This window comes from Pseudoalteromonas sp. BSi20480, assembly GCF_000241365.1.
Classification (GTDB): Bacteria; Pseudomonadota; Gammaproteobacteria; order Enterobacterales; family Alteromonadaceae; genus Pseudoalteromonas; species Pseudoalteromonas marina.
On record NZ_BADX01000022.1, the window covers coordinates 1 to 57,671 of the forward strand.

Genomic DNA, 57,671 nt, shown 5'->3' on the forward strand with positions numbered 1-57,671 from the left:
ATTCTAAATTAAAATTTGACGCTCGTTGAGCGTAAATTCCTTAAAAAAATGTAGCCTGTTAATTATTTCCATTTGTTTGAACAATGGAATGTGTTCGATTAATTTCATTCGATATCAAAATTTAATGCACATTGTTAGCTAATATTGCGCTCTTTTAATTTTCGGGTCAATGTATTGCGACCCCAGCCTATTTTTATGGCGGCATCTTGTTTGTGACCCGAACAATTAGCAAGTGCTGTTTTAATTAAGCGTGTTTCTAGTTGTGCCTGTATGTCTGGCCAAATATTTTCTTTACCTTGTTTTAGTTCATTATTAAGCCATTGCTGAAAAGCATCCAGCCAATCACCTTCCTCTTGTATTGGTGTTACTTCAATAATTTCAGGGGGCAAATCTTGCTCTGTAACAAGCTCGCCTGGTGCCATAACCGTTAACCAACGACAGGTGTTTTCAAGTTGGCGAACATTGCCTGGCCAGTTAAATAAACGAAGTTGCTCTGTGGCTTTAGGGCTCAATACTTTGCTTTCTACTTGCAGATCTTTAGCGCTCTTATGTAAAAAGTGTTGCGCTAAGCGCTCAATATCTTCGGTGCGTTCACGTAAAGCAGGTAAACGAAGGCGTACTACATTTAAGCGATGGAATAAATCGTCCCTAAACTTACCTTGTTTAACTAAGTCTTCTAAGTTTTGATGTGTTGCGGCAATAATGCGTACATCAACTTTTATACTTTGATGACCACCAACACGGTAAAATTCTCCGTCGGCAAGTACGCGAAGTAAGCGTGTTTGCACATCTAAAGGCATATCGCCAATTTCATCTAAAAATAAAGTGCCGCCATTGGCTTGTTCAAATCGACCTTTTCGCACGGTATCGGCACCGGTGAACGCGCCTTTTTCATGGCCAAACAGCTCAGACTCAACTAATTCTTTAGGTATTGCAGCCATATTAAGTGCAATAAATTGGTTTTCTTTTCGCGGGCTGTGATTGTGAAGTGCACTTGCAACGAGCTCTTTACCTGTGCCCGACTCACCATTAATCAAAACACTCATGCTAGATGCTGAAAGTTTACCTATTGCTCTAAAGACCTCTTGCATAGCGGGTGCTTCACCAATGATGTGAGCACTTTTAGGAGGCGTTTGCTTACGTTTGGTTTTTTTTGTGGAATTTGCTCTAAATGCGCTTTCAACAAGTGCAACGGCTTCATTTAAATCGAATGGTTTAGCTAAGTACTCAAATGCCCCTTTTTGAAAGGCGTTCACTGCCGAATCTAGGTCTGAGTGCGCAGTCATTATTATTACTGGCAAGCCAGGGTTTTGTTCTGCGATGAGTTCAAGTAGGGCCATGCCATCCATACCGGGCATTTTCACATCCGATACTAAAACAGTAGGTTGACTAAACTTCAATGCATTGAGTACATCTTGCGCGTTGGCAAAGCTTTCTACATTAAAACCAGAGCGTTCAAGTGCTTTTTCAAGTACAAAACGAATTGATGCATCATCATCTACAAGCCAAACTGTTTTCATGGCAACTCCAAACATTAATCTGCAAAGGGCAGATAGATATTAAATTCAGTATGTCCAGGCCAGCTATCACATTCAATATAGCCATCGTGCTGATCAATGAGCGTCTGTGCAATCGAGAGTCCAAGCCCTGAGCCACCTTCTTTGTTGGTGATCATAGGGTAGAACAATGTTTCACGTATGCTGTGATCTATGCCTGGTCCGTTATCAGATATTTGGATCAACAAGGCTTTTTTAGGTGCCTTACCTGGACGACGGTGTTGATGATTAATACGCGTTTTTATTTTTATCTCACCACCCTCAGTAAGCGCCTGCTGAGCATTACGAACAATATTTAAAACCACTTGTTGTATTTTACTCTGATCAATAAACACATTAGGGATACTAGGATCGTAATCTTTTTTTAATTCGATATTTGAACAATTATCGAGTGTGCTTAACTTCACTACCGATTCTAACGCTTGGTGTATATTAACGTAAGATTTTTGTGGCAGTTGATTAGGCCCTAAAAGTCTATCTACTAGTTCACGTAATCTGTCTGCTTGCTCAATGATGAGCTCAGCGCATTGATTTCTTTCTTGCTGATCAACCTCATATTGCAATAATTGCGCCGCTCCGCGAATTCCACCTAAAGGATTTTTAATTTCGTGTGCCAAGCCTCTTATTAAGTTACGTGCTGCTTGGTATTGATGCATTTGATTTGAAGCTTGATCGTGCTTTATTTCATCGTCCGTTTGACGACATTCTAATAAAATATACGCAGTACCTTTAAAGTTAATTCGCCTTGAATTAACACTTACTTTGGCATGGCGAGAATCGCTAAAGACTACGTCAGCTCTGTGTTGTTGGCAATCAACGCCATCAATTAATGAAAACTGCGCGATGCGTTTTAAGTCAATTGAATGGTAATTAAAAAGGGTATCAAAGGGCTGTTCGAGTAAGCGTTTAGTGGCAAGCCCAAGTAACTCACTGGTACTGGTATTGGCATAAAAAACGGTAAAATTTTTATCGAGAAGCATAACTGCCGTTGTTTGATTTTGCCATATGGCATCAAGCAGTTCGGGGCTAAAATTTTTGTTATTAATCATGTTTGCACCATTTTAGTGCGCAGGTGTTTACAGGCCAGGTTTTATCTTAAATGAGCTGCTGCGCCTAAGTATTAAGTTTCGCTTTAATTGCTATGGATTTTGCCTTTTCTGCGCATATTAAATATACGTGGCTCGCTCACAGCGATAATTTGGTTTTTCTCGTTAAACAGTCTTAGTTGAAGCATATGTTCACCGGCTTCAACATCAGCAATTGCAAATACTGAGTTATTTATTGCAGGGCCGTTTGCTTCTCCATTAACAAGCAATTGAATGGTATAGCCTGCTTTAAAGCTCGGCATTACGCGGCTGGTGACGTATATTGTGCCGGTATTTTCATGAATGGTTTGATTGTGTTCAGGTGACGTAATGGCAATACCAAACCCTGTTTTTTTAGTATGGGATTGGCTGCTGAGAGTCGCTATATCTTTAGCGGGCATAGTTAAGCTTTGGCTAGAGAGTTTTACCTCTGTCGCACCTTTACGCGGTGTATCTGAAAACACTAAAACGCCGTTTTGATCTTTCCAAGCGTAAATTCTTTTTTCACCCGCATAACCATAATTACTTAATCCTAAAGTAATCATTAGCAATAAAATCTTACTATTCACCCTGCTACCCTGCAATTTTTATGATTGCTTAACTTTAGTGGAGTTTGATTTAATTTACCATTAAAAAAGCCCGCTAAGCGGGCTTGAGAACACACATTCTTTTACAGTGTCAAATTAACAGCTGTAGTACATTTCGAACTCAACTGGGTGAGTTGTCATGTTAAGTTTTTCAACTTCTTGACCTTTAAGTGCAATGTAAGCATCGATTAGGTCGTCAGTGAAAACACCACCTTGAGTTAAGAACTCGCGGTCAGCACTTAATGCATCTAGTGCTTCACCAAGTGAAGATGCAACTTGTGGAATTTCTGCTGCTTCTTCTGCTGGTAAGTCGTATAAATCTTTATCCATTGCATCGCCAGGGTGGATCTTGTTTTTGATACCGTCAAGGCCAGCCATAAGCATTGCTGAGAAAGCAAGGTATGGGTTAGCTGTTGGATCTGGGAAGCGTACTTCGATACGACGACCTTTCGCAGATGGTACTACTGGGATACGGATTGAAGCAGAACGGTTACGTGCAGAGTATGCAAGCATTACAGGTGCTTCAAAGCCTGGTACTAAACGTTTGTACGAGTTAGTTGATGCGTTAGCAAATGCGTTAATAGCTTTAGCATGCTTGATAATACCGCCAATGTAATAAAGCGCTTCTTCAGAAAGACCGCCGTATTTATCGCCAGCAAACAAGTTAACACCGTCTTTAGCTAAAGACTGGTGACAGTGCATACCAGAACCGTTATCACCAACAATTGGCTTAGGCATGAATGTAGCTGTTTTTCCGTACAAATGAGCCATGTTATGAATAACATATTTCATTTCTTGGATTTCATCTGCTTTTAAAACCATGCTGTTAAAACGCGTAGCAATTTCGTTTTGGCCTGCTGTTGCTACTTCGTGGTGATGTGCTTCTACTACTTGACCTAGCTCTTCAAGTACTAAACACGTAGCTGAACGCCAATCTTGTGAAGAATCTACAGGTGAACAAGGGAAGTAACCGCCTTTAACACCTGGACGGTGACCAGTGTTACCGCCTTCATAATCTTTATCTGAGTTCCATGCCGCTTCTACAGCGTCAACTTTGTACATTGAACCAGACATGTCTGATTTGTATTTAACATCGTCAAAAAGGAAGAACTCTGGCTCTGGGCCAAATAATACGGTATCAGCAATACCTGTAGAGCGCATGTAATCTTCAGCACGTTTTGCAACAGAACGCGGGTCACGCTCGTAGCCTTGAAGTGTAGAAGGCTCTACAACGTCACAACGTACGATTAATGTTGTTTCTTCAGTGAAAGGGTCAAGTTTTACTGATTCAGCAACAGGCATTAAAACCATATCTGATTCGTTTATGCCTTTCCAACCAGCAATTGAAGAACCGTCGAACATTTTACCGTCTTCGAAAAAATCTTCATCAACTTGGTGATGAGGAATAGATACATGTTGCTCTTTACCCTTTGTATCAGTAAAGCGTAAATCAATGAACTTAACGTCATTTTCTTTAATAAAATCTAAAACCGATTGTGACATGTGTCCTCCAACTATTGGGTTTTATTATTGCTGCATAATTGCTTTGGGATTTATTAAGCTGATTTTGTGCCATTTTTATAACTCTATGTTTATAGGTTAAAAAAACTTAGTTGCTACAATGTGGGGCATAAAATAGCACCACTATGGTGCGGTTAAAGTCCACTTTGGTGCAGGTTATGTGCACTATAATTTGTTGTTAATTTAATCGCTCGAAATCAGCATAACCTAAATGCAAAAGAGTGCCAAAAATATCGTATAAATAGTGTAAACTGCATTTTTGAAAAATAATGACAATTTATTTCATATAATTGTCATATATAAAACAGATACTTAGTAAAAGTATTGAGAAAGTTTTGAAATTTGTATTGGATAAACTTTCATCCATGTCATTAATGAGGGATAATATGCGCCCTTTTAAATCCTATGCTTGGACATCTCGTGAAAACGCAGATGAGTGCGTAGATCTTGCAGGATCATTGAGAATTTAATTTCTCTGAGTAAATATATGAGCATCGAACAGTTAAGAAATATAGCGATTATCGCGCACGTTGACCACGGTAAAACAACTCTGGTTGACAAACTACTTGAGCAATCAGGTACATTAGAAACACGCGGCGGTAACGAAGAGCGCGTGATGGACTCAAACGACATTGAGAAAGAACGTGGTATTACCATTTTAGCTAAAAACACAGCTATCTCTTGGAATGATTACCATATCAATATCGTAGATACCCCGGGACACGCCGATTTCGGTGGTGAAGTTGAACGCGTACTTTCGATGGCTGACTCAGTATTATTACTTGTTGATGCTCAAGAAGGTCCAATGCCACAAACGCGTTTCGTAACGCAAAAGGCATTCGCGCAAGGCTTAAAGCCAATCGTCGTTATCAATAAAATTGATAAGCCAGGTGCACGCCCAGATTGGGTTATGGATCAAATCTTTGATTTATTCGATAACCTTGGTGCAACTGATGAACAGTTAGACTTTAAAGTAATCTACGCATCAGCTATCAACGGCTGGGCAACATTAGATTTAGACGAGCCATCAGACAACATGGAACCTATGTTCAAGATGATCGTTGACGAAGTATCACCACCGGATGCAGATCCTGAAGGTGACTTCCAAATGCAAATCTCTCAGCTTGATTACAACTCGTATAAAGGTGTAATCGGTATTGGTCGTATTAAACGTGGTTCTGTTGCGACTAACCAACAAGTTACAGTTATTGGCGCTGACGGCACGACTCGTAACGGTAAAATTGGTTCAGTACAAAGCTACTTAGGCCTTGAGCGTATCGACACTGATAAAGCTTATGCTGGTAACATCGTTACTGTAACAGGTTTAGGTGAGCTTAAGATTTCTGATACGCTTTGTTGTCCTAACAACGTTGAAGCATTACCACCACTAAGTGTTGATGAGCCAACAGTTACAATGACGTTCTCTGTAAACAACTCACCGTTCTGTGGTAAAGAAGGTAAGTTTGTAACATCACGTAATATTCGTGAGCGTTTAGACAAAGAATTAGTACACAACGTAGCACTTCGTGTTGCAGATACTGACAACCCAGATAGCTTCCGCGTATCAGGTCGTGGTGAATTACACCTAGGTATCTTAATCGAGAACATGCGTCGTGAAGGTTATGAGCTTGCTGTATCTCGTCCAGAAGTAATCCTGCGAACTGTTGATGGCGTGTTAGAAGAACCGTATGAAACACTAACGATTGACTGTGAAGAAGAGCACCAAGGTTCTATCATGGAGCAAATTGGTCTTCGTAAGGGTGAACTTACTGACATGGCACCAGATGGTAAAGGCCGTATGCGTATGGACTTTATGATCCCAAGCCGTGGCTTAATCGGTTTCCAAACTGAGTTCATGACACTTACTTCGGGTTCTGGTTTACTTTACCATACGTTCGATCACTACGGTCCGCACAAAGGTGGCGAGCTAGGTGTTCGTAAGAACGGCGTAATGATTGCAAACGCAACAGGTAAAGCACTTACTAACGCATTATTTAACTTACAAGAGCGCGGCCGTTTATTCATCGGTCACGGTGTTGAAGTTTATGAAGGTATGGTTATTGGTATTCATAGCCGTGATAACGACCTAACAGTTAACGCGCTTAAAGGTAAGCAACTTACTAACGTTCGTGCATCTGGTACAGATGAAGCACAAACATTGACACCACATCTGAACTATTCACTTGAGCAAGCGCTTGAGTTTATTGCTGATGATGAGTTAGTAGAAGTTACACCTGAGAACATTCGTATTCGTAAGCGTCATTTAACTGAAAATGAGCGTAAACGTGCGGGTCGTGCTCCTAAGTAATAGCCTATTAATTTAGAAAAATGATTTCAAAAGCCGCTGTATTGCAAAATACAGCGGCTTTTTTGTTTTTAAAGCAAGAGAAGCTTTCAGTTTTTAGTTATCAATATTGAGCTCTAAAAGCGCAGCGCCTCTTGTCCTCTTTGTGAAAAATTCACTTAAAAATTTTTGTAGAAAGAAAAGAGAACGAGAAGTAAAAGAGCAAGCGCTAAAACAACTGATAGTTCAAAGCCTCTATTTTGTTGGTTTTTTTGTTGTGTTTCGCTGCGCCCAACCTATACGCTAACTTACATCACTTTTTTGGTAGTAAGGTGATTTTGCCAAATACATCTGCGTCTATAAATCCTCGGTTTCTGTCACCGTTCACTGGCTGTACTTCGTGTGACCCCATAAAGTGCTCGCGTGTTTCACTGCCATCGTTATCGCAATACGCGAGCATAAAGCCAATAACTTGTTTTTCTGTTAATTTAAGCGGTGTATTTTTTGCGCCTTGTTGATAATCATTCGGGTAGAGTTTTATCGCAACTTCCCAAGTAATGTTATAGGGTGCAGTGGTATTGCGTTTCCAGTTGCTAACTAAGTGGTCGGTATACAAGTGCGCTTTTTTATCAGGGCCGTAATCGGCAGCTTGGTTATCAAGGCCAATGTGGTACGCTAAAGCAGTGTGGTTAAATTGGTGAATCCCGCCCGATGCATCGCTATCTATAAATATTTCAAGGGCATCGTCATCCCAATATTTATAGGTAGGGTTTGGGTGTGTATCTATTAAAACGTCATCTACAATATCGGCTTGTAAGTATAAGAATTTTTCATCCCACAATAAGCGATAGCGGCCTTTAAAATCGGCTTCGTTTGAAGGCAATGTACCATCCATTAAATGTGGCATATCGTGCCAAGCAGCCTCATCCCATGCGCTTTCAGATACGCCATCAATGCTAATAGGGGTTGATGTGTATTTAACGTCTGCTGCCATTATTTGGCTGCTGATCACTATGCTCGTGGCTAAGAGTACTTTTTTCATTAATTGTTCCATTAATTAAAGTTGGCTTAGCTTGGCTTAAGTTAACATTAAAAACAATAATACATGCGCATTTTAACTAATAGCACCTGTAATGCAGCCTTTTAACGCTAGCATTAATAAGTGGGCACTTTCGCCAGACATTTTAAATGGATTAAAATCAACAGAGCCTGAAAATTTCAGATTCAGTGATTCGGTTACTCTAGATTGTGGAACATAACCCATAGACCACTTTTCAAATTCTCTTTCTGGAATTTGGGTATAGTTAAGCATAATTACATTGTGGTGACGTTTGTCGTTTAATATTTGTTGATAGGTATTATTTACTGCGGTTCTGGAGCCTTCAAGGCACTGTAAAAAGTATTCGTTACTAAAGCAAAGCATGCCGGTAACATGTGTTTTTACATTATAGGTACGAGCACTTTGTAAAATACTTTCTATATCTTTTGGGCCAAAGCCGTCTGAAATTTTGCTTGCGTAAATGAGTCGTACTAGAAACATAATAACCCCACATTGCTTAGTTAATTAAAGATAGTTCAGCTAGAGGGTTATTACGAATTATGTTGATGTATTTCAGCTGGTGGGCAATTTAAAATTTAATACTTTCACCTTCATTTAAAATATAAAGCGGCACGGGTGATTTCATTGTTTCATGCATGTGTAATAAACGTAGTAAAGCCGAATGACTACTTCGGTCGCCCATTTTCCATGATGAGTTACCGTACCCCCACGGTATCATGACTTTACAGTTAAGCTCGTGTGCGGCCTTAAGAGCATCTTCTGGGGTTGTATGGACATAACGATACCACTTGGGATTATCTTCGCTGTAGTAAGAGGCTATCGGCATTAAGCACACATCAATATCGCCATACTTTTGCTGAATATCGCTAAAGTGTTTGGAGTAGCCAGTGTCGCCTGCAAAAAATAAGGTACTGCCATTTTGTTCAAGTAGCCAGCCATTCCATAAGTCTTTATCGTTGTCTTCGTAAATAAAGGGTACTAATACACGGCTGCTAAAGTGATGCGCTGGTAGTGCATGAATGGTTAAATCATCAATTTTAGTTTTTGCATACCACGCCATTTCGCTAATATTAAGTCCTGCGTTTGGAAAGTTATCTGCCATGCCTAATGGTGCTAAGTAGCGAGGTTGATTACCTATTTCTTCTATGTCTGATTTATTAAAATGATCGTAATGAATGTGCGAATATATAACGGCATCTAGGTTTTTAAGTTCGCTTTGAGTAAGCCAATCACCAGGTTGTCTATAAAACCCAGAGGCAAGCTTAAATGCTAAATCAACGGGTGAGTCAAACTGCTCTTTTACGGGGTCGAACACTACATGCTGTCCATTTGGTGTTTGGATCATAAAGCCAGCATGGCCTAACCAGCGTATATTAAAGCCAAGGTTTAGCTGTGGCTTTAATTGCTCAGCGTTAAATGTGCAATTTTCAGCAGTGGTTTCGCATATTACATTCGGGTGTTGTGGGTAGCAGTCAGCTTCACAAGTAACCGGATAGGTTTTATCGCTCACATAAAGGTTGTGATAACGCCCTTCACGCTCACCTGATTCATGAATTGGCGTTATGCTGTCTTGCCCAGCAATTACATTTACAGTGTTTGCGCTGCAGGCGGCTAAGAAGCTTGAGGTAATAAGTAAGCACAGAGTATGTAATTTCATTTCGACTGTTGCTATTGTTTTAAAGAAGTTTAAGCTTATCAAAAGCTATTTATTAAACAATGTGTTAATCGTAACAAAAAATAATCACAAAAAAGCCCGTTAAAATTAACAGGCTTTTAGAGCTGTTATAAAAATAGCATTATTAGGCTTTGTTCATTTGCTCAATAAACTTATTTGAATCGGCGATTGACTTGTTCATGTCGTTCATCAGTATCTGAATGTCGCGTTTAAGGTTAGTAAATTCACCTTTTATAGCAGCAACTGCCTGTGCATTTAAATTATGCTTTAAGTACAAAACGTTATCTTTTAGTGATGATAGTACTGGTTCCATTTTACTTTCAGCACTGCGCATTGAACGAAGAAGCTGATCAAATTGGCGCTTAGTGGCATTAAGTTTTTTACTGCTTTCGCGTTTTAACGAAGCGCTTTTGTACTGTTCTAATTCATCGCTCCACTCGTCAAACAAGGCTTCAGCAACATCTTCTACTTTATTGATATTGGTAGTAACGTCGTCTGCGGCTTTAAGGCTTGATTCGTAATCGTCATTTAGTTGATTGTAAGCATCTTGGAGCTCACCGCCATCAAAATTAATTAGTGTAGTTAAACGCTCAAGCGCTGACTGAAACTCTTCTTGAGATTCTTCTTGTGACTCTTTGGTTTCTTCTACGCGGTCAATAAGAATGTCACGTTTGTGAACACCTACTTTTTCCATTGCAGAATAGTAAGCTGATTGACACCCAGATAATGCTAACGTTAGGGCAAGTATTGATGCGCTTAACAGTGTTTGTTTTTTCATTTGATTCCCTATTTACGTGTAAGTGCTGTAAATTCCGGTGCTGATTGTTATGATAATCAAAACTCGATAAGCACAAGTCAATTGTATGAATGATAAGCTCTCCCATTACAAACAGCAAGTTAAGTCCTTTATGCGCCAGCAACCCGGTTGGTGGATGCAATATATTAATCGTTGTATAGACGATCAAATTACAGTCAATGCTGGTTACCTTGCTTACGTAACTCTGCTTTCATTAATACCGCTTATCGCTGTAGGGGTTGCAATATTTTCAGCGTTTCCGGGGTTTGAATCGACTCGTATGGAAATAGAAAGTTTTTTGTTTACTAACTTTGTGCCGACCTCTACGGATGTGATCAGAGAGCATATTAGCTCCTTTGCAGGCAATGCCAATCAAATGACTGCAGTGGGTATAGGTTTTTTAGCCGCTGTTGCATTACTTTTAATACGCAATGTAGATGCAACACTTAATCGCATTTGGCGTATTAAGAAAAAGCGCCCAATGATGATTTCATTTGCAGTGTATTGGATGGTCTTGAGTTTAGGCCCTGTATTACTGGGCGCAAGTATTGGTGTAACTTCATACATTGTGTCGTTAGTATCGTTTGCTGATCAAGGTATTCCAGGGTTTAGTGGATTTTTATTAAAATTACTTCCCTATGGAATTTCGATGATGGGCTTCATCATGCTTTATACCTTAGTGCCAAATACACGCGTATCGTTTAGAGCCGCTGTGCCAGGGGCATTGTTTGCTGCACTTTTATTTGAGCTAACAAAAAAAGGGTTTGCACTTTATATTAGCCACTTTCCTTCATATGAGGTTATTTACGGTGCGGTAGCAACAATTCCTATTTTATTTGTGTGGGTGTATTTAGCGTGGGTAGTTGTACTTTTGGGCGCCGAATTTACGGCGTGTATTAGCCCAAATGATATTGAGGATACCCCAGAAATAGAACTGGAAGAAGAACCTAAATCAAAGGATATAAGTTAAATGCAAGGGCTAATACAGCGCGTAAAACACGCAAAGGTAGAAGTTGACAACCAGGTAATTGGGCAAATAGAGCAAGGTATTTTACTTTTGTTAGGTGTTGAAAAGGCAGACGATAATGAGGCAGCTGATAAGCTTCTACATAAAGTAAGTAATTACCGAATTTTTACCGACGAAAACGATAAAATGAATTTAAGTTTAAAAGACATGGGTGGTGAATTATTAGTTGTTTCGCAATTTACGTTAGCCGCAAATACTAAAAAAGGAATGCGTCCGAGCTTTTCATCTGCAGCGACCCCAAGCCAAGCTAACGCGCTTTACGAGTACTTTGTTGATCAAGCTAAAGCGCAAGGTATTAGTGTTGCAACCGGTGAGTTTGGTGCTGATATGCAAGTGAGTTTATGTAACGATGGACCGGTTACGTTTAACTTATCTGTTTAGGGTGTTGTTTACTAATGATCACTATATGGTTAACGTAACCTGAAATTTTATGAGGGTATACTGTATAACCAAATACATCGAATAATAGCTTTTGGAGCTGTTTTAACTGTGAGTTATGTTGCGATAAAAAGTTAATAAATAGTTTGCCGGTAGTGTTAAGTGCAGCGTGAATTTTTTCATAAAATGCGTGCTCAAATAAAAATCGGGGCGCATCTATCTGGCAGAATAAATCTAATATAACCCAATCTATATTACGCGCTGAAGTAAGTACCACCTGTGCATCATCGCATAGTAAATTTTCGTTACTGCTTAATGCAAAAAACTGCGAATAACATGCCAATATGCCTGCATTTTTTTCAACTGACGTTATATTTACTTGAGGGTGTTGCTTAAGTAAATAGTTACGAATAGCCCCACCGCCCAATCCAAGTTCAAGCACGTTATTAGGTGGTGGCAGTGTTTGCCATTGCGCTGCTAAATATTGCAAGTGAGGAAACAACAGTGTTTGTGGATTATTGACGTCGATAATGGATTGCAATGTGTTGTTTATTAATAGCCAGCGTAAATTACCATGCTCGCGAACTTGAATGTGATCGCCATTTACGTTTTGCCAATAAAGTAGCGTTCCTTCATTTTGGCTGTTTTCAATAAAATGACTGTTAATTAGGCCTGTTGAGGCATCAATGTATGTGGTCATGTTATTTAGCATAAACCAGCTTTAGTAAAGCGCAATGGGATCTGTCATTAATTTTTTACGTATTTTAAAAGCTTCACCAAAGTCGTATTTGCAGTTTTGTTAAGATGGAGTATGGTATTTGCCATCAATAGGTTGAGGCCTTTTTAAATTTTTACATGCGGCTTTTACAGCAACAGGAGTAAGTATGTTTCAGGTAAGTACCCCACAAAGTAGCGAAGATTGGCAAGCTTATTATCAATTACGCTGGCAGGTTTTACGCGCTCCTTGGGGGGAACCAAGAGGTTCTGAACAAGATGATTTAGAACAAGACGCTGAACACCGCTTTATAAAAAATAAAGAGGGTGATGTATTAGGTGTGGCTCGATTACATTTTAATAACCACGAGCAAGCTCAGGTTCGTTATATGGCTGTGGCTGAAGGTAACCGAAATCAGCATATTGGTAGTCGCCTGTTACACGATTTAGAAAAAATAGCGTGGACACAAAATGCCGATGAGCTGGTGTTATTTGCACGTGAGCGAGCGCTTGAATTTTATAAGCGTCATGGGTACGAATTAAAAGAAAAAGCGCACTTGGCATATGGTGACGTACAGCATTATAAAATGGTTAAGCAAAAACCGAGTGAGCCGGGTTGGTTCCGCCATCCAAATTGGACTCAGGTACTGCAAAATATCTGGCGAGAATCAATTCCTATTAGTGATGCAATGGGCATTAAAGTAGAAAGTTACACCGATTGGCAATTTACAACCAGCGCTGATTTAGACGCTAATTTAAATTTACATAACACCATGTTTGCTGGTTCTATTTATAGTTTAGCGACATTAACTGGCTGGGGTGCAACGTATTTGGCGCTCAAAGAAGCGGGACTTGAAGGTAGCATAGTTTTAGCCGATGCGAGTATTAAGTACCTGAAACCACTCAATACAGATCCGCGCGGTTGTGTAGATTTACAAGCGTGTAAAGGCAAATTAAGCGATTTAGAAGCCGATGGTAAAACAAGTTATGTGGTACCGGTAATCATTTATGATGGTGACAACGTAGTTGCTGAGTTTGAAGGTGTTTTTGCCGTAAAAAAATAACGAGTAATTTTTAATTGAAAAAAAGCCAAGCACTTAATAATTAATGCTTGGCTTTTTTATAAGCTGATATTACAACAAATCAGTTAATAATATACCCACACCAATACGCTCAACGTCGGCGTTATAATCTATTAGGCTTTCACCGTAGCCGTTAAAGTATTGCGCGTAGCCACGAACGCGGCCCCACAAAGGAAATGACCAATCAAGCTGAAGTGCACCACGATTGTCTGAATTTAAATTATTGCGAGTCATAAAGCTAAATTCATGGTCGTGATAACGATAAGCACCGCTAAATTCAAAGTACCCCATGTATTTGTAAATATCAGGGTTATCATCACCTTTTGCATCTAGCAGGTTTTCTTTTTCGTCTTCAGCTATGCGATACCAAGGTTTAAAGCTAAAAACAAAGCCTCGGTTTTCCCATATGAAGTCGGCGTAAATACGGTTCCACGAACGTGAGTTTGGTTGGCTTCGACCATTTGACTGGTGTGAAATACCTAACACAATAGCCATTTCATCGCCCCAAAGTACGTTTTTTGGATCCAGATAATTTATCCAAAAAATTTCAGGTTCGTAGTTGGTTTCACGAAATGGCGATGAAATTTCTGAGTTATAAATTTGCCAATACGATTGCAGCGTAAAACCAAAATACAAGGCTTGGTCTTCGTCAGAAAATTCGTCAAACAAGGGAACCTTGATTGAAAGTTGATATTTTGCTTCTAAGTTATCGAGCGTATCACCATCTTGTTCATCGGTGAGCTCATCAAAACGGTCAAAAGGGCGATCGTTAGGATGCGATACGTATGATAATGGCAATATGTAATTACGTTTGTGGGGGGTGATTACATTACGATTTTTTTTACCAACCTCTTCACGTGCTTGGCGTTTATCGAGTGCGGTCAGTTGTTTGTTTTCTTCCAGTGCAGAGCATTTTTTACGAAGCTCATCGAGTGTTTGCTTGCCATCGCCCCCAATCACTTCATTCAAAATACATTGCTTGACGAGTTCTATACTGCTGTCTTGCTCGTTTGTTTGTACTTCGTCTTGCGCAAATGCTGCGGTACTTAGTAAAGCTGAAAGGGTGATCCAGTGGCGCCAGCTCATTGTAATTCCTTGTGAGTATTGGGTAGGTTGTGATTTATTTTATTATAACGCTTTTTACATTAGGTACAGTGAACTTTTACTGAACTATTCACATTACGTTAAAAGCGGTACTAACAGATCAAAAGAAAAGCGGCCAAAGCCGCTTTATCTAATGTACATTAACTTAGGAGATTAATGTACTCTCACGCAATGAGAAGGGTGAGCTATAGCTCAAATACGTTTGTAAAAAATTTATACAACTCAGTGCCTTGATTTACGCTTGCTGAGGCAAAGTGCAAAATAGCGATAGCATCGCAATCAAGAGTCAGCGTTTGTAATGGTTGTTCACTTAGGTAGCGTTCCATACGTAAAATATGTGCGATGGGCTCGCCTGCTTTAATATGACCACCAAGTGGTGCTATATATTCAACCATGCCGCCAATAGGCGCGTAATAGGCAAAGTAGTCATCTAGGTTACACGCATAGCGAGTTATATTAGCTGGTTTATGCAGTGCATCTACTAATACGTTCTTATGATTTAGGTAGCATAATATGCTCTTTGCATCGTTGAGTGCTTCTTTTAAATCTATTTTTTCTTGGCTACCTAGCTCAACTGTAAAGGCTTCTACCTGCACGTTGAACGAACGCCCTTGCGCGCTAAGTGCATTGCTTAAGTGCCACCATGGGCAAAAGCTAGCTTCATCCATAGCGCCATCAAAGTCGCTTGGGATCAGCAGTACATGTTCAATATTAAAATAACGAGCACTGTCTGTTGCATAGGTTGGGCAATATAAATGCTTACTTGAAATAGGGCCTGTGTGTAAATCGAGTACTATGTCGGCTTGGTGCGCAAGCTTTTGCAAATTAAGCGCAATGCGTTTACCGGTATTAAGTAAATATGCGGGGCCGTTAAGTTTGGCATCTATTTCATCAATTAGGGCAGCTTTAAAATTACTTTTTAAAGCTGCATCGTCGTACTGACTATGCTCGTGTGCAAACTGGGTAACTAAATCACTATTGTAGTGATACATACGGTTCCAGTTAGTGCCCGTAATAGGGTCGAATCGGCCAAGGGTAAATTCCCCTGATTTTTGATTACAACCTATAGGGTTAGCATAAGGTACTAAGGTAATGTCGCCTTTTAAATTGAGCTGTTTCAACTGCTCTAGCAGCTGAAAAATAACCGCGTTACCTTGTACCTCGGCGCCATGCATATTGGCTTGAATATACACGCTTGGACCTGTGCGGTCGCCTTTTAAGCGATACACAGGGATAGTGAGAGGCAAGCCGTTAGCTACTTCCCCTACTACAATGTTTTCTTGGCTAATGGGTGTTGTTATGCTCATGTTTATTACCTTAAGTAGTGACTGGCATCTTCTGCTTGGCGCACACAGGTGAGCTCGCCATTTTGTAACACGTATTCTGCAGCTAGTTCATGGCATAAAAAATAGGGCATGCTTTCGGTAAAGCCATAGGCGCCACATTGGCTAAACACCAGCCAGTCTTGCTCGTTTAAATCGCTTGGTAGGGTATGCTCGCCTAAGCAATCAAGGGCAGTACATAATGGGCCATATAGGCTCATTGCTTGTTCTGGCGCCGTTGATTCGCGCAATAACGCCGCAGGAAAATCTTGGCTTGTAACAGCAGGGCGCAATAAGTGGTTAATACCACCGGTTAAAATAACTTGCTGTTGGCCGTAGTTTTGTTTGCACTCTACTACGGGGTTAGCATAATGCCCGCATTCACCTACAGCGTAACGACCAAGCTCCATCCAAAGCTCGTCTACACCTGCATCTTTTTTAATTTTAGCAAGCGCGGCTATAAGGCCATCCCACTCAAGTGTTTCTTCGTTTGGGGTGTAAGGAATACCTAAACCGCCGCCTAAATCTAAAATTTTAAGGTTTATATTTAAGTTATTAGCCAAGGTGGTAAGCGGTGCAATCATTTGCGACCACAGCTCGCTTAGCTTTTGCGTGCTGAGCATGTTGCCCCACTGAAAAATATGCAGGCCATCAAAATTAAGTGCTGGGTAATCGCCAGTATTGAGCGCTTGCCATTCATCGCAGCCAAGCCCAAACGGAGTTAGGCTGTCGCCACCTAGTGGGTTTTTTTCACCTTCAGGCCAACGCAGTTGCACACGCAATAATACTTGCAGCTGCGTATTTTGCAGCTGCGCTTGCTGGTGTAACCAACGTACTTGATTGAGGCTTTCGGCAACAAATATGCGTACGCCGCGCTCGATAAAGTGTTTAATTTGTTTAGGGCTCTTTGCAGGCCCTGTGTTGAGCACGCGCTGCGAACTAATACCTTGTGCAAGGACTTGTTCAAGTTCACCTTTACTTGCTACGTCAAAGTTAAAGCCTGCGCTATCTAAGCTTTGAATAACCTTAGACAGCGGGTTCGCTTTTACTGCATACCAAAGTTTTACATCGGTTTGCGCAACTAAGTGCGCAAGGTGTGCGTTTAGTTTATCTAGGTCGTAAACAAAAAAAGGTGTATCAAGTTGCTGTGTAAGCGTATTAACAGCGGTTTTGATTGGCGTGCTCAAAAAGCTCATTATCGTAAAACCTCTTCTAGCAATAATGATGCATCGCTTTGTTCGTCGCGGTATTTAACAATTAACGCACACGACATGCTTAAGCCTTGCTCTCGTGCCCATTCGTTAGATGCCGGGCGAGAGCCAGGTATTACAATTGCGTATTCTGGAATTGGCTCGCCTTTATCTAGCTGGCGCTCGTTTACGCAGTCGTATACCGGAATGGTTGCAGATAAACGCACGCCTGGTGCCAGTACCGCGCCTTTTTTAACCACTACGCCTTCAACAATGACACAACCAGCGCCAATAAACGCATCGTCCTCAACTACAACTGGGCTTGCACCAATTGGCTCAAGTACACCACCAAGTTGCACGGCTGCGCTTAAATGCACATTTTTACCAACTTGTGCACACGAACCCACTAATGCGTGGCTATCAACCATAGTGCCTTCGTCGATGTATGCGCCAATATTTACGTACGCTGGTGGCATAATAATAGTGCCTTTAGCTACGTAGGCACCACGACGAACGCTTGAACCACCTGGTACCATACGCACGCCGTCGTCAGTGCTAAACTCTTGCGGTGCAAGGTTGTGCTTGTCAACAAACCCGCCTGCAAACTCGGTGTTAGTGCCATTTTTAAAGGCTTCTAAAATGCCTTGTTTTACTTCTACGTTAGCTTCCCATTGGCCGCTTTCGTTTTGTGATGCTGCGCGTACTGCGCCCGATTCTAAATTATTAAGTAGTTCTAACCAGCTCATTATAAAAACCTGTATTTAATGCCAAGATAAAATGGTGTCGTTTGCAGTGGTAATGCAATCGGTTTGCGTTAACTCAAGATGCGTTAAAGGCGGGCGCAACAACGGGCTACTTAAGCGGCCTTGTTGGTGCATTAACACTTTAACAGGAATAGGGTTTGCTACAGCAAATAGGCTATTAATAGCGCGAGTCCACTGAGCAAATAAATTGGGGTGTTGACCGCTTAGGCTACGTTTTACAAACTCGTGCGTTTGTTTTGGCCATGCGTTTGCCGCAACCGATACTAAGCCTTTTGCGCCAGCTTGTGCGAAATAGGGCATAAGTGCATCGTCGCCACTGTATAGCGCTAAATTAGGCGCGGCTTGTCGGTATGCTTCAAATTGGGTGATGTTGCCACTGGCTTCTTTTAAGGCCCACAGTTTTGGGTGCGCTTTTAAGTTTTCAATGGTTTCGATAGGAATGCTTACACCGCTGCGCCCAGGTACGTTGTACAACATACACGGATGCGCGCTTTCGTTTAATAAGCTTTCGTACCAAAGAGTTTGACCTACAGCTCCTGGTTTTGCATAAAGAGGCGAGCCTAATAAGAAGCTGTGAATAGGTAATTGGTTACAGTAGCTAACCCATTCTTTTTGTTGAGCTAAATTACTACCACCAACAGCAACCATAAGCGGTACACTGGGTTTTAATTGGCACACATGCTCAACAATCGCTTGTTGCTCTTTAAGCGTAAGGGCTAAGCCTTCACCTGTACTACCGAGCAGTAAAATACCGTTGTGTGCTGCTTCTTGTTCGCTAACAAGTGTTGTGAGCGTGTCGTAGTCAACATTACCTTGTTGATCAAACGGCGTAACAAGCGCTGTCCACAGTGCGTAGTCGTCTAAATTGAAATTATTGATCATCTCTTACGAACCTATAAGGTGTTCGAGATATTAAAGGGGCTGTATGATGTGAGCCGCATTAACGTCGTTCGAACAGTATTCGAAGAGCGAATGGGCTTAAAATAATAGGGCGCACGGCCTTATTATTTAAGACCAGAAGCTCTCCACCAAACTAATAAGCTGTTTTAAAACAGCTATTGGTGACAGTCGCTAGGATTCAACCTAGTCGCCCGAAGTAATTGCTTCGCAAAAGCGTTTACCTCTCGGCGGTATTCCCCTGACGTATGCTCACTGGAGTTTGCGCTCCTAACATACGCTACCTGAATAACGCACCTCTTCTAGCCCTTTGTATTTTGTTTAACCGCAAAAGGTTTAACAAAATACAATTTAAATAGGGTAATTGCGGCGATTAAAACATTTTAGCCGTCTAGGTGTCAAGTTGCAGGATACAGATTAGTTCATCGAAAATGTGGGTGGTTACGTATTGGCTGCTTTTCTCGTAAACTAACCCTATGAGCAGCGAGGTATTTAATAAGTATGGAAAAATTTAGCGATATTTATAAGCGAGCAGTAGAGCGAAAAGGCTCTGAAAAAATGCTTAAGTTATTACTCGCAAAACCCTTATCTAAAAAAGCATTAAGCACGTTAAGTGACGACGATTGGCTTGAAGAATTTACCCGAAAAGTTTTTCAAAGTGGTTTTTACTGGTCGGTAATAAACAGCAAATGGCCGGGCTTTAGAGAGGTTTTTTGGGAATTCAGCGTTGATAAGCTATTAATGATGCCGCCCGATATGCTCGAGCAAAAAGCGAGTGATGAGCGTATTATTCGTAATTATAAAAAAGTGAAAACAATTCCTGAAAATGCCTACATGATCCACGAAATAGCACAGGAATATGGCAGTTTTAGCAAGTTTATTGCCCAGTGGCCAACAGATAATATTATTGGTTTATGGGCGCATTTAAAAAAACACGGTGCCCGATTAGGCGGTAATACAGGCCCTTATGCCTTAAGAGCACTTGGCAAAGACACTTTTTTACTTTCGCGAGATGTAGAGAGTTACCTAAGGGCACATAAAATTATTGATGGTGGGCTGCAAACTAAAAAATCACTCACTGCTGCGCAGGCATTTTTTAACGAAATGCAAAAGCAAAGTGGTTTAAGTATGCAAGAGCTAAGTTTAATTGTGGCCTATGGTGTGGGTGACAATCGCGTAGGTATACGTCAACAGTCAGGAAATTAACCATGAAACTAGTGCCGAGATACACAGACATAGCAGATAATTTCGCAATAGAAGATCAACCATCAAGCGTTGCAGCTCCGCAACTGCTTTTGTGGAACGAAGCGTTAGCACAGCAGTTTAATATAGGTGTTGAGCCGCAGCTGCGTCCTAGTACCTTTGCAGGCAATGAATCACAGCAAATAAAGTCGGTAGCGCTTGGTTATTCTGGGCACCAGTTTGGTCACTTTTCGCCGCGTTTGGGTGATGGGCGAGCGCATTTGCTTGGTGCTATAAATGACGATAAAAACCAGCTGTGGGACATTCAGTTAAAGGGCTCAGGCGCTACCCCGTATTCTAGAGGTGGCGATGGGCGATGTGCATTAGGCCCTGCTATTCGTGAATACGTAATGAGTGAAGCTATGCACGCATTAGGTATTCCCACTACTCGTTGTTTGGCTGTGGTTGGTACCGGCGAAGCGGTTTACCGTAATCCGCCTCAACCAGGGGCTGTTGTTACTCGCCTAGCAAGCAGCCATATTCGTGTTGGCTCGTTTCAATACTTAGCAACCCAAGGCGATGCTGAGGGATTAAAAAAATTAGCTGATTTAGCCATTGAACGCCATTACCCTGAAATAACGAGTGAAGGCCCTGAGCGGTATATCGCTTTTTTGACAGCAGTCATTAGCAATCAAGTGAACTTGATTATTAATTGGATGCGCGTTGGGTTTGTTCATGGCGTTATGAACACCGATAACACGCTCGTAAGTGGCGAAACTATAGATTATGGCCCGTGTGCAATGATGGATAGCTTTGATTTTGACACCGTATTTAGCTCTATAGACAAGCAAGGCCGCTACTCTTTTGGTAATCAGCCAAATATGGCGAGTTGGAATTGTGCTCGCTTAGCTGAAAGCCTTATCCCATTAATTAGCGATGATGAAGAAAAAGCTGTGTCATTACTTACTCCAGTTATACATCATTTTTCAGAGCAATTTAATACTCAATTTACAGTAATGTGGAGCAAAAAATTAGGCCTGGCTGGTGCAAAAGAGGGCGACAAAGAGCTTGTTTCTGAGCTACTAACATTATTGCAAGCACATCATCTTGATTACACCAATACTTTTGATGCACTGACGGAGTTTGTGAATGGCAATGCAACTATTCCAAAAGAATTAATTGAGTGGGCGAATAAGTGGCAAAGCCGAACAAGTAACGATAGCTACAAAACCATGCGAACAGCCAATCCACGTATAATTCCGCGAAATCATATAATTGAAACAATATTAGCTGAATATAATGAGCTTGGTTCAAGTAAACTGATGAGCCGTTTTGTAAAAGTAGCTAATAAACCGTACCTGTTCAGCGATGATATAGCCGAATTTCAAGAGGTACCGTCAAATGATACCGACTATAAAACTTTTTGTGGTACTTAAGTGTTGTAAAAATAGATAAGTTAATGATTATAAATAACGATATTTTAGCACAGAGATGTTCATTGATTGAGCAAAGCAAATTCCGGTGTTACTATCTAAACATAAAGATAAGTTAGTTTCATTGTGAGCAAGAACAATTGATTGAGTTGTCTTTGTGTCTTCTGCAGATTATCGATTTATATGATCAACTAGTTGGTTTCTAGCTAGGTAAAGTTTTAAATTTCACCTAAACTGATCTGTTGGATATCGTTATATCGCATTGAAAAAAATTATAAACTTTATTTTTCGTTAAGTATTGATTAACAAAAGTTGAGTTAGTCTGTATAAAACTCAGTGAGCTAGTACTTAATTAGCCACAATTTATTAGTTGTTAAAATGGGAAGAAAACAATGAAATTAAAATCACTAACTATTGCAATTGCGTTAGCTGCAACTAGCGTATCTACATTTGCTGCTGACAAGCAAGAAGGTTTCTACATTGGCGCATTTGGCGACTACTATGATGCGTCTTGGGAAAATATGAGCGCACAGGCTGGTCTTGACGTAAACGAGTCAACTGGCTTTGGTCTTGAAGCGGGTTACCGCTTCAGCGATTTTTGGAGTGCTCGTTTAGAGTATGCAGATCTTGATTTCAATGCATTCGACAAAGCCGCTGGTAACCGTAACAACATCGACGGTAGCCGTTTTGGTATTGATGCGCTTTACCATTTAGATGGCGGTCCTTTCTACGGTTTAGTTGGTATTAAATCAATGGACGTTGTTGATGACAACACGTTCTTAAATGCAGGTGTTGGTTACAGACACTTCATTACTGACAACTTATTCGCTAACGTTGAAACTGCTGTATATCAAGGTATTGATAAAGGTTACACAGATGTTGGCGCTAAATTAGGTATTAACTATTTCTTTGGACAAAACACTATGCCTGCTGAGCCGGTACAGCCTGCGCCAGAGGTTGTTGAAGTTATGGTTGAGCCAGTAGACAGCGACAATGATAATATTTTAGATGCTGATGACAAGTGTCCTAATACACCAATGACAGATGCTGTTGATGGTACTGGTTGTACTTTATATGAAGATAAAGAAGTAACTGTGAGCTTATTAGTAACGTTCCCTAACGACAAAGCTGCTGTATCACAGCGTTACTTAGACGACATCGATCAAGTTGCATCTTTCTTAAAAGATTACCCAGATACAACAGTGCTTTTAGAAGGTCATACTTCAGCAGTAGGTAAAGCGACTTACAACAAAATGCTATCTAAAAAGCGTGCTGATTCGGTAGCTAAGCAATTAATAGCTGACGGTATTGCATCTGACCGCATTACTACGGTAGGTTTAGGTGAAGAGCGCCTTAAAAATGAAGCTAACACAGCCGCTGCACACGCAGAGAATCGTCGTGTTGAAGCGCACATCAAAACAATCAAAACAGTAAAAGTTTTACGTTAATAGATTATTTTGATTATAAAAACCCAGCTTATGCTGGGTTTTTTTATGGCCGCTATTTATGCTTGTCTACCTAAATAGTAATGATTATTACTTAACAAGTATTCATGGAAATAGAATTTCCCGTAACTACTATTCATAGTGTTTATAGTCGGTATAATCAGTTGTGTAACTGGATGGATTTTCATCTATCTATAAAAGCTTTATAATTACGCGTTAGAATACTATAAGTATTGGGTAACAAGTGCGCATGAAGCGCTACCGAATACTTTCACGTCACCAAGAGGGCAATATTGTGCTACAAGAATATCGTAAACACGTAGAAGAACGTGCCGCGTTAGGTATCGTACCAGCGCCATTAGATGCTCAGCAAACTGCTGATCTTATTGAATTAATAAAAACCCCACCGGCAGGTGAAGAAGAATTCATTTTAGATTTATTAATCAATCGTGTACCACCAGGTGTTGATGACGCTGCTTACATCAAAGCAGGCTTCCTAGCCGCTGTTGCTAAAGGTGAAGCGACTACTTCTCTTATCTCTAAAGAAAAAGCAGCTGAATTATTAGGAACAATGCTAGGCGGATACAACATCGCGCCAATGATTGACCTACTTGATGACGAATCATTAGCGCCAATCGTAGTAAAAGGCCTTTCAAACACATTACTTATGTTTGATGCTTTCTACGACGTAGAAGAGAAAGCCAAAGCGGGCAATGCGTTTGCTAAGCAAATTATCGAATCTTGGGCTGCAGCTGAATGGTTTACAAATAAGCCAGCAGTAGCTGAAAAAATCTCTGTTACTGTATTTAAAGTAACGGGTGAAACAAACACCGATGACTTATCACCTGCACCAGATGCATGGTCACGTCCTGATATCCCACTTCATGCTTTGGCAATGCTAAAAAATGAGCGTGATGGCATAAACCCAGATAAAGCAGGTGAAGTAGGTCCTATCGTTCAGCTTGAAGAACTAAAAACTAAAGGCTTACCACTTGCTTATGTAGGTGACGTTGTAGGTACTGGTTCTTCTCGTAAGTCAGCTACTAACTCTGTGCTTTGGTTTATGGGCGATGATATCCCATTTGTACCAAATAAACGTGTTGGTGGTGTATGTTTAGGTAACAAAATTGCACCTATCTTCTTTAACACAATGGAAGATTCTGGCGCATTACCAATCGAGTTAAATGTTGACGAGTTCAACATGGGTGACCAAATCGACATCTACCCATACGAAGGTGTTGTTAAACGCCATGGTACTGATGATGTTATCTCTACTTTCGAACTTAAATCAGATGTAATCCTTGATGAAGTTCGTGCTGGTGGTCGTATTCCACTTATCATTGGTCGTGGTTTAACAGACAAAGCACGTACATCTTTAGGTTTAGGTGCTACTGATGTATTTAAAGTACCAGCAGTGACTGAAGAGTCAGACAAAGGCTTTACACTAGCGCAAAAAATGGTTGGTAAAGCATGTAACGTAGCCGGTATTCGCCCAGGCCAATACTGTGAGCCTAAAATGACTACTGTAGGTTCGCAAGATACTACTGGTCCTATGACACGTGATGAACTTAAAGACTTAGCATGTTTAGGTTTCTCTGCAGATTTAACAATGCAGTCATTCTGTCATACCTCTGCTTACCCTAAACCAATTGACGTAAACACGCACCATACGCTTCCTGATTTCATAATGAACCGTGGCGGTGTTTCACTTCGTCCAGGTGATGGTGTAATTCACTCGTGGTTAAACCGTATGTTATTACCAGATACCGTAGGTACTGGTGGTGATTCACATACTCGTTTCCCATTAGGTATTTCGTTCCCAGCGGGTTCAGGTGCAGTAGCATTCGCAGCAGCAACAGGTGTTATGCCACTTGATATGCCTGAGTCTATTTTGGTTCGCTTTAAAGGTGAAATGCAGCCAGGTATCACATTACGTGATCTTGTTCATGCAATTCCTTACTACGGTATCAAAGAAGGCTTATTAACGGTTGAGAAGAAAGGTAAAATCAACGAATTCTCTGGCCGTGTACTAGAAATTGAAGGTGTTGAGCACTTAACTGTTGAGCAAGCATTTGAACTATCAGATGCATCAGCAGAACGTTCAGCTGCAGGTTGTACTGTTAAGCTTTCTAAAGAGTCTATCTCTGAGTACCTTGAGTCTAACATTGTTATGCTTAAGTGGATGATCTCTGAAGGTTACGGCGATGTTCGTACAATCGAGCGTCGTATTACTGCAATGCAAGATTGGTTGGCTAACCCAGAACTTATGGAAGCTGACGCGGATGCAGAATACAAGCACGTACTTGAAATCGACCTAGCTGATATTAAAGAGCCGGTACTTTGTGCTCCGAATGACCCAGATGATGCGCGTTTACTATCTGACGTTACAGGCGAGAAAATCGATGAAGTATTTATCGGTTCTTGTATGACTAATATTGGTCATTTCCGTGCCGCAGGTAAATTATTAGATGGCTTTACTGGTCGTATTCCAACACAACTTTGGGTTGCTCCACCAACGAAGATGGATAAAGACCAACTTACAGACGAAGGTTACTACGGTATCTTTGGTCGTGTAGGTGCACGTATTGAAACTCCAGGGTGTTCACTGTGTATGGGTAACCAAGCACGCGTTGCAGATAAAGCAACGGTTGTTTCTACCTCAACACGTAACTTCCCTAACCGTTTAGGTACAGGCGCAAACGTATTCTTAGCATCAGCAGAACTTGCTGCAGTGGCGGCAATTTTAGGTAAATTACCTACTCCGGCTGAGTACCAGGAATATGCAGCGAAAATCAATGCAACGGCAGCAGATACTTACCGTTACTTGAACTTCCACCGTATGCCTCAGTACACTAAAAAAGCAGACAACGTAATTATTCAGCAAGCTGTTTAATTTATAGAGTTTGAATAAAAAACCCGCTTCGGCGGGTTTTTTTATTGTTTAAATATAATTTAGATTATTCATGCTTTAATAGCCTTATACTGAATTAAAATTAAGTATTTTTCACATTTAAGTTGGATAATAAAGCAATAATTCCTCGCAACATGCATTAAAATCTCTTTTAATATTCTCATTATTTTAGGCGAGATTTCATGACTGCATTAAACAACCAGAATTTACTGCAACTTCGTTTTATTAACCAAGCAAATATTGATTTGGTTAAGCCTTCTTTTGATAACCTACCTGCAAATCCATATGCAGATGGCGAATTTCGTAAGCGTCGTTATTCAGTAATTAAATTTCAAAATGGTAAGCTAAAATTGCAAGCTGCCAAAGCATTTGTTCAAGACGATTCGATTAATACGTTTCAAGGTAACGTTGAACGTACTTACGAAAATTTAGAGCAAAGCCTACTTGAATCAGATGGCATGAAAAGTATTGTCAGTGAGTTTTGCCAGCTTACCGGTATTGATGAAGATCGCGATATTGAAATACATCAATTTAGAATGTTAGCCATTGATAGCGATACGCCAGCAGCGCCTGAAGGCGTGCATCAAGATGGTTTTGATCATGTATGTATATGCGGTGTTTCGCACGAAAACTTAGAAGGTGGCGAGTTACTTGTATACGAAAACAAACAAGCTGAGCCATGTTTCAAAATGGAAATTAAAGACGGCATGTTTGCGCTAATAAACGACCGTCAAGTGTGGCATAACGCCACACCAATGAACAAAGTTGATGCCAGCAAACCAGGTTACCTGGATTGCTTTGTACTTACCTCTTAAGGAATGCTCATGAATATAGCGCAATTACGTGAGCAGTTTCCGGCATTAATGCAAAGTGTTGATGGTAAATCGCCGATATTTTTAGACGGCCCTGGTGGCTCTCAAGTGCCGCAGTCAGTGCTTAATGCAATGTCTGCTTATTTAGGACACTACAATTCAAACCTAGGTGGTGCGTTTTTTTCAAGCGATAAAACTGTTGAGCTAATGGCAAATGCACGCCAAGCTGCAGCAGATTTACTTAATGCGCAAAGTGCTCAAAATATTGTGTTTGGCCCAAACATGACAAGCCTTACCTTTAGCTTTAGCCGAGCTATTTCGCGCGATTGGCAAGCCGGTGATGAGATCATTGTAACTAACGCCGATCACTTCTCAAACGTGTCATCATGGCAGCAAGCCGCAGAAGATAAAGGCGTTAAGGTTAATACTGCCTTGATTAATGAAGCCGATTGCAGCCTAGATATGACGCAGTTTGAAAGCTTATTAAACAGCAAGACTAAGTTGGTGGCTGTTACCTATGCTTCAAATACTACAGGCTCAATTAACGATATTGAACGCATTATAGAGCTAGCTCATGCTGTAGGCGCTCTTGTGTATGTTGATGCGGTACATTATGCGCCGCACGAGCTTATTGATGTACAAGCCCTTGATTGCGACTTTTTAGCCTGCTCAGCGTATAAGTTTTTTGGCCCACACTTAGGGATGGTGTACGGTAAAAAAGAGCATCTTGAAGGTTTTACGCCTTACAAAGTAGAGCCTGCTAAAGATGTAGCGCCGGGACGTTGGGAAACAGGTACCCAAAGCTTTGAAGCAATGGCAGGCTTTATTGCCGCTGTTGATTACATTGCTGCAATTAGCGAGCTTGATGATGGCCATACACGCCGTGAAAAGCTAACAGCTGCGTTTGCTAAAACTAAACAGCACGAGATGGCGCTCAGTGAACACTTTTTAACGCGCTTAGTTAATTACCCTCGTATAAAGTTGTACGGTATTGATGACTTTGATCGATTAAACGAACGTACCCCTACGTTTGCTTTAACATTTGAAGGTGTAGAGCCACGCGCCGTTTCAGAGTTTTTAGGCAAACAGCATATATGTGTGTGGGATGGACATTTTTACGCGCAAGGTTTGTGTAAGCAATTAAACGTGCTTGATACAGGCGGTGTAGTACGTATTGGTTGTATGCATTACAACACAGTCGAAGAGCTTGATAAGCTGTTTGATATGTTTGACGAGCTACTTGGTTAAATAGGCCGTCTGCTAAATATATAAATAAGCCATAAGTGTTACTTATGGCTTATTTATTGGTTTAGCTTTTAGGTGCACCATATATTTGCTCTGCACGGTTAAATAGCACCCACGAGGTTAAAATATACTTATCGTTTGATACTGGCTTATTACCCCTATGTGTATGCGTAAAGTAGCCAGGCGCTATCACCATGGTGCCTTTTTTAGGGGCTATTTTACGGTTTTGATAATAAAACTCCGTTTCTCCACCTTCCTCGACATCGTTTAAGTAAAACATAAATAAAAGTACACGATGCAGGGCTTCATTGTGTTGTAACTGAGGATACACTTCGCTGTGCCAGTAAGGATAACCCCCTTTATTTACCTCGTATTTCTGCGCTTGGATATTACCTAATCTAAATATTTGCTGCACAAGGACAGGGAGCTGTGGCTTACCCACTTCATCAAAATTTTCTTGAGTTAAGTCTACTACTTCCCCCGTTTTTGGATGATAAACCTTTAAGCCAAATGCGCCAATCATCATAAAAATATGTTCTTCAATATAGTTAAAAACATGTTGTGCAGTCGTTTGTTGTATATGTTTTAATTGCTCTGCGTATTCGGGGTGACTATTTAGGTGCAGGTCGTGACTGTCTTTTTTCTTTAAATCAACACCGCCTGAAGTAACCCCTTGTTTTACATGCGGGCTTTGCGTGAACGTATTAATAAAGTTATCGCAAAAATCATCGCTCAATGCGTTTTCATAAACGCGAATAAAGTCCGTCATGGTTTACCTTTGTATAATTATTTTTGGATTAATATGTTTATTGAAAAAGTGATACCGCGCTTTAGCGAAACAGATGCACTCGGACACATCAACAATACCGTACTCCCCGTGTGGTTTGAAGCCGCTCGCGTCCCTATTTTTAAATTTTTTACGCCAGACTTAAACCCACATGACTGGAAACTAATCATTGCCAAAATAGAAGTGTCGTTTGTGGGGGAGTTATTTTACGGCCACGAGATCACGATTAAAACGTCTGTAGATCACATAGGAAAAAGCTCTTTTGTACTCAAGCAAGAGGCATTTCAGCATGATAAATGCTGTGCAATTGGAAAGGTTGTAATGGTCAGATATAACTTTGCTGAAAGAGCTAAGCAAGCTTTGAGCACTGAAGAAAAAGCAGCACTTGAGAAGCATATGGCTTAATTTACAAACCGATACTGCGGTGTTACGCACATTTCAACTTAGCCAATTATAAAAAGGTAGTCAGTATTAACGTTAAATAAATAGCGCAATTGTAAATTTTATTAAAAAATTTAACGTTTTTTAATTGAGTTACCAATATGAGTTATATACTATTTATAATATATATAGCTGCCTTATCTAACTAATATAGTTTTCTAGGTAACTTTTGAGGAATGTGCGTGACGATGACAACCATTGATGAACCAATGCGGGTTATACAGCTTAGTGACTCTAAGAATCTAACTGCCGAAATATTGCCATTTGGTGCAATAATTAAAAGCATTAAATTTAAAAACCAAGAAATGACGCTTAGCGTCGACGATCCTCAGTACTATCTTGAAAACCCATTTTATTTAGGCGCTACAGTAGGTCGATACGCTAATCGTATCGCTGAAGGGCGTTTTAACTTATCTGGCTCGCAGTATCAACTGGAAGCAAATAACGGCCCTAATAGCCTACACGGCGGCGTTAAAGGCTTTAATAAAGTACTTTGGCAAGTAACCAAACAAACCGACAGTGAGGTTGAGCTTTATTATTGCTCAGTGGATGGCGAAGAGGGTTTTCCTGGAGAGTTAAAAATATGGCAAACCATTACTGCAGAAAATGGGCAGCTTCTACTTAAGTTTAAAGCGACTTGCAATAAAGAAACTCTCGTTAACTTCACTAACCATTGCTATTTTAATCTTGAGAGCAGCGACACTATTGAGAACCATTTACTTCAGGTAAATGCGACCCACTATTTACCCATTGATGAGCACAGCATCCCATTGGACGGGCCTGCCCCCGTTGCAAATAGCTGCTTTGATTTTACTAAGCCAAAATTAGTTAAAGATGCATTAACGCAAAGTCACACCCAATTAGATGCAGCTAATGGTTTAGATCACTGTTATGTATTTGAAAACGACGACAGCCTTCATACCATGGCTACTTTAACGTCGCAGCAAACCGGTATTAATTTAACACTCAAAAGCACTCAGCCAGGCATGCAGTTATACACAGCAAACTTTGTTGGTGCTCCTTTTAAGCCGCGACAAGCACTGTGTCTTGAAGCGCAAAATTGGCCTGATGCGCCAAATCGCGAAAATTATCCTAAAGCTAATTTATTGCCTGATGAAGAATATAATCAGGTTATTATTTATGCATTTTCGTAAGTAAACTCAATACGTTAACATGATGTTTTATGTTAAAAAAAAGAAAATAAAAAGAAAACCCATAGTAATAAAATAATGCCTACAACTAAGGAAAGGGTTGCACTTTTACTTAGTTTAAAGTATTTATAATATAAATAGTATTTGAAATAATTTTAAAGCTATTCAACCATCACAACGACAAAATGACTACACACAATCAGGAGTTTTTAAAAAATGATAATTAACAATAAGTTATCGTTCAACAAGAAAACCGCGCTTAGTATTGCTATAACAGGCATCTTGGCAAGCGGTAGCGTTGCAGCTCAAGGCGCGGAAGGTGATACACCTAAAGTAAATGAAGATGTTGAAGTTATCGCAGTAACGGGTATACGCAGCAGCTTACGTTCATCAATGTTAGATAAAAAAGCATCTAATGTTGTTACAGACGGAATTAAAGCAGAAGATCTTGGTAAATTCCCTGATTTAAACGTGGCAGAGTCTCTGCAACGTATTACAGGTGTAGCTATCGACCGAAGTGGCGGTGAAGGTCAAGCCGTAACAATTCGTGGTTTTGGTCCACAGTTTAATACGGTTCTTGTAAACGGTCGCCAAATTGCGACTGATAGTGCAGGGCGAGAATTCAATTTTGATGTGTTAGCGGCTGACCAAATTACAGGTGCTGATATTTATAAAAGTAATAGCGCTTTACTTCAGGAAGGCGGTATTGGTGGTACGGTTAACGTAACAACTGCACGTCCTTTTGACTTTGGTGGCTTGCATGTAATTGGTTCAGTTAAAGGCATGTACGAAAGCCTTTCTGAAGAAGTATCTCCGTCGGCATCATTTTTAGTAAGCAATACATTTAACGACGATAAGTTGGGTGTACTTTTTGCTATTACTAATCAGCAGCGTAAACTTCAAAATAACCAAATTTTGACAGCCGGTTGGCGCGGTGGCCAAACAATTTCTAACCCACAAGACGGTGTGTTATTTGATAATGCATACATTCCACGTAACTGGGACCAAGTTGTTGATGAGCAAGACCGTGAGCGTACTAACGCAAGCCTAGTGCTTCAATATGCACCATCGGATGACATTACAGTAACGGTTGATGGTTTGATTTCGAAGTTTGAAGTTGATTCAACAGTTCGCGACCTTGCATCTTGGTTTGAACCAGATCGTGTAGGCAGTGCAACAATTGATGAAGCAACAGGTACACTATTAACGTTTAGCCAAGATGTAGGTTTAGGTGCGCCAAGTGGTAACCCTGCAAGTGACTTTGTATCTCATACACGTAACTCTCGTGATGTAACTAACAAAGCATTTGGTATTAATGTTGATTGGCAAGTAAACGAGTCATTAAAAGCGAAATTTGATGTATCTCGCTCAACAGCTGAAAATGATCGTGCTGGTCGAGATCGTTTTAACGTAGTGGGTATTATTAACAGCTACAGCTTTGATGGCACAGGCGGTGTTCCAACTGTTCAGCATGATGGTTTTGATAATGGCTCTCTTCCAGATCCAAGCCTTGCTCGCCTTCATTACAACGAAATGGGTAACCAGTTTACCAACGAAGACGAAATTACAGAAGCGAAAGCCGATTTTGAATACGTACCAGATAAAGGCCCAGTAGAGCGCATTAACTTTGGTGCTTATCGTCAAGAGCGTGAAAAGTCTAGCTTCCAAATTTTTGGTAGCCAATGTCAGTTTTGTGGTTACGGCACTGAAGCGCCTACTGATGTAATTGATTTTGAAGCATACCAAGCAAATAACTACTTCCCTGGCTTAATTGACACATTCTACACCTACGACGGTGATAAAATGCTTGATTACCTAGCGGATCAGGGTTTCCCTGTTACACCTACACTGCAAAATAACCGTTACACAATTAACGAAGATATCACTAGCTTATACATGGACTTCACTATAGGTTTTGACCTAGCTGATATGCCTGTAACGGTTAACATGGGTGCGCGTTACTCAGAGACAGATATTGATGTGTCTGCAGTTCAAAGTTTTGTAACAGACGTAGTACCTACATCTGATGCAACGTTATTTGCTAACGTATTTGGTCCTGCAACAAACATTACACAAGGTACAAGTTACTCAAACTTATTACCTTCTTTGAATGTGAAGCTTGAGCTTCAAGAAAATATGGTATTACGTTTTGCAGCGTACGACAGTATTACTCGTCCAACAATGTCGCAGTTATCGCCTGCAACAACGTTTAACGAACCTCGTCGTCAAAACTTAACGGCAAGTGGCGGTAACCCAGCACTTAAGCCATTCCAATCTGAAAACTGGGATATTTCTTACGAGTGGTACTACAACGATGCTAACTTATTTAGCTTTGCGGTATTCAGTAAAGAAGTTGACGACTTTATTGTTACGTTAACAGGTGCAGAAACTTACACCATGTCTGACCGTAACGGCCCTGATTTTGCGTGTACTACATGTACAGACCAAACAGATGAAGAACTTGTTGGTAGCTCAGAAGTTTACACTGTAACGCGTCCACAAAATGGTGAGTCAGCAACAGTTACGGGTTACGAAATTGGTGTAACTCATATGTTTGAGAATGGCTTTGGCTTTATTGCTAATGCTACAGTAGTAGATAGCGATATCAGCATTGGTTCTGATACATCACAAACATTTGCACTTGAAGGTTTAGGTGACTCACAAAACTTAGTATTGTTTTATGAGCAAGATAACTGGCAAGCACGTGTTGCGTACAACAACCGTGAAGGCTTTTTACGCTTAGTTGATAATGGCTTCAATGGTGAGCCAGTGAACGTAGAAACTTACGGTCAGTGGGATATCAGTGCAAGCTACGATATTAACGAAAACTTCACTATATTTGCTGAAGGTATCAATATTACTGAGGAAGAGTTAGTACAAACAGGTCGTTTTGCTAACCAGGTTTACTCAGTTGAAGACAATGGTTCACGTTACGCGTTTGGTATTCGCGGATCGTTTTAATTGATAAAGGGGCGATTAATCGCCTCTTTGTTTTCATTGCAGTGCCAAAGGCACTAATACCAATTGGGTTATTTTATCGGTAATGTATATTAGATAACCACATTGATTAAAATGAGACCACGTTAAATACAAATGCCCTAACGGGCATTTGTTGTCTAAAACGTTATCAAAAATACTCAAAGAGTAGTCCATTATGAATAAAGCAGTAAAAACAGTAGCGGTAATTGGTGGTGGCACAGCCGGGTGGCTCAGTGCTGCACTTATTGCGTCGTATCATCAAAGCCAAAATGGAGACGGCTTAAAAGTAATGTTGGTGGAATCATCAGATATTCCAACCATTGGTGTCGGCGAGGGTACGTGGCCCACCATGAAAAACACACTTCAACAAATTGGTTTACGCGAAGTCGATGTATTTAAAACGTGTAACGCAACCTTTAAACAAGGTGGAAAATTTGTAAATTGGACGCATGGTAATAATGACTTTTACTATCACCCATTTACAGTGCCACTGGGTTATGGCCGCATTGATTTAGCGCCCTATTTAGATAATGTTGTTGACTATGCACAGCAAACTAATTTTCAACACGATATTTGTGAGGCTAGTTTAGCACCTCGTGGCATTGCGCAAGGTGAATATCAAGGTAATTGCAATTACGCCTATCATTTAGATGCGGGCGCCTTTGCTGAAATGCTTAAACAGCATAGTAAAAGCAAGTTAGGCGTTGAGCATGTTATTGGCACTGTCGATGAAGTAAAACTAGATAATGACGGGGCAATAGATACCCTGACCTTAAAAGATCAAACCCGCACTATAAACGCCGATTTATATGTCGATTGCACTGGCTTTTCTTCATTATTATTAGGTCAAGCGCTTAATATCCCATTTAAAAAAATGGACCATGTGTTATTTAACGACAGTGCACTTGCAATGCAAGTCCCTTACGCAGAGGGCGATGAGTCACTTGCGAGTCATACGATTGCCACTGCACAAAACGCAGGCTGGATTTGGGATATTGGTCTAACGCATCGACGAGGCGTAGGGCATGTATATTCAAGCAAGTTCTTATCAGACGATGAAGCCGAGCAAAACCTACGCAATTATTTAGGTGATGCTGCTGAAGGCCTAACCGCGCGTAAAATTAGTTTTGAATCAGGTTACCGAGAAAAGTTTTGGCATAAAAACTGTGTTGCTGTGGGTATGTCAGCTGGGTTTGTTGAGCCACTGGAAGCAACCGCTATTATGCTTGTTGAAATTTCATCACGCTTTGTTGCAGAACATATGCCAGCAGACACAAAAGTAATGCCGATTGTTGCTAAACGATTCAACGAACAAATGGATTATCGTTGGCAGCGTATTATCGACTTTTTAAAATTGCATTACATGCTGACCAAGCGTCCTGAGCCATATTGGCAGGCACATGTTGACCCAGACACTATACCGCAAAGTCTTAAAGATGATTTACTGTTATGGGAAAGCCGAGGCCCACTTATCCAAGATTTTCATGGGGCGCTTGAGCTTTTTCCAGCAGCGAGCTACCAGTATGTTTTATACGGCATGGGCTTTAAGCCAGATTTTACCAAGCAAGCATATTTGTACTCACAAGATGCACAAGCTAAACAAATAATTGAACGTAACAGCCAGCTTACACAGCAGATGTTGCAAACTTTGCCGCCACACCGTGCTTACATAGAGCAGTGGTTAGCAGCTAACCCAGTTTAAGGATGTGTAATTATGGCCATTAGCGAGCTATTAAATACAAAGCACCAAGCAGTAAAAATTTGCCCAAACGCAGGGCTTGAATACGCTAAAACACAGCATTTGATTAATTTAAGAGCCAGTGAAGTAGCAAAAGCCGCCTGTGATTTACCAGTTTTTTTAGCGCGTAATACACAAAACGGTAGTTATACCATATCGGCTCTAACGAGCTTTAGCGCTCAGCAAAGTTTGTTAGTAAACAATGATCAATGGCTAGCACTTTATACGCCTGTATGTATGCAAACTCAGCCATTATATTTAATGACCCGAGAAGCAAACAGTAGCGAATACTTTGTTGCTATTGACGAGCAAAACACTGCGATCAGTACACACTCCGGTGAAGCATTATTTGATGCAAAAGGTAACCCAAGTTTATACCTAAGCTCGCAGCAAAAGCTGTTAGAAAATGATTTAAAAAATGATTATTTAACTTATCAGTTTACTCAAGAGTTAGTACGTTTAGAGCTAATAAAAGACATTAATATTGTTTTGCAGTTTAAACAGGGTGAAACCCAAACAATTCAGGGTTTAAGCACGATTGATGAAGACAAGTTACAAGCTCTAGATAGTACAACAATCGCACAGCTACAAAAGCAAGGGTATTTAAGTGCTATTAACAGCATGCTTATTTCTTTGTTTCAATTAAATGCACTCGTTAAGCTAAATAATCAGCGCGAAGATTTAATGGCGCTAGCACAAGTAAAATTAGAGCTTAGTCGCGACACACACGCGCTATAAAGTGCACATTTATATTATTAAGACATTGCGTATAGCACGCAGGAGACACACATGTCAGACAACATTTTGCAGCTGGTGGTTTTTATATTTGTAACCGCCTTAATTGGCGGGCTTACCTATTGGAAGTGCCGTGGACAAAACAGAAATAATGGGGAAAGCCAAACTAAAGAATACTTTTTAGCAGGTGGCGGCTTAACGTGGATGTTTGTCGCAGGTTCAATCACCCTCACTAATTTAAGTACCGACCAACTTGTTGGAATGAATGGTAACCAAATGGCTTTATTGGTTTGGTGGGAATTAGCGGCCATTATTGGCCTGATTATTTTAGCTAAAGTATTTATTCCTGTTTATTACAAATATAACTGCACAACAACCACTGAGTTATTAGAAAAGCGCTACAACAATAAGCATATTCGCGCCGTTATTGGTGGCTTGTTCTTTTTAGGAAATGCATTAATTTATATGCCAGCGGTCATTTATTCCGGTGCGCTATTTATGCAAACCATGTTTAAAGTTGATATTCCATTAATGTATATAGCAACCGCTTTTGCCATTGTAGGCGCTATTTATGCCTTTTTTGGTGGGTTACGCGCAGTTGCGGTGTCAGATACATACAACGGGCTACTGGTGTTAGGTATGGCAATACTTGTCGTGTTCTTAGCGCTTAACGCAATTGATTACGACTTTAGCGGTATTCCGCAGGAGCGGTTAACACTAATTGGCGGGCCTGATTCACCTATACCTTGGCCAACCTTATTAACAGGTATGTTATTTATTCAAATGTACTATTGGGGTACTAACCAAACTATTACACAACGTGCTATGGCGGCACCTAATGTTAAAGAAGCGCAAAAAGGTATATTTGCAGCAGCGGGTATTCGTTTTTTAATCGTACCAGCAATTGTTGTACTACCAGGTATTATTTCTTACAAGTTATATGGCGATATTGGTGATGCTGCATACGGCCGTATTGTTGGCGATGTAATGCCAGCATGGTTAACAGGTGTATTTGCGGCAGCAATGGCAGCGGCAGTGCTCTCTACTTACAACAGCTTATTAAATTCTGCCACTGCACTTTATGTATGTGATATTCACGAAGCGTACTTTAATAAAGAGCCAAGTGTAGTAAAGCTAAGTGGCTATGTTACGTTATTACTTACCAGTTTAACGCTTGTGCTTGTGCCAATTTATCAGCAAGCCGACAGCATTATTAACTTACTACAACAGTTAAACGGCTTGTTAAGTATGCCTATATTCTCAATTTTTGTAGTGGGCTTATTATTTAAAAATGTGGATGCGCGCGCAGGTATCGCTGCGGTTATTTTAGGTGTTGTTATGTATGGCATGCTGACATTCGAAAATTCACCGCTGCATACAACTATTCATTACATTCACCTAATGCCAATTACACTTATTGTATGTGTAGCCTTTGCGTTAATAGTGAATAAAGTTGTGTTTGGGTTAACCGCACAATGGGCGGGTAAATCACCTGCGATTGATAACGCAGTTAAAGAATAAACGTTAACTAACCGACGTTAATACAATCGGCCAAAGTATAGCTTTGGCCGATTTTTTATTTTAAACAAAGTAATTACCACTATAGTTAACCATTAAGTGAAACCTAAGTGGTATATCCAGTGGTTTTATCTCAGTATTTGCGATAGAAAAACTATTAAAACTCAATTTATATGATATATACTATTATTGATGGTCGCTGTCTGATAGATTGTGCCTGAACACTTTAGAGATCGCGTTAACGCCTATCGCTAACATCATCTCGGTATATTAATCACTCACACAATGAATAAGAGGATAGGAAAATCATGGCCAACACTAAATCATTTTATCGATTAGACAGTGTAAACAGCACCGTTATTTTCAACTGTCAAAGTAAAACACCTGCGTTACTTTATTTTGGGAAACGCCTATCAGAGCAAACAACTGAGCTAATGCTTACTCAGCTTGCTACTCGTCAAGAAGTAAAATGTGCCGTAGTTGAAGAAGCGCCTATTTCTCTTTCTCCACTTTTAGGTGAGGGCTTTACAGGTGCGCCTGGGCTTGAGCTTGTAAACGACTCTATTGCTTGGTCTGTAGGGCCAAAGTTAAAAGACGTTCGTCAGCTATCATCATCAACGCTTGAGTTTGTAAGTGAAGATACATTACGTGGAATTGAAGTCGTTCATAGTATTACGCTTGATAACAACACTAATGTGTTAAGCGCGCATACGGTATTAACTAATTTAAGTGATTCACCACTCAGCGTTAATTTTTGTGCAGCACCCACATTCCAGCTACCCGATAGCGTGAACAAAATTATAAGTTTTGAAGGGCGTTGGTCAAACGAGTTTCAACGTCAATCTGTCGATTTAGTACTAGGCAGCTTTGTACGTGAAAACCGTAAAGGTAAAACATCGCATGATGTATTCCCTGGTTTATTAGTTCATAGCGAAGGCGCAGGCGAGCAACAAGGCGAGTGTTATGGCTTTCATTTAGGCTGGAGTGGTAACAACAAGCTACGCGCTGAGCTACTACCAGAAGGGCGCCGTTATGTGCAAATGGGTGAGTTATTATTACCGGGCGAGCTAACCCTTGCTAAAGGCCAAACGTATCAAAGCCCACGTATTTATGGCTCGTTTTCGAGCGACGGCTTTAGCGCGCTTTCGCGTAATTTTCATCAGTTTGTTAAGGCTAATTTACTTAGCCAAGCACAGCGCGAAAAAACACGCCCGGTGCATTACAACACGTGGGAAGGTATTTATTTTGACCACGATGTAGATACGCTTAAGCAGTTAGCCGATAAAGTCGCACCATTAGGTATTGAGCGTTTTGTTCTGGACGATGGTTGGTTTAAAGGTCGCCGCGGTGATTTTGCAGGCTTAGGTGATTGGACAGTTGATTACGAAATTTACCCAGATGGTCTATCGCCAGTCATCGATCATGTAAATAGCTTAGGTATGGAATTTGGTATTTGGTTTGAACCAGAAATGGTTAACCCAGATAGCGACTTATACCGCGCTCACCCTGATTGGGTCTTAGGCTCAGAAAATAACGAGCAACTGAGCTTTAGAAACCAACTTGTGCTTGATTTAACGCGCACTGAGGTGGTTGAATATTTATACAAAGCCATTGACGATATTTTGGTTGAGTACCCAACAATTAAGTATATTAAATGGGATATGAACCGCGATATTAACCATGCGGGTAATTTTGATGGTAAGCCTGCGGTACATCAGCAAACACTGGCACTTTATCGCTTAATCGATCGCATTAAAGCGGCGCACCCAGGCCTTGAAATAGAAAGCTGTTCGTCAGGTGGTGCACGTGTAGATTATGGTGTGCTTGAACACACAGACCGTGTATGGACGTCAGATTCTAACGATGCACTTGACCGTCTTGAAATTCAACGTGGTTGTTCGTTCTTCTTCCCATCGTCGGTTATGGGTGCACACGTAGGCCCACGTGATTGTCATATTACAGGGCGTAATGTGAGCATTGAAATGCGTGCTGCGGTATCCATGTTTGGCCACATGGGAATTGAAATGGATCCACGTGAACTCACCGATCACGAATACAATGCGCTTAAAGCGGCTATTGCGCTGCACAAAGAGCACCGTGAATTTATTCATGCTGCCGATTTATACCGCCTCGATAGCGACGATTTATCAATTAACTTTGGCTTAATCGACGAGCAAAAATCAAAAGCGTTGTTTGCTTATAACAGTGTACGCGAAACACCGCGTACTGCGCCTAATAAGCTTCGTTTTGTTGGTTTGAATGCAGATACACAGTACACACTTAATTTAGTGTGGCCTGTTAAGTTTGAAGAATACCGCCCTTCGTCTATTGCCGCCGTCAACGGGCAAACATTTACCGGTGAAGCGTTAATGGAATTTGGCCTACAAATGCCAATTTCATTCCCGCAAACATCACTTATTTTTGAGCTTACTAAAGCTTAAAATATTAAGCAGTAAAAAGGGAGCTAAGTAGCTCCCTTTTTTAATGGTATTTTTTTAGTCATCAATCGAGTTTAGATTCGATGAGCTCTAGCGCTTCTTCTAGAATTGTTTCGACTGCTTTTTTAGCGCGCTCGGGATTCCCAGATTTAATTGTGTCTAAAATATCAGCGTGTTTAGTTACGTCAGCGCCTGGTACACCTTTAATATGGTTAGTGTAACGAATACTTACTCTGAGAGCCGTACTAATAAATTCAGTCAGCTGTACAAAAAATCGGTTGTTACTGGCTACTAAAATGCTGGTATGGAAGGCGATGTCGGCTTCTAACGGATCGTCTAACCCTTCATCGGCATCAGCCATGCGCGCAAGTGCGTTATCAATTTCTGCAAGCTGCTCTGGCGTAGCGCTTATTGCGGCTAACGCGGCTGCTTGTGGTTCAAGTGCAACACGTACTTGGGTAAATTCTTTTAATAATGATAGTGACGGTTTGCTGCTTAAAATCCAACGAAGCACGTCGGTATCAAACATATTCCAACTGCTTTCTGGTAATACACGAATACCTTGCTTTGGGCGCGATGAGATAAGCCCTTTAGCAGAGAGCATTTTTACTGCCTCGCGCGTTGCACTGCGGCTTACATCGTACTTAACGCATAAATCAGCTTCCGATGGTAACCCTTCGCTTACAGGATACACGCCCCGCACTATTGCAAACCCTAAATCATGGGTTAGTTGGTGAGTTAAATTTTGGCGAGGTTGAGTTTTCATCGTGCGAATTTCCGAGTTCATTATTGCTTAATTATATATCATATATCATATTAATGTACGTAAGGATATGGTATAAACTTTTAAATCGCTAATTATTTTAACACAGCAATAACAACTTGGTTTGGCTCTTTTTCTCTAAGTAATCGTTTTTAAAGGGTTTAAGTTGAACTGAAAACATGCTGCAAGGAAATTTAATTTTGAACACTCAAGCTCAATATCACAGTCTTTCTGGCAAGGTTATTTTTATCACTGGTGGTGCGTCAGGCATTGGCAGGGCCATGGTTGAGTCGTTTGTTAAACAGCAAGCCAAAGTAGCATTTATTGATATAGATGATGAAGCAGCGCAAGCACTCATTAGCGATTTACCCGATGCTAATTTATGGTACAGGCAAGTTGATGTCACTGATTCGAACGCTTTGCAAAAGTCACTGGTTGATGCGTGTGCTGCCCTTGGTAGCGTAAATGTGCTTGTAAATAATGTGGCAAACGACCGTCGTCAAGCCAGTGAAGACGTGACGGTTAAAGATTGGGACCAGTGTTTACAAATTAATTTAAATCCTGCTTTTTTTGCCTCTCAAGTGGCTATGTCGTTTATGCAGCAAGAAGGTGCTGGCAGTATTATTAATTTTAGCTCTATCAATGCCATTATGGGCCAACCGCAAATGGCAGGTTATGTAACCGCCAAAGCGGGTTTAATAGGTATGACCAAAGCACTCGCTCGTGACTATGGTGAGTTTGGTATTCGCGTTAATGCCATATTACCAGGCTGGGTTGCAACCGAGCGTCAATTAGCAAGCTGGTTCACCGAAGAAGAGCAAGTAAAATGGATGGAAGCTATGGCGCTTAAAAAATTAGTAACGCCAGACGACGTCGCTAATTTAGCGCTTTTTTTAGCCGCCGATGAAAGCAGTATGATCACCGGGCAAGGCATTAAAATTGACGGTGGGAGACTTTAAAGTTTGACTACTTCAACTTTGTTTATAGCCGTTGACTGGGGCACAAGTCATTTACGTGCTTACTTGTGTAAAGTAGGTGAGGGCAGTGAGTTAACGTTAATTGATCAATGTGACGGTCTAGGTGTTGTAAAAGTAAATCAACACTTTCAACAAACACTCATTCACGCAATTACACCTTGGACAGCGCAATATGGTGTACTACCTATTTATATTGCAGGCCAAATTACGTCAACGATTGGTTGGCATGAAACCCCTTATCTAGAGTGCCCAATTAACCCTGAAGGTTTGCTTGATGCTGCTGTTAGCTTTGAATGTGAAGGGCACACCATTAATGCTTTACCAGGCACAAAATGCACGTTACAAAACACGTTAATAGATGTTATGCGTGGTGAAGAATTACAAATACTGGGTTTTTTAAAACAAAACGAGCAGTATCAAACGGGCAAAATTTTATTGTGTTTACCTGGTACGCATACCAAGTGGGTACTAATTAACAATGGTAAAATAATATGTTTTAAAACCGCTATGACCGGTGAGTTATACGACCTGTTATGTCATCAAAGCGTATTAATTCCTGATGATTGCGCTGAAGGTGAATTTGATTGGCAAGCGTTTGAACAAGGCTGCGATTTAACTTTGGGCAGTGATAGCGGTAACTTAGCGCATGGCATTTTTAGTGTAAGAACACGCCAATTGTCCAAAGAACTAACCCCAGTTCAAGCTAAAGCATACCTATCGGGCGTACTAATAGGCAGTGATGTACGCGCAGCACGTTATGCAAGTGAATGGCAACTACTTAGCAACACACAGGTTGTGGTTATTGGTACTAAGCAACTTAACACCTGTTTTACCAAGGCGCTTACAAAAATAGGGGTACAGTGTAGTGAGTTTGATATTAAATCGGCAACGCTTAGTGGGTTTAACTATTTATACCAGTCGGCTGAATAGTTAATAATAAAAACCCCTTTATAGCTTGTTAACTATAAAGGGGAAAACGGGAAATAGTGATAATGAAACAGCTTATTAATCAGCGTGTTTCAATATAATTATTTAAAACTGTAATCTGCTCATCGCTTAAACGTAAACCCAGTTTACTGCGACGCCATAAAATGTTGTAAGCATTACCAGCCCACTCTTGTTTTAGTAGGTAATCAACTTCAGCAGCAAATAAGCCATGGCCAAAGTCATGTCCTAAATCACTGAGTTGTGTGGCATTACCTAAAATAATTTTTGTACGTGTGCCATACGTACGCACAAAACGCTTCAACGTCACTTCTGGTAGCCAGTTGTATAAAGATTTAAGCTCTTGAGTCAGTGCTTCAACATTATTAAAGTCGCCACCAGGTAATGCGCTGTGTTTAGTCCATGCTTTACCCATTTGCGGATAAAAGTCTTCTAACTTATCAACAGCGGCTTCTGCCAGTTTGCGGTAAGTGGTAATTTTCCCACCAAATACGCTTAATAATGGAGTGTGTTTACCCTCACTTGAAAGCTCTAGCTTGTAGTCACGTGTTACGGCTTGCGCATTAATAGATTCGTCATCTAATAGCGGGCGTACACCCGAAAAAGTATGAACTATGTCTTCGCGTTTAATGTGATTTTTAAAGTAGCTGTTAGTAATATCGATTAAGTAATCGATTTCTTCATCACTAATTTTAACATCTTGTGCTGCGCCGTTATGCTCTACATCGGTGGTGCCAACTAACGAATAGTCATCTTCAAATGGAATAACAAATACAATTCTTTGATCTTTATTTTGTAAAATATAGGCTTCTTTCTCGTTGTGAATACGAGGCACTACAATATGGCTGCCTTTTACAAGGCGAATATTTTGTGGTGATTTTTCAATTAGCGCTTCATCAAATAATTTTGCAACCCACGGACCTGCTGCATTAACAATGCCTTTAGCCGATACAGTGTATTTACTTTTAGTATTTTGTTGCTCAAGCGTTACCTGCCATTTATTTTGCTCACGTTTAGCGTTTACACATTTGGTTTGTGTAGCAATGGTAGCGCCTTTTTCTTGTGCAGAAAGGGCATTTAAAATAACTAAACGAGAGTCATCAACCCATCCATCTGAGTATTCAAAACCTTTTACAATAGACGGCTCTAGCACGCTATTTTCGCCAAATTTTATACCTCGAGAACCGGCCAGTGTTTCGCGCTTGGCTAGGTTGTCGTACATAAACAAGCCAATGCGGATCATCCATGCAGGGCGTAAATGCGACTGATGCGGTAATCTAAAAGTAAGTGGCCACATAATATGAGGGGCATTTTTAAGCAGCACTTCTCGTTCAGCTAAAGCTTCTTTTACTAATCTAAATTCATAATGCTCAAGGTAACGTAAACCACCGTGGATTAACTTAGAACTATTTGACGATGTCGCACAAGCAAGGTCCGATTGTTCGCACAAAAGTACTTTTAAACCTCTGCCAGCTGCATCAGCTGCTATTCCAGTGCCGTTTACACCACCACCGACGACGAGTAGGTCGTATTCGTTATCTGCTAATTCCACTGTGAGCTAACCTTTTTATTTGTAATATAAATAAGACATATGCCATCATGAAGCGACCGTTAGTGTTTGACAATAGCTAACCGTGCTTTTTGATTTTAAATTTTTTAGCCTGATTTTTTTAAAATCAAACTGCGTAAAACGCGCTTTTAAATAGCGTTTGAGCTGGTTTAGAAGCCGCTAAATTTCATTAGCGGCTGCATACATTATTGTTGTTGGCAATCGTCGCTAGATAGCCTAACTTGCGCTACACAGTGCTGCCATTTTGCGTATAAATCATTACGTTCATCAGCACTCATTGTTGGCTCAAAACGACGGTCACAGGTCCACATTTTAGCGAGTTGCTCAGTTGACTCGTAAATACCTGCTTGCAAGCCGGCTAAATAAGCAACGCCTAACGAGGTGGTTTCGGTGACTGTTGGGCGCTCTACGGTTGCACCTAAAATGTTAGATAAAAAGGTCAGTACCCAGTTATTTTTAACCATACCGCCATCTACGCGTAGTACACTTGGGCGAAGTCCATCACGTTCCATTGCTTTTTGTAAATCTTTGGTTTGATAACCCACCGATTGCAAAGCTGCGGCAACAATAGTGCTGATGCCAGAGTCGCGGGTTAAGCCTAAAATTGCACCACGTGCGTTAGGGTCCCAATAGGGTGCGCCTAAACCTGTAAACGAAGGCACTAAAAATACCCCATGATCAAGTGGTACATCTTTCACTAGCGATTCACTTTCGCCTGCATGACTCAACAGTTTTAAGCCTTCAACAATCCACTGCATAGTGGCACCCGCCATAAAAATGCTGCCTTCAATGGCGTAAGTGGGTTTGCCATTTAATCTATAAGCAACCGTAGTCAGTAAGCGGTTCTCAGATGTAAGGGCTTTTTCGCCCGTATTTAACATTAAAAAACAGCCCGTACCATAGGTGCTTTTAGCCATACCTTGTTCAAAGCAAGCATGACCAACAAGCGCAGCTTGCTGATCGCCTGCAATACCACATACGCGTATTGGCGCGCCAAAAATATCTTCGCTGGTTGAGCCAAACTCGTCTGCTGAGTCCATCACTTGAGGGAGCATAGATTCAGGAATATCAAATAAGTCGAGTAACTCTTGATCCCATTGCTGTGTATGAATATTAAATAACATGGTGCGCGAGGCATTAGTGGCATCGGTGCGATGCTCTTGTCCACCTGTTAGGTGCCATAATAAATAAGTATCAACGGTACCAAAGGCCAGTTCGCCAGCATCGGCTTGTGCACGTGCGCCCTCTACGTTGTCTAAAATCCAGCGTACTTTAGTGGCAGAAAAATAAGGGTCGAGCAATAAGCCTGTTTTGTCGCTAATAGTTTGGCAAAGTTCGTCAGTGCTTAGGCTTTCGCAATAATCACTGGTACGGCGGTCTTGCCAAACAATGGCGTTATACACTGGCTTACCGGTTTTTTTGTTCCATACCAAGGTCGTTTCACGTTGGTTGGTGATACCAATAGCAATAATTTCATCAGGCTTTACGTCGTTTTTAGATAACACTTCACGGCTTGTGTTAAGCACGGTTTGCCAAATATCGTTTGGGTCATGTTCAACCCAACCATTTTTTGGAAAATGCTGTGAAAATTCTTGTTGTGCTGACCCAAAAACGTCTGCATCTTTTGTAAACAAGATGGCCCGAGAGCTTGTGGTTCCTTGATCAATTGAGAGTATGTATTTTGACATGATATTTATGTTATTTATCTTATCTTATATATGACTAGATTGCCTTTAACGAAGGTTAATGGCAATGGTTTTTTCTTAAAATAGCCGATTAAAAAACAAACATTTTTATATTGTGTGTTAACTCATTTATATAAAAGGTTTTTATTTCAGTCTGGTTTTAAGGCGAAGGCGGCTATCAAGTTTTATAGCCGCTTAAATTAAGTATTACTTACTACGAGGTTTACTTTGTTGCCAATCCATACCTGAAGAGAAGCGGTTATCAAAGCCATACCATTGTGGTAGTGGCTTACCATCAACAATGGCTTGGTCGCCATTTTGAGGTAAATCTAAGTACTTACACTGGCTGCTTATGTCTTTCACATGGCAATCCATCATGGCAAGTACAAAGTGTTTATTTATTTCGTTAATGGTGCGCAATGACCACGATGGCTCGTAGTAATGACCTAAATCTAATTCACTACTGCTTTGGGCAATCGCAGGGGCTGGGTGCGGTGCAATATTATGGCGGGCATTTTTATAAGTAAGCATGTACTTGTCGGCACTGCCAGTTTGGTTGTAAAGATTTTTAATGCCTTCAAAACCAGAAATATCATCTAAGTCACCTGCAATATAAAGTGAAGGCACTTTAATGTTTTTCATTGCTTTAGCGTCAAATAAGTTATGCTGTCCACCCCAAGGTGCGATAGCCACCATTGTTTTTATACGAGGGTCTACTTGCGGGTTTTGATATTGCCCGCCTGCACAGCTATTAAGTAGTTGCTGTACTTGTTTAATTTGAGCAGGGTCAGTCATTCCCGTAAACATGGCTGTAGTTTGCTCGTTAAAGGCATAACAACCACCAATTGTATTAACCGCACCAAATCCACCCATAGAGTAGCCAATAACACCTGCGCTAGTTTGATCCACTTGCTCGCTTGCAAAGTTGCTTTGCTCGTTAAAGTAATTAATCACAAATTGCTGATCGCGTGAGCGATTAATCAAGGTGCTAAAAAAGCCCGCAAAGGGCGCGTTTTTAAAATCTACATGGGCGTTTGTGGAGTCTGTGTGATCAAGTGCAACAACTATGTAGCCATGCGAGGCTAAGTGCTCGCCAAGGTAGTACATAATTGTGCGGTAGCCGGTATAACCGTGCGAAAGTACTACAACTGGGTAGTTATCGGCGTTACTTATATCAACATCACGCTGTGCATCGGCCTGTAAGGTAAATTGTTTGCCTGAGCGAGTTATGTCTGTGTAGCTGGTTAGTGGTTTGTTTGCTTTACTATCTGCTGGATACCACACTTCAACTTTTAAAGGGCGATCTTTTTGGCTTTGCGTTGTGGGATCAAACTGCGCTGGATTAACTAAGTCTAGGGTTTTTACACCTACTTTATAGGTGCCTTTAGTTGCTAATTCAGGGAGCACTTCGCTGGTTATTGGCGGATAAAGTTGCTCAGGCTTATTTGATTCGGCAAATACCGCACCGGTAGTTAAACTGGCCGTGGCTAATAACATTGCTTTTGAAAGCGTTTTTAAACGGTGTGTCGTTGTCATTGTGTATCCTTGTTGCGTGTATTTTTATTAATTTATGTCATGAGATTCGACAGTCGCGCTATATTCAATCTGCCATTGGGCTCTTAGGCTATCCATCATCGTCATAACCCGTAAGCTTGTACTCAGTGGTAATACAGAGCTTTGTATTTGTTTATTTAGTATGCACTCAGTAACGTGATCAATTTCAAATTTAAAGTTTTCATCATCACTAAATGGGTAGTCAAAATGTTGAATAGCTTGCCCATTAATATGAAGCTCAAGACCTTTTGCACCTACAAACCAAGGTATGCGTATAAAGCCATGTTCACCGGTAATACATGCTTCGGTTGGACCGTTTTGCTCAAGTGCGCTGCTAAGTTGTGCGAACTGTCCATTACCATAATCGAGCATGGTAATATTTCGCGCATCTACACCTGTATCTGTCTTATGCACAAATGAGCTGATTTTTTCAGGGGATTTATTAAAAACCACATCAGCAATCGATAGCGGGTAAATCCCTAAATCAAGCAAAGCGCCACCGGCTGTATTTGGGTTCATTAAGCGGTGGGTGTTGGCAAAGGTGCCGGGTAAACTAAAGTTGGCCTGCACGGTATGTACTTTGCCAATAACTGCTTCGCTTAGTAGCTGCTCTAATTTTATAATGGCGGGTAAAAAGCGCATCCACACTCCTTCCATTAAAAAACAATTTTTTTGCTCGGCCAGTGCGGTTAAGTTTTTTAATTGCTGTGCATTAACGGTAATAGGTTTTTCACTTAGTACGTGCTTATTATGCATCAAGCATTGGGCGATGCTTTGAAAGTGTTGGTCGTGAGTGTTTGCAATGTAAATAGCATCAATGTTTGGGCATTGCATAAGGGCTTGGTAGCTCTCATAGCCTTTAATTGAATAATGTGTGGCAAACTCGTTTGCGCGCTGCTCACTAGTTGAGGCTGCGCCAATAAGCTGAGCATCAGCGCAATGCGCAATGCTTTTAGCAAAGGTGTGAGCAATATTGCCACACCCAATAATACCCCAGTTAACCTTTGCCATATTAATACCTACTTTTAAAAAGACGTTATTTGTAACCCTGAACCTGCTGAGCACACATAAATATCTGCGTATAAGTTAAAGCGTTCAAAGTAATGTTTTTCAACGGCGGCTTTAATTAGCGGTACTTCTGCATCGCGGCATAAACACACTATTGCTCCCCCAAAACCACCACCGGTCATGCGCACTGCGCCGCGCTCACCCATGGCTTCTTTACAAATTTCTACTAAGCCATCCGTTGCGGGTACCGTTACTTCAAAGTCGTGTTTAAGTGATTGGTGCGATGCAGCCATCAATTCACGAAGTTGCTCCATATCATTGGCTTGCAATGCTGTAGTTGCGGCGATAACGCGGTCGTTTTCGCTAATTACATGGTGCGCACGTTTGTATTCGTTATTGCTAAGTTGTGCTTTAACAGCATCTAGCTTAGCCATAGTTGCTTGGCGAAGTGTTTTAACTCCCATTTTTTCAGCAGCTTGTTCGCAATCAATACGGCGTTGATTGTATTCGCTGTCTACTAATTTACGTGGGTAGTTAGAGTTTACAATAACAATATTCAAGTCATCAGGCACTTTCACAGACTTAGTTGCCAAATTTTCGCAATCTATTAGTAATGCGTGGCCGTTTTCGCCTTTTGCCGAAATGAGCTGATCCATAATGCCACACTGGCAATGCATAAAGTCGTTTTCAGCTTCTTGGCCTAGTAGTGCAATTTTTTCTTCGCTTAAACCAAGCTGTGCAATATGGTTGAACATACCACCCACAGCCACTTCTAATGCTGCCGATGATGATAAACCACTACCTTGCGGTAAGTTACTATCAATAAGTAAATCAGCACCGCGTAAGGTGTGGCCTGCGCGTTTTAATACGAATGCAACGGCGCGAATATAATTTCCCCATTGCGATTGACCTTCGCTAATCGGTTCGTCAACGTTAAAGCTGTCTTGCTCGCCTGGGTAATTGAGTGACTGCACGGTAATCGTATTATCGTCGCGCTCTTTAAACATCACTTGGGTACGAAACTCTAATGAGCATGGAAATACAAAGCCGTCGTTGTAGTCAGTAAACTCACCGATTAGGTTTACACGTCCTGGTGCAGCTGCAATACCCTGAGCAGGGGCACCGTACAGTGATAAAAAGTGGTGTTGAAATTCATTAAGCTTCATCTGTGTGTCCTGCTGTATTTTTATAGTGTGTGGTGCTTGCTGCTTTTAAAATAGACGCGGCTGTTTCTGCGCTTAAATCGCGCTGACTTTCGCCTAACATTTCGTAGCCAACCATATGTTTTTTAACGGTGGCAGAGCGAAGTAGTGGCGGATAAAAATGTGCATGTAAGCGCCAGTGTTGCTCATCAGAGCCACGATTTGCTGGTGCATTATGCCACCCCATAGAATACGGGAAGCTGCAGTTAAATACGTTGTCGTATTTAGTGGTTAATACTTTTAATGCCTGAGCGAGTGAATCGGTTTGTACATCACTAAGCTGACTAAAGCTTTGAATGTTGTCTTTAGTTACAAGCAGTGTTTCAAAAGGCCATGCCGCCCAAAAAGGCACCACAACAAGCCAGTGTTCATTCTCAAATACGACACGGGTTTTATCGACTTGTTCTTTTTTTACATAGTCGGCAAGCATAGCAGTGCCGTGTTTATCAAAATAAGCACGCTGCTGAGTATCTTCGGCTTCTATTTCAGTAGATAGGTGCGAATGCGCCCATACTTGGCCATGCGGATGGGGCTGCGAGCACCCCATGATCTCGCCTTTGTTTTCAAATACCTGAACACACTCGTATTGCTGTGCAAGCTCGGTATAGTTGTCTTTCCACGTTTTTACTACGGCATGCAGGGCATCGTGCTCAAGCTCTGGTAATGTTTTGTTATGTTCTGGCGAAAAACAAATTACGCGGCATTCGCCGCTTGCTTCATCAGCAATAAATAAATCGCTATCTGACTCTACGCTTTGTGATTGTTCGCTGGCATTGGGCGTTAGTGCGCCAAAGTCATTTTTAAAAACATGGGTGTATTTGTAATCTGGGTTGCTGTCGCCATTTGCTCGTGTATTGCTTGGGCAAAGCGGGCAGCTTTCGTCATGCTTTGGCAATACTGTTTCGTTAACGGCTTCGGTTGCGCCTAACCATGGGCGGTTATTACGATGCGGTGAAACTAATACCCAGCGCCCCGTTAGCGGGTTTTTACGTCTGTGAGTACTTTCTAATAAAGCCATATTAACTCTCCAACCCACTTGGGTAATTAGTTTGCCAGCGCCATGTATCGGTGGTCATGTCGCTCAATGTTAGTTCTGCGTTCCAGTTAAGGGTAGTTTGCGCTTTTGTGGCATCAGCGTAATTGCAGGCAATATCACCTGCTCGGCGCGGTGCACTTTTATACGGAATAGCTTTACCTGCTGATGCGCTAAATGCGTTGATCATATCAAGCACTGAATAACCTTGGCCTGTGCCTAAGTTGTATGCATGAAAGGCGGTGTCTGATTTATGTTGCATAAATGCCGCTACATGGCCTTTAGCTAAATCTAAAACGTGAATGTAATCGCGCACGCCAGTACCATCTTCGGTATCGTAGTCGTCACCAAAAATATTAACGACCTCACGTTTACCTACCGCAGTTTGAGCAATAAATGGCATTAAATTATTTGGAATACCATTTGGGCTTTCGCCCAATAAACCACTTGGGTGTGCGCCTACTGGGTTAAAGTAACGCAGTGCTATGCCCATAAAGTTGCTGTTGGCATTACATACATCTTGCATGGCTTGTTCTACCATGACTTTAGTCCAACCATAAGGATTGGTTGCGCGTATTGGGTGCTTTTCATCAATAGGCAGGTAGTCTGGCTCGCCATAAACAGTGGCCGATGAGCTGAAAATTATATGATTAACACCTTCATCTTGCATGTTTTGTAGCATGCTTAATGTGCCCGATACATTGTTTTGGTAGTAACGTAGTGGTTGCTCGGTCGATTCACCTACCGCTTTTAATGCTGCAAAATGAAATACAGCCTCAGCATGAGTTTGCTTAAGCGCAAGCTTAAACTGCTGCTCGTCTTGAATATCACCTAAAATAAATTCAAAACGTGTACCTGTAATTTTTTCGAGTTGATCAAGTACACGAGGGCTCGCATTAGATAAGTTATCGTAAATTACAGGTGTAATGCCTGCTTCATGTAATGCAATACATGTGTGGCTACCTATGTAACCCATGCCGCCAGTCACTAAAACTTTCATGTGTTTTCTCGAAAATATATTTATATGATAAATACTACTATTAAGGAAGTTTAAAAACAATAGTTATGAATTGTTCAAAATTCAAATAAATGATTAAAAAACATTCACTGCTATCGTCGTCACTTTATTAATATTTTCTATAAACTGATTCAACAACGGTCTAATTATCATTCAAAGGTGGCAATGCTATTATTTCACAATCGTAATTCGTTAAATGTGTAAGCGCTGTATTACATAACATGGAGCTAGGTATGAACAAAAAAATTTTAATCACAGGTGCAACAGATGGCATTGGGTTTGAAACGGCTAAAATGCTGCTAGCGCAAGGTCATACCGTTCTTCTTCACGGGCGTAATGCGCAAAAGCTCAATAAAGTACACACTTTACTCAGTAACGATTATCCGCAAGCAAGCACACAAACTTACGTGGCCGATTTGAGTGAAATGGCGCAAGTGCATAATCTGGCTAAACAAATTACAGCCGACCATAAACACCTAGATGTACTTATTAATAATGCAGGTGTGTTTAAGCTCGACAACCCTGAAACTGCAGATGGTCTTGATGCACGATTTGCAGTAAACACATTAGCGCCTTATTTATTAACAACTTTACTATTACCGCTTTTTGATACCCAAGGGCGAATTGTTAATGTGTCGTCAGCGGCGCAAGCAACAGTCAACCTAGATGCACTGATTGGGCAAAGCTTTTTGTCAGATAACGCAGCATACGCACAAAGCAAATTGGCAATTACAATGTGGTCGCGTCATATGGGTTTAAAACTTAAGGGTAATGGTCCATTGGTGGTATCGGTTAACCCTAAGTCACTACTAGGCAGCAAAATGGTTAAAGACGCATACGGCCTTAATGGCGGCGATTTAAAGTTAGGTGCCGATATATTTTGCCGCGCTGCACTAAGCGATGAGTTTAGTAATTCAACAGGGCTTTACTTTGATAATGACGCTGAGTGCTTTTCAGCCCCTCATGCAGATGCATTGAATGACGCTAAAAATCAACAGCTAATAGATGCACTCGATTTAAAATTATTACAGCTAGCAATATAGCTAACGCAATTTGAGCGTTGGTTATAGAGTGTATTACCTAGTTATACACCGTATAAAGTTTCATTGAAGACAAACAAAGAGTTCACCACTTTAAAATGGCGAACTCTTTTTTGTTTTTGGAATTTTATATTTATTGTGCGCTCATTAAACGCTGATACAACCAATCTTTTAATTCAGAACGGTCGTGTTTTAGCTGGTGCATTTGCTCATCGCTAATAGGCGCACCGTCCAATTCTAATATTCTTATTTCTTTATCTAGTTTATTGTACTGCTCGGCTTTTTCTGCAAAGTCAGCATCACTTTTGTTCAACGTATTTATCGTGTTTATGTGCTCAGGAAAGTCGTTTGTTAATGAATGGTCTTCGCCTAACATAGTCGCTCCTTAGTAAAAAATAAGCTTACACAAAATAAGCTGTCACTTAATGAGCTTGGGTTTAAATAAGGGGAATTCAACCACTCGCATCAAAAATTTAATAGGGTAAGTAAGTGTTACGTCATGCTAAAGAGGGAATTACTATTTATCTAGCTGCAAATCACTGACACTCATAACGGCTTGGGTTAGAATGCAACACGCCTAAATACTCCCGATAACTATCTTTATTGAGTACTTAATTACATGCTTTTGATGATCGATAATTACGATTCGTTTACCTATAACTTAGTGCAGTACTTTCAGCGATTGGATCAAGACGTATTAGTAAAACGTAATGACGAGTTGAGCATTGCGCAAATTAAACAACTTAATCCGGAGCATATAGTTATCTCTCCGGGTCCTTGCTCACCGAATGAAGCTGGTATATCGTTAAGTGTAGTTGAACACCTAAAAGGCCAATTTCCTATATTAGGGATTTGCTTGGGACATCAAACGATTGCTCAAGCGTTAGGCGGGGATGTAGTGCGCGCTAAAAAAGTAATGCATGGTAAAACATCTCCCATAACACACACCAATAAAGGTGTTTTTAAAGGATTAGCTAATCCGTTAACGGTTTGTCGTTACCACTCGCTGGTGGTTAAAGCGCAGTCGTTGCCCAACGAACTTGAAATAACAGCGTGGACACAAACACCGCAAGGTGAGTTTGACGAAATAATGGGCATGCAACACAAAGAGTTAGCAATTGAAGGGGTGCAGTTTCACCCGGAAGCTATTTTAACCGAGCAGGGATTAACGCTGCTTGATAACTTTTTAACTCGCTTCTAGTCTAATAACACTGAACGTATTCAATAATTACTATTTAACGAGCATTATGACTGAACTTGCACAACAACAGCGTACAGCAAAAATACTTGATCAACGGGCACACGATTTGCTGTTGGGTCATAGTTTTGCGCATCAGCAAATTGGGTTTATTCATACCTTAGATATTGATTACGGCGAGCCTATGAAGCAGCGTACCTTGTTGCAGGTTGAAGTGTCAGCGCAACAAAAGCGTAAGCAAACAAGTACCGCTCATCATAAGTACCGTGCACAAGCCAGCGAACAGCTTCATAAAGTAATTGAAACAGCTATATTTAAACAGCTCGAAGATATGGACGCAGTGATTCAAACAACAATAGGGATTGAAGACAGCGTTGCCACTATTTTAGATATATTAGCTGTAAAGTCGGCCTCAGTTGGCCGTTTAGAGCCGTTAGTAAACGATTTAAGCTGGCTAGGGCGCGAATTGGTCACGTTGGTTAACCTCCCGTATTACCGAAACCAGCGTAGTAAAAAAAATACCGCGGTAAAAGTAGACAGCCCCGCACTTGCTCTGCGTTACATAGGGCTTGATAACTTACAGTTAGTGATTCCCACATTTGCAGTTCGCCATTGGATGCCCCATAGTACCGAGCCTTTTTCGTTACTAAAACGTAGGCTCAGAGACAGCGCAATGGCCAACGCCATTGCCGCGCAAAAAATTGCAGAAATAAACGACGTAAATGAGATACACGCATTTACCTTGGGTATGTTATTAGATGTAGGGCGTATTACGTTAGTACGTTTGTACTTAAAAACCTTTGAGCAGGTTTGGCAACGAAAAGTACAAATAGCACGTCAAGAAAACCAAAAAGACCTCCACACAGCATTATTAGAGCTAAAGCCCGACCCTTTATTTTTAACTACACTGCTGTGCAATAAGTCAATTCAGGTCAGTGCGCGAGTCATCGACAAAATGGCCTTTAAATATTTGCCATTTAAAGGCGTGATGGAACAGTTACAAAATGGCGTAAATAAAGGCGATAGTGCCTTACCGTTAACGCAGGTCATTTTAAAAGCGCGGTGTTACTCCCAGTACTTAATTTTAAAAGAACACCAACTAATTGAGCCCGACGAAACCGCAGCGTGGTTTTCGTATTTTCAGTTCACTAAAACGGAACTAAAAACCCTTCAAACAAGCAATTTTACCAATCTTGCTATTCAAATTGACTAAAAAATTAAATTTTTTGTTAATTTTTTTACGACTATTCATTCATTCCTACTGATTCATCCGTAAAGTTATTTAGTGGTAAAAGCCTATGCAAGTCACTACTGATGCGGTTAGTTGATAAAAAATAAATGTGTTTCGGTATGCAAATAGTTATTCACTATCTATGAAATAATATCTTAAGCCCTTTATTTTCAAGGGTTACATGAAAGTTTTTAACGAGACAGCTACCACTAATTCTGAAATAATGGGCGTCTGAAAATTGAACCACAAAGCAATTTTTTGTACCCAACAGACACCTGAACGTACTCAAAAGCTTGGTTAATATTTTTAATCAAACACTTATTTATGCTTTGTGTAGATCACAATTAAGAGGAAATAAAATGACAGTCAATCGCGAATTATTTGATCACGTAATGGTTCCTAACTACGCACCTTCAAGCGTAATTCCTGTTCGAGGCGAAGGCTCTCGCGTATGGGATCAACAAGGCAAAGAGTTTATCGACTTTGCTGGTGGTATTGCTGTTAACTGTCTTGGCCACTGTCACCCTGCTTTAGTAGGTGCATTAAAAGAACAGGGCGAAAAAATTTGGCATTTATCAAATGTTATGACTAATGAGCCGGCGCTTCGCCTCGCTAAAAAAATGGTTGATGCCACTTTTGGTGAAAAAGTTTACTTTGCTAACTCTGGCGCAGAAGCAAACGAAGCCGCACTTAAATTAGCGCGTCGTTTTGCACTTGATAAGTTTGGCCCAGAAAAATCACAAATTATTGCATTTAACAAAGGTTTCCACGGTCGTACATTCTTTACTGTAACTGTTGGTGGCCAAGCGGCATACTCAGATGGTTTTGGTCCTAAGCCGGGTGACATCGTACATTGTGATTACAACGATCTAGCCGCGTTTGAAGCGCTAATTAGCGACCAAACATGTGCCGTAATGATGGAACCACTGCAAGGTGAGGGCGGTATTGTTTCACCAACTGACGAGTTTGCTCAGCAAGTTCGCGATTTATGTACTAAACACAATGCGCTACTTATTTTTGATGAAGTGCAAACAGGTGTTGGCCGTACAGGTGACTTGTACGCATACCAAGGTTTAAATGTAGTACCTGATATTTTAACTTCAGCAAAAGCATTAGGTGGCGGTTTCCCAATTGGCGCAATGTTGACTACAACAGATATTGCACAGCATCTAAAAGTAGGTACTCATGGTTCTACTTACGGCGGTAACCCGCTTGCGTGTGCTGTTGCCGAAGCCGCATTTGATACTGTTAACACACCCGACGTACTTGCTGGTGTAAAAGAAAAAGCAGCTTTATTTAACGAACTCCTTGCAGCGGTAAACGAAAAATACAACGTATTTAGCGAAATTCGCGGTAAAGGTTTGTTAATTGGTGCTGTTGTGAATGAGCAATACAAAGGCCGTGCTAAAGAATTTTTAGTAGCCGGTACTGAACAAGGTCTAATGTCATTAGTGGCAGGTGCTGACGTTGTTCGTTTTACACCGTCTCTTGTTATCCCAGAAGCGGATATTCGCGAAGGTATGGCACGTTTTGAAAAAGCAGTTGCAAGCGTAGTAAACGCATAAGCTGTTTTAGCCAATCTACCGAGGGCAAGCATTGTTTGCCCTACGAATTTTATTTACCGTTATTTATAAGGGAGCAAGCGGACTCATGATGATCCTTCGCCCAATCCAGCAAAATGATTATTCAGCATTACTGACAATCGCCCACGAATCGGGCCATGGTTTTACATCTTTGCCTTTAAACGAAGAGCTATTACAAAAGAAGATTGACCATTCAGTAAGCTCATTTGCTAAACACACGTCACAACCCGGTGACGAAGGCTACTTGTTTGTTCTTGAAGATAGCGAAACAGGTGAAGTAGTAGGTACCTCGGCTATAGAAGCCGCTGTGGGCCTAGATGATGCGTTTTATCATTACCATTTAAGTAAAGTGATTCACTCTTCGCGCACACTAGATGTTTACAAAGCGGTTGATATTTTAACGCTATGTAACGACTACACTGGCGCAACAGAGCTGTGCACCTTGTTTTTGAAAGACGGCTATCGCAAAAACTGTAACGGCAAACTGCTGTCTAAAGCACGCTTTATGTTTATTAAACAACACCAAGCACGCTTTGCAGAAACCGTTATTGCAGAAATGCGCGGTGTGTCTGATGAAAACGGCAATAGCCCGTTTTGGAAGTGGTTAGAAGAACACTTTTTCTCAATGGACTTCCCAACAGCAGATTACTTAACGGGTATTGGCCAAAAAGTATTTATTGCTGAACTGATGCCTAAATACCCAATTTACGTCAATTTATTGAGTAAAGATGCGCAAGCGGTAATCGGTCAAGTTCACAACAATACTCGCCCGGCGATTGAATTATTAAAAAGCGAAGGCTTCACGTTTAACGGCTACGTTGATATTTTTGACGCAGGTCCAACAGTTGAAGCAAAAGTAGATAATATTGCTACAGTACGTAACTCACACGACTTTATTGTTGAAATTGGAGAGCAAACGGGCGACACCATGGTGTTATTAGCAAACGACAAGCTCGAAAACTTTAGAGCGACCGTTGCATCAATGAGTTTCGACGAACGCGCTAAAA

The 57,671-nt window shown here is 40.9% G+C and carries 48 protein-coding genes and 1 riboswitch (1 of these 49 running past the window's edge); of the genes, 24 read left to right on the forward strand and 24 right to left on the reverse strand.

Features of this window, described 5'->3' with window-relative positions; all coding sequences use genetic code 11:
• Nucleotides 1-134: 134 nt before the first annotated feature.
• The 4 genes from ntrC to glnA all read right to left on the reverse strand — a co-directional run bounded on the left by ntrC (nt 135) and on the right by glnA (nt 4,731).
• Nucleotides 135-1,520 (reverse strand): nitrogen regulation protein NR(I), encoded by a 1,386-nt coding sequence (gene ntrC, locus P20480_RS15480; protein ID WP_008126997.1) that lies wholly within the window; start codon nt 1,518-1,520, stop codon nt 135-137.
• 14 nt (nt 1,521-1,534) lie between these two features.
• Nucleotides 1,535-2,605, reverse strand: coding sequence for a nitrogen regulation protein NR(II) (gene glnL / locus P20480_RS15475; protein WP_008127000.1), 1,071 nt, complete (start codon nt 2,603-2,605; stop codon nt 1,535-1,537).
• Nucleotides 2,606-2,688: 83 nt separating this feature from the next.
• Nucleotides 2,689-3,210: a DUF4124 domain-containing protein gene (locus P20480_RS15470; protein ID WP_277053767.1), complete on the reverse strand. Its 522-nt coding sequence runs from the start codon at nt 3,208-3,210 to the stop codon at nt 2,689-2,691.
• 114 nt (nt 3,211-3,324) lie between these two features.
• The gene (gene glnA, locus P20480_RS15465; protein ID WP_006791335.1) at nt 3,325-4,731 is read right to left on the reverse strand and encodes a glutamate--ammonia ligase; all 1,407 of its coding nucleotides are present in this window, start codon (nt 4,729-4,731) and stop codon (nt 3,325-3,327) included.
• 505 nt (nt 4,732-5,236) lie between these two features.
• Between glnA and typA the strand changes: the two genes are divergently transcribed.
• Nucleotides 5,237-7,057, forward strand: a complete 1,821-nt coding sequence (gene typA, locus P20480_RS15460) for a translational GTPase TypA (protein WP_006791334.1) — start codon at nt 5,237-5,239, stop codon at nt 7,055-7,057.
• A 289-nt stretch (nt 7,058-7,346) separates the two neighbouring features.
• On the opposite strand, the gene P20480_RS15455 is transcribed toward typA, so the two are convergent.
• The 4 genes from P20480_RS15455 to P20480_RS15440 all read right to left on the reverse strand — a co-directional run bounded on the left by P20480_RS15455 (nt 7,347) and on the right by P20480_RS15440 (nt 10,546).
• Nucleotides 7,347-8,075, reverse strand: a complete 729-nt coding sequence (locus P20480_RS15455) for a CBM9 family sugar-binding protein (RefSeq protein ID WP_033024963.1) — start codon at nt 8,073-8,075, stop codon at nt 7,347-7,349.
• 72 nt (nt 8,076-8,147) lie between these two features.
• Entirely contained in the window at nt 8,148-8,573 is a 426-nt protein-coding gene (locus P20480_RS15450; RefSeq protein ID WP_008127010.1) for a BLUF domain-containing protein, read from the reverse strand.
• An 88-nt stretch (nt 8,574-8,661) separates the two neighbouring features.
• Nucleotides 8,662-9,750 (reverse strand): MBL fold metallo-hydrolase, encoded by a 1,089-nt coding sequence (locus P20480_RS15445; protein ID WP_008127012.1) that lies wholly within the window; start codon nt 9,748-9,750, stop codon nt 8,662-8,664.
• A gap of 142 nt (nt 9,751-9,892) precedes the next feature.
• Complete coding sequence (locus P20480_RS15440) at nt 9,893-10,546, reverse strand: DUF2959 domain-containing protein (protein ID WP_006791329.1); 654 nt, start codon at nt 10,544-10,546, stop codon at nt 9,893-9,895.
• An 85-nt stretch (nt 10,547-10,631) separates the two neighbouring features.
• On the opposite strand from P20480_RS15440, the gene P20480_RS15435 reads away from it, so the two are divergent.
• Both P20480_RS15435 and dtd read left to right on the forward strand, forming a co-directional pair.
• On the forward strand, nt 10,632-11,534 hold the full coding sequence (locus P20480_RS15435; RefSeq protein WP_008127015.1) for a virulence factor BrkB family protein: 903 nt from the start codon (nt 10,632-10,634) through the stop codon (nt 11,532-11,534).
• Nucleotides 11,535-11,972, forward strand: a complete 438-nt coding sequence (gene dtd / locus P20480_RS15430) for a D-aminoacyl-tRNA deacylase (protein ID WP_008127017.1) — start codon at nt 11,535-11,537, stop codon at nt 11,970-11,972.
• Here the strand turns inward: dtd and P20480_RS15425 are convergent.
• A complete protein-coding gene (locus tag P20480_RS15425) occupies nt 11,956-12,681 on the reverse strand; it encodes a spermidine synthase (RefSeq protein ID WP_008127019.1) in 726 nt (241 codons plus the stop codon). The two genes, dtd and P20480_RS15425, sit on opposite strands and share 17 nt — an antisense overlap.
• 172 nt (nt 12,682-12,853) lie before the next feature.
• Between P20480_RS15425 and P20480_RS15420 the strand changes: the two genes are divergently transcribed.
• Nucleotides 12,854-13,747, forward strand: coding sequence for a bifunctional GNAT family N-acetyltransferase/hotdog fold thioesterase (locus P20480_RS15420; RefSeq protein ID WP_008127021.1), 894 nt, complete (start codon nt 12,854-12,856; stop codon nt 13,745-13,747).
• Nucleotides 13,748-13,816: 69 nt separating this feature from the next.
• On the opposite strand, the gene P20480_RS15415 is transcribed toward P20480_RS15420, so the two are convergent.
• From P20480_RS15415 to dapA, 5 genes are all read right to left on the reverse strand, one after another.
• A complete protein-coding gene (locus P20480_RS15415; RefSeq protein WP_008127023.1) occupies nt 13,817-14,851 on the reverse strand; it encodes a phospholipase A in 1,035 nt (344 codons plus the stop codon).
• 203 nt (nt 14,852-15,054) lie between these two features.
• Complete coding sequence (locus tag P20480_RS15410; RefSeq protein WP_008127024.1) at nt 15,055-16,176, reverse strand: succinylglutamate desuccinylase/aspartoacylase family protein; 1,122 nt, start codon at nt 16,174-16,176, stop codon at nt 15,055-15,057.
• Between the two features lie 5 nt (nt 16,177-16,181).
• Nucleotides 16,182-17,387 carry a PLP-dependent decarboxylase gene (locus tag P20480_RS15405; RefSeq protein WP_008127026.1) on the reverse strand — a complete coding sequence of 402 codons (1,206 nt, stop codon included), beginning with the start codon at nt 17,385-17,387 and terminating at the stop codon, nt 16,182-16,184.
• Nucleotides 17,387-18,127 carry a 2,3,4,5-tetrahydropyridine-2,6-dicarboxylate N-succinyltransferase gene (locus P20480_RS15400; RefSeq protein ID WP_006791320.1) on the reverse strand — a complete coding sequence of 247 codons (741 nt, stop codon included), beginning with the start codon at nt 18,125-18,127 and terminating at the stop codon, nt 17,387-17,389. Before P20480_RS15400 ends, P20480_RS15405 begins: the two co-directional genes overlap by 1 nt.
• Before the next feature lie 15 nt (nt 18,128-18,142).
• On the reverse strand, nt 18,143-19,027 hold the full coding sequence (gene dapA / locus P20480_RS15395) for a 4-hydroxy-tetrahydrodipicolinate synthase (protein WP_008127030.1): 885 nt from the start codon (nt 19,025-19,027) through the stop codon (nt 18,143-18,145).
• Nucleotides 19,028-19,155: 128 nt separating this feature from the next.
• A riboswitch (Lysine riboswitch) is annotated at nt 19,156-19,352 on the reverse strand.
• A gap of 191 nt (nt 19,353-19,543) precedes the next feature.
• On the opposite strand from dapA, the gene P20480_RS15390 reads away from it, so the two are divergent.
• The 6 genes from P20480_RS15390 (at nt 19,544) to P20480_RS15365 (ending at nt 28,073) form a co-directional block, all read left to right on the forward strand.
• Nucleotides 19,544-20,248, forward strand: a complete 705-nt coding sequence (locus P20480_RS15390; RefSeq protein ID WP_006791318.1) for a DNA-3-methyladenine glycosylase I — start codon at nt 19,544-19,546, stop codon at nt 20,246-20,248.
• A gap of 2 nt (nt 20,249-20,250) precedes the next feature.
• Complete coding sequence (locus P20480_RS15385) at nt 20,251-21,660, forward strand: protein adenylyltransferase SelO (protein WP_008127033.1); 1,410 nt, start codon at nt 20,251-20,253, stop codon at nt 21,658-21,660.
• A 389-nt stretch (nt 21,661-22,049) separates the two neighbouring features.
• A complete protein-coding gene (locus tag P20480_RS15380; RefSeq protein ID WP_006791316.1) occupies nt 22,050-23,105 on the forward strand; it encodes an OmpA family protein in 1,056 nt (351 codons plus the stop codon).
• Nucleotides 23,106-23,397: 292 nt separating this feature from the next.
• Nucleotides 23,398-25,995 (forward strand): bifunctional aconitate hydratase 2/2-methylisocitrate dehydratase, encoded by a 2,598-nt coding sequence (gene acnB, locus P20480_RS15375; protein ID WP_033024975.1) that lies wholly within the window; start codon nt 23,398-23,400, stop codon nt 25,993-25,995.
• Between the two features lie 200 nt (nt 25,996-26,195).
• Nucleotides 26,196-26,828 carry a 2OG-Fe dioxygenase family protein gene (locus tag P20480_RS15370; RefSeq protein WP_008127038.1) on the forward strand — a complete coding sequence of 211 codons (633 nt, stop codon included), beginning with the start codon at nt 26,196-26,198 and terminating at the stop codon, nt 26,826-26,828.
• Nucleotides 26,829-26,837: 9 nt separating this feature from the next.
• Nucleotides 26,838-28,073: a cysteine desulfurase-like protein gene (locus tag P20480_RS15365; protein WP_008127040.1), complete on the forward strand. Its 1,236-nt coding sequence runs from the start codon at nt 26,838-26,840 to the stop codon at nt 28,071-28,073.
• A 61-nt stretch (nt 28,074-28,134) separates the two neighbouring features.
• On the opposite strand, the gene P20480_RS15360 is transcribed toward P20480_RS15365, so the two are convergent.
• A complete protein-coding gene (locus tag P20480_RS15360) occupies nt 28,135-28,839 on the reverse strand; it encodes a 2OG-Fe(II) oxygenase (RefSeq protein ID WP_006791311.1) in 705 nt (234 codons plus the stop codon).
• Nucleotides 28,840-28,872: 33 nt separating this feature from the next.
• On the opposite strand from P20480_RS15360, the gene P20480_RS15355 reads away from it, so the two are divergent.
• The 7 genes from P20480_RS15355 (at nt 28,873) to P20480_RS15325 (ending at nt 39,860) form a co-directional block, all read left to right on the forward strand.
• The gene (locus tag P20480_RS15355; RefSeq protein WP_006791310.1) at nt 28,873-29,262 is read left to right on the forward strand and encodes an acyl-CoA thioesterase; all 390 of its coding nucleotides are present in this window, start codon (nt 28,873-28,875) and stop codon (nt 29,260-29,262) included.
• Nucleotides 29,263-29,486: 224 nt separating this feature from the next.
• Nucleotides 29,487-30,452 carry an aldose epimerase family protein gene (locus P20480_RS15350; RefSeq protein WP_008127043.1) on the forward strand — a complete coding sequence of 322 codons (966 nt, stop codon included), beginning with the start codon at nt 29,487-29,489 and terminating at the stop codon, nt 30,450-30,452.
• Nucleotides 30,453-30,665: 213 nt separating this feature from the next.
• The gene (locus tag P20480_RS15345; RefSeq protein WP_008127045.1) at nt 30,666-33,410 is read left to right on the forward strand and encodes a TonB-dependent receptor; all 2,745 of its coding nucleotides are present in this window, start codon (nt 30,666-30,668) and stop codon (nt 33,408-33,410) included.
• A gap of 193 nt (nt 33,411-33,603) precedes the next feature.
• On the forward strand, nt 33,604-35,130 hold the full coding sequence (locus tag P20480_RS15340; RefSeq protein WP_006791306.1) for a tryptophan halogenase family protein: 1,527 nt from the start codon (nt 33,604-33,606) through the stop codon (nt 35,128-35,130).
• Between the two features lie 12 nt (nt 35,131-35,142).
• Nucleotides 35,143-35,904: a SapC family protein gene (locus P20480_RS15335; RefSeq protein ID WP_008127050.1), complete on the forward strand. Its 762-nt coding sequence runs from the start codon at nt 35,143-35,145 to the stop codon at nt 35,902-35,904.
• Between the two features lie 51 nt (nt 35,905-35,955).
• The gene (locus P20480_RS15330) at nt 35,956-37,422 is read left to right on the forward strand and encodes an SLC5 family protein (RefSeq protein WP_006791304.1); all 1,467 of its coding nucleotides are present in this window, start codon (nt 35,956-35,958) and stop codon (nt 37,420-37,422) included.
• 305 nt (nt 37,423-37,727) lie between these two features.
• Nucleotides 37,728-39,860: an alpha-galactosidase gene (locus P20480_RS15325; RefSeq protein ID WP_008127052.1), complete on the forward strand. Its 2,133-nt coding sequence runs from the start codon at nt 37,728-37,730 to the stop codon at nt 39,858-39,860.
• Nucleotides 39,861-39,921: 61 nt separating this feature from the next.
• On the opposite strand, the gene P20480_RS15320 is transcribed toward P20480_RS15325, so the two are convergent.
• Nucleotides 39,922-40,623: a FadR/GntR family transcriptional regulator gene (locus tag P20480_RS15320; protein ID WP_006791302.1), complete on the reverse strand. Its 702-nt coding sequence runs from the start codon at nt 40,621-40,623 to the stop codon at nt 39,922-39,924.
• Nucleotides 40,624-40,820: 197 nt separating this feature from the next.
• On the opposite strand from P20480_RS15320, the gene P20480_RS15315 reads away from it, so the two are divergent.
• On the forward strand, nt 40,821-41,579 hold the full coding sequence (locus tag P20480_RS15315; RefSeq protein ID WP_008127054.1) for an SDR family NAD(P)-dependent oxidoreductase: 759 nt from the start codon (nt 40,821-40,823) through the stop codon (nt 41,577-41,579).
• A gap of 3 nt (nt 41,580-41,582) precedes the next feature.
• Entirely contained in the window at nt 41,583-42,527 is a 945-nt protein-coding gene (locus P20480_RS15310) for a 2-dehydro-3-deoxygalactonokinase (protein ID WP_008127056.1), read from the forward strand.
• 79 nt (nt 42,528-42,606) lie between these two features.
• On the opposite strand, the gene glpD is transcribed toward P20480_RS15310, so the two are convergent.
• The 7 genes from glpD to galE form a co-directional block, all read right to left on the reverse strand.
• Nucleotides 42,607-44,094, reverse strand: a complete 1,488-nt coding sequence (gene glpD / locus P20480_RS15305; RefSeq protein WP_008127058.1) for a glycerol-3-phosphate dehydrogenase — start codon at nt 44,092-44,094, stop codon at nt 42,607-42,609.
• Nucleotides 44,095-44,297: 203 nt separating this feature from the next.
• Nucleotides 44,298-45,800 (reverse strand): glycerol kinase GlpK, encoded by a 1,503-nt coding sequence (glpK, locus tag P20480_RS15300; RefSeq protein ID WP_033024968.1) that lies wholly within the window; start codon nt 45,798-45,800, stop codon nt 44,298-44,300.
• Nucleotides 45,801-46,004: 204 nt separating this feature from the next.
• Nucleotides 46,005-47,333: an alpha/beta hydrolase family protein gene (locus P20480_RS15295; protein ID WP_008127062.1), complete on the reverse strand. Its 1,329-nt coding sequence runs from the start codon at nt 47,331-47,333 to the stop codon at nt 46,005-46,007.
• A gap of 27 nt (nt 47,334-47,360) precedes the next feature.
• A complete protein-coding gene (locus tag P20480_RS15290) occupies nt 47,361-48,362 on the reverse strand; it encodes a Gfo/Idh/MocA family protein (protein WP_008127064.1) in 1,002 nt (333 codons plus the stop codon).
• Between the two features lie 14 nt (nt 48,363-48,376).
• Nucleotides 48,377-49,525, reverse strand: a complete 1,149-nt coding sequence (galK, locus tag P20480_RS15285; protein WP_006791295.1) for a galactokinase — start codon at nt 49,523-49,525, stop codon at nt 48,377-48,379.
• The gene (locus P20480_RS15280; RefSeq protein WP_008127066.1) at nt 49,515-50,579 is read right to left on the reverse strand and encodes a UDP-glucose--hexose-1-phosphate uridylyltransferase; all 1,065 of its coding nucleotides are present in this window, start codon (nt 50,577-50,579) and stop codon (nt 49,515-49,517) included. The genes galK and P20480_RS15280 overlap by 11 nt, the downstream gene beginning before the upstream one ends.
• A gap of 1 nt (nt 50,580) precedes the next feature.
• On the reverse strand, nt 50,581-51,594 hold the full coding sequence (gene galE, locus P20480_RS15275; RefSeq protein ID WP_008127068.1) for a UDP-glucose 4-epimerase GalE: 1,014 nt from the start codon (nt 51,592-51,594) through the stop codon (nt 50,581-50,583).
• Between the two features lie 251 nt (nt 51,595-51,845).
• On the opposite strand from galE, the gene P20480_RS15270 reads away from it, so the two are divergent.
• Nucleotides 51,846-52,655, forward strand: a complete 810-nt coding sequence (locus P20480_RS15270; RefSeq protein WP_008127070.1) for an SDR family NAD(P)-dependent oxidoreductase — start codon at nt 51,846-51,848, stop codon at nt 52,653-52,655.
• A 130-nt stretch (nt 52,656-52,785) separates the two neighbouring features.
• Here the strand turns inward: P20480_RS15270 and P20480_RS15265 are convergent, their stop codons facing one another.
• Nucleotides 52,786-53,028 carry an HP1242/YdcH family protein gene (locus P20480_RS15265; RefSeq protein ID WP_008127072.1) on the reverse strand — a complete coding sequence of 81 codons (243 nt, stop codon included), beginning with the start codon at nt 53,026-53,028 and terminating at the stop codon, nt 52,786-52,788.
• Nucleotides 53,029-53,271: 243 nt separating this feature from the next.
• On the opposite strand from P20480_RS15265, the gene P20480_RS15260 reads away from it, so the two are divergent.
• The 4 genes from P20480_RS15260 to astA form a co-directional block, all read left to right on the forward strand.
• On the forward strand, nt 53,272-53,853 hold the full coding sequence (locus P20480_RS15260; RefSeq protein WP_010557686.1) for an anthranilate synthase component II: 582 nt from the start codon (nt 53,272-53,274) through the stop codon (nt 53,851-53,853).
• A gap of 46 nt (nt 53,854-53,899) precedes the next feature.
• Nucleotides 53,900-55,063, forward strand: a complete 1,164-nt coding sequence (locus tag P20480_RS15255) for an HDOD domain-containing protein (protein WP_008127075.1) — start codon at nt 53,900-53,902, stop codon at nt 55,061-55,063.
• A 377-nt stretch (nt 55,064-55,440) separates the two neighbouring features.
• Nucleotides 55,441-56,646, forward strand: coding sequence for an aspartate aminotransferase family protein (locus P20480_RS15250; RefSeq protein WP_006791288.1), 1,206 nt, complete (start codon nt 55,441-55,443; stop codon nt 56,644-56,646).
• Nucleotides 56,647-56,731: 85 nt separating this feature from the next.
• Nucleotides 56,732-57,671 carry the 5' portion of an arginine N-succinyltransferase gene (gene astA, locus P20480_RS15245; RefSeq protein ID WP_008127077.1) on the forward strand. The gene runs 77 nt beyond the window's last position, so the window shows 940 of its 1,017 coding nt (coding positions 1-940); its start codon is at nt 56,732-56,734; its stop codon lies off the right edge, out of view.

Excerpts from the sequence above, each read along its gene's own strand:
- P20480_RS15390 (WP_006791318.1), top strand. The coding sequence starts at position 19,544 with ATGGAAAAATTTAGCGATATTTATAAGCGAGCAGTAGAGCGAAAAGGC.
- P20480_RS15250 (WP_006791288.1), top strand. The coding sequence starts at position 55,441 with ATGACAGTCAATCGCGAATTATTTGATCACGTAATGGTTCCTAACTAC.
- typA (WP_006791334.1), top strand. The coding sequence starts at position 5,237 with ATGAGCATCGAACAGTTAAGAAATATAGCGATTATCGCGCACGTTGAC.
- P20480_RS15330 (WP_006791304.1), top strand. The coding sequence starts at position 35,956 with ATGTCAGACAACATTTTGCAGCTGGTGGTTTTTATATTTGTAACCGCC.
- glnA (WP_006791335.1), bottom strand. The coding sequence starts at position 4,731 with ATGTCACAATCGGTTTTAGATTTTATTAAAGAAAATGACGTTAAGTTC.
- P20480_RS15440 (WP_006791329.1), bottom strand. The coding sequence starts at position 10,546 with ATGAAAAAACAAACACTGTTAAGCGCATCAATACTTGCCCTAACGTTA.
- P20480_RS15435 (WP_008127015.1), top strand. The coding sequence starts at position 10,632 with ATGAATGATAAGCTCTCCCATTACAAACAGCAAGTTAAGTCCTTTATG.
- P20480_RS15400 (WP_006791320.1), bottom strand. The coding sequence starts at position 18,127 with ATGAGCTGGTTAGAACTACTTAATAATTTAGAATCGGGCGCAGTACGC.
- P20480_RS15325 (WP_008127052.1), top strand. The coding sequence starts at position 37,728 with ATGGCCAACACTAAATCATTTTATCGATTAGACAGTGTAAACAGCACC.
- glpK (WP_033024968.1), bottom strand. The coding sequence starts at position 45,800 with ATGTCAAAATACATACTCTCAATTGATCAAGGAACCACAAGCTCTCGG.
- P20480_RS15425 (WP_008127019.1), bottom strand. The coding sequence starts at position 12,681 with ATGCTAAATAACATGACCACATACATTGATGCCTCAACAGGCCTAATT.
- P20480_RS15415 (WP_008127023.1), bottom strand. The coding sequence starts at position 14,851 with ATGAGCTGGCGCCACTGGATCACCCTTTCAGCTTTACTAAGTACCGCA.
- glnL (WP_008127000.1), bottom strand. The coding sequence starts at position 2,605 with ATGATTAATAACAAAAATTTTAGCCCCGAACTGCTTGATGCCATATGG.
- P20480_RS15380 (WP_006791316.1), top strand. The coding sequence starts at position 22,050 with ATGAAATTAAAATCACTAACTATTGCAATTGCGTTAGCTGCAACTAGC.
- P20480_RS15260 (WP_010557686.1), top strand. The coding sequence starts at position 53,272 with ATGCTTTTGATGATCGATAATTACGATTCGTTTACCTATAACTTAGTG.
- P20480_RS15320 (WP_006791302.1), bottom strand. The coding sequence starts at position 40,623 with ATGAAAACTCAACCTCGCCAAAATTTAACTCACCAACTAACCCATGAT.
- dapA (WP_008127030.1), bottom strand. The coding sequence starts at position 19,027 with ATGATCAATAATTTCAATTTAGACGACTACGCACTGTGGACAGCGCTT.
- P20480_RS15385 (WP_008127033.1), top strand. The coding sequence starts at position 20,251 with ATGAAACTAGTGCCGAGATACACAGACATAGCAGATAATTTCGCAATA.
- P20480_RS15345 (WP_008127045.1), top strand. The coding sequence starts at position 30,666 with ATGATAATTAACAATAAGTTATCGTTCAACAAGAAAACCGCGCTTAGT.
- P20480_RS15290 (WP_008127064.1), bottom strand. The coding sequence starts at position 48,362 with ATGGCAAAGGTTAACTGGGGTATTATTGGGTGTGGCAATATTGCTCAC.
- P20480_RS15270 (WP_008127070.1), top strand. The coding sequence starts at position 51,846 with ATGAACAAAAAAATTTTAATCACAGGTGCAACAGATGGCATTGGGTTT.
- P20480_RS15350 (WP_008127043.1), top strand. The coding sequence starts at position 29,487 with ATGACAACCATTGATGAACCAATGCGGGTTATACAGCTTAGTGACTCT.
- P20480_RS15280 (WP_008127066.1), bottom strand. The coding sequence starts at position 50,579 with ATGGCTTTATTAGAAAGTACTCACAGACGTAAAAACCCGCTAACGGGG.
- ntrC (WP_008126997.1), bottom strand. The coding sequence starts at position 1,520 with ATGAAAACAGTTTGGCTTGTAGATGATGATGCATCAATTCGTTTTGTA.
- P20480_RS15370 (WP_008127038.1), top strand. The coding sequence starts at position 26,196 with ATGACTGCATTAAACAACCAGAATTTACTGCAACTTCGTTTTATTAAC.
- P20480_RS15455 (WP_033024963.1), bottom strand. The coding sequence starts at position 8,075 with ATGAAAAAAGTACTCTTAGCCACGAGCATAGTGATCAGCAGCCAAATA.
- P20480_RS15410 (WP_008127024.1), bottom strand. The coding sequence starts at position 16,176 with ATGAGCATAACAACACCCATTAGCCAAGAAAACATTGTAGTAGGGGAA.
- P20480_RS15445 (WP_008127012.1), bottom strand. The coding sequence starts at position 9,750 with ATGAAATTACATACTCTGTGCTTACTTATTACCTCAAGCTTCTTAGCC.
- galE (WP_008127068.1), bottom strand. The coding sequence starts at position 51,594 with ATGAAAGTTTTAGTGACTGGCGGCATGGGTTACATAGGTAGCCACACA.
- P20480_RS15450 (WP_008127010.1), bottom strand. The coding sequence starts at position 8,573 with ATGTTTCTAGTACGACTCATTTACGCAAGCAAAATTTCAGACGGCTTT.
- P20480_RS15405 (WP_008127026.1), bottom strand. The coding sequence starts at position 17,387 with ATGAGCTTTTTGAGCACGCCAATCAAAACCGCTGTTAATACGCTTACA.
- P20480_RS15355 (WP_006791310.1), top strand. The coding sequence starts at position 28,873 with ATGTTTATTGAAAAAGTGATACCGCGCTTTAGCGAAACAGATGCACTC.
- P20480_RS15365 (WP_008127040.1), top strand. The coding sequence starts at position 26,838 with ATGAATATAGCGCAATTACGTGAGCAGTTTCCGGCATTAATGCAAAGT.
- P20480_RS15255 (WP_008127075.1), top strand. The coding sequence starts at position 53,900 with ATGACTGAACTTGCACAACAACAGCGTACAGCAAAAATACTTGATCAA.
- P20480_RS15340 (WP_006791306.1), top strand. The coding sequence starts at position 33,604 with ATGAATAAAGCAGTAAAAACAGTAGCGGTAATTGGTGGTGGCACAGCC.
- galK (WP_006791295.1), bottom strand. The coding sequence starts at position 49,525 with ATGAAGCTTAATGAATTTCAACACCACTTTTTATCACTGTACGGTGCC.
- P20480_RS15295 (WP_008127062.1), bottom strand. The coding sequence starts at position 47,333 with ATGACAACGACACACCGTTTAAAAACGCTTTCAAAAGCAATGTTATTA.
- P20480_RS15360 (WP_006791311.1), bottom strand. The coding sequence starts at position 28,839 with ATGACGGACTTTATTCGCGTTTATGAAAACGCATTGAGCGATGATTTT.
- dtd (WP_008127017.1), top strand. The coding sequence starts at position 11,535 with ATGCAAGGGCTAATACAGCGCGTAAAACACGCAAAGGTAGAAGTTGAC.
- P20480_RS15420 (WP_008127021.1), top strand. The coding sequence starts at position 12,854 with ATGTTTCAGGTAAGTACCCCACAAAGTAGCGAAGATTGGCAAGCTTAT.
- P20480_RS15335 (WP_008127050.1), top strand. The coding sequence starts at position 35,143 with ATGGCCATTAGCGAGCTATTAAATACAAAGCACCAAGCAGTAAAAATT.
- P20480_RS15265 (WP_008127072.1), bottom strand. The coding sequence starts at position 53,028 with ATGTTAGGCGAAGACCATTCATTAACAAACGACTTTCCTGAGCACATA.